The sequence below is a fragment of the Demequina muriae genome (genome assembly GCF_030418295.1).
Classification (GTDB): domain Bacteria; phylum Actinomycetota; class Actinomycetes; order Actinomycetales; family Demequinaceae; genus Demequina; species Demequina muriae.
In genome coordinates this window covers 2,668,641-2,725,739 of sequence record NZ_JAUHQA010000001.1, presented here as the reverse complement: position 1 = coordinate 2,725,739, position 57,099 = coordinate 2,668,641, and the positions used below count along the sequence as shown (strand labels likewise).

The 57,099-nt window shown below is 69.8% G+C and carries 51 protein-coding genes and 1 tRNA gene (2 of these 52 running past the window's edge); 20 read left to right on the top strand and 32 right to left on the bottom strand.

Annotated elements, in window-relative coordinates; all coding sequences use genetic code 11:
- Positions 1-389 carry the 3' portion of a beta/alpha barrel domain-containing protein gene (locus QQX02_RS12840; RefSeq protein ID WP_301143560.1) on the top strand. Its footprint begins 670 nt before the window's first position, so the window shows 389 of its 1,059 coding nt (coding positions 671-1,059); its start codon lies beyond the left edge, outside the window; it ends in the stop codon at positions 387-389.
- Between the two features lie 29 nt (positions 390-418).
- On the opposite strand, the gene QQX02_RS12835 is transcribed toward QQX02_RS12840, so the two are convergent.
- Genes QQX02_RS12835 through QQX02_RS12810 form a run of 6 tightly spaced genes read right to left on the bottom strand, consistent with a single transcriptional unit; the run spans position 419 to position 7,330 of the window.
- Positions 419-1,504 carry a hypothetical protein gene (locus QQX02_RS12835; protein ID WP_301143559.1) on the bottom strand — a complete coding sequence of 362 codons (1,086 nt, stop codon included), beginning with the start codon at positions 1,502-1,504 and terminating at the stop codon, positions 419-421.
- Positions 1,505-1,546: 42 nt separating this feature from the next.
- On the bottom strand, positions 1,547-3,265 hold the full coding sequence (locus QQX02_RS12830) for an AMP-binding protein (RefSeq protein ID WP_301143557.1): 1,719 nt from the start codon (positions 3,263-3,265) through the stop codon (positions 1,547-1,549).
- 54 nt (positions 3,266-3,319) lie between these two features.
- Positions 3,320-3,841 carry an acyl-CoA thioesterase gene (locus QQX02_RS12825; RefSeq protein WP_301143555.1) on the bottom strand — a complete coding sequence of 174 codons (522 nt, stop codon included), beginning with the start codon at positions 3,839-3,841 and terminating at the stop codon, positions 3,320-3,322.
- Entirely contained in the window at positions 3,838-4,713 is an 876-nt protein-coding gene (locus tag QQX02_RS12820; protein WP_301143553.1) for a MaoC/PaaZ C-terminal domain-containing protein, read from the bottom strand. The genes QQX02_RS12825 and QQX02_RS12820 overlap by 4 nt, the downstream gene beginning before the upstream one ends.
- Complete coding sequence (locus QQX02_RS12815) at positions 4,713-6,062, bottom strand: 3-oxoacyl-ACP reductase (protein WP_436968516.1); 1,350 nt, start codon at positions 6,060-6,062, stop codon at positions 4,713-4,715. The genes QQX02_RS12820 and QQX02_RS12815 overlap by 1 nt, the downstream gene beginning before the upstream one ends.
- Positions 6,062-7,330 carry an acetyl-CoA C-acetyltransferase gene (locus tag QQX02_RS12810; RefSeq protein ID WP_301143551.1) on the bottom strand — a complete coding sequence of 423 codons (1,269 nt, stop codon included), beginning with the start codon at positions 7,328-7,330 and terminating at the stop codon, positions 6,062-6,064. The genes QQX02_RS12815 and QQX02_RS12810 overlap by 1 nt, the downstream gene beginning before the upstream one ends.
- A gap of 75 nt (positions 7,331-7,405) precedes the next feature.
- Between QQX02_RS12810 and QQX02_RS12805 the strand changes: the two genes are divergently transcribed.
- The 5 genes from QQX02_RS12805 (at position 7,406) to QQX02_RS12785 (ending at position 12,514) form a co-directional block, all read left to right on the top strand.
- The gene (locus QQX02_RS12805) at positions 7,406-8,056 is read left to right on the top strand and encodes a TetR/AcrR family transcriptional regulator (RefSeq protein ID WP_301143549.1); all 651 of its coding nucleotides are present in this window, start codon (positions 7,406-7,408) and stop codon (positions 8,054-8,056) included.
- Positions 8,053-10,032 carry an acyl-CoA dehydrogenase family protein gene (locus QQX02_RS12800; RefSeq protein ID WP_301143548.1) on the top strand — a complete coding sequence of 660 codons (1,980 nt, stop codon included), beginning with the start codon at positions 8,053-8,055 and terminating at the stop codon, positions 10,030-10,032. Before QQX02_RS12805 ends, QQX02_RS12800 begins: the two co-directional genes overlap by 4 nt.
- A 79-nt stretch (positions 10,033-10,111) precedes the next feature.
- The gene (locus QQX02_RS12795) at positions 10,112-10,570 is read left to right on the top strand and encodes a hypothetical protein (RefSeq protein ID WP_301143546.1); all 459 of its coding nucleotides are present in this window, start codon (positions 10,112-10,114) and stop codon (positions 10,568-10,570) included.
- A 64-nt stretch (positions 10,571-10,634) separates the two neighbouring features.
- Positions 10,635-11,891, top strand: coding sequence for a DUF2254 domain-containing protein (locus tag QQX02_RS12790; RefSeq protein WP_301143544.1), 1,257 nt, complete (start codon positions 10,635-10,637; stop codon positions 11,889-11,891).
- 8 nt (positions 11,892-11,899) lie between these two features.
- Positions 11,900-12,514 (top strand): YitT family protein, encoded by a 615-nt coding sequence (locus QQX02_RS12785; protein WP_301143542.1) that lies wholly within the window; start codon positions 11,900-11,902, stop codon positions 12,512-12,514.
- Between the two features lie 14 nt (positions 12,515-12,528).
- Here QQX02_RS12785 and QQX02_RS12780 read toward each other — a convergent pair whose 3' ends face one another.
- Entirely contained in the window at positions 12,529-13,596 is a 1,068-nt protein-coding gene (locus QQX02_RS12780) for a methyltransferase domain-containing protein (protein WP_301143541.1), read from the bottom strand.
- Positions 13,597-13,798: 202 nt separating this feature from the next.
- On the opposite strand from QQX02_RS12780, the gene QQX02_RS12775 reads away from it, so the two are divergent.
- Positions 13,799-13,872: transfer RNA gene (locus QQX02_RS12775), tRNA-Pro, on the top strand.
- 81 nt (positions 13,873-13,953) lie between these two features.
- Here QQX02_RS12775 and QQX02_RS12770 read toward each other — a convergent pair.
- Complete coding sequence (locus QQX02_RS12770; protein WP_301143540.1) at positions 13,954-15,078, bottom strand: class I SAM-dependent methyltransferase; 1,125 nt, start codon at positions 15,076-15,078, stop codon at positions 13,954-13,956.
- 173 nt (positions 15,079-15,251) lie between these two features.
- On the opposite strand from QQX02_RS12770, the gene QQX02_RS12765 reads away from it, so the two are divergent.
- The gene (locus tag QQX02_RS12765; RefSeq protein WP_301143538.1) at positions 15,252-15,497 is read left to right on the top strand and encodes a putative acetyltransferase; all 246 of its coding nucleotides are present in this window, start codon (positions 15,252-15,254) and stop codon (positions 15,495-15,497) included.
- 47 nt (positions 15,498-15,544) lie between these two features.
- Here the strand turns inward: QQX02_RS12765 and QQX02_RS12760 are convergent, their stop codons facing one another.
- Positions 15,545-17,131 (bottom strand): SDR family oxidoreductase, encoded by a 1,587-nt coding sequence (locus tag QQX02_RS12760; RefSeq protein WP_301143537.1) that lies wholly within the window; start codon positions 17,129-17,131, stop codon positions 15,545-15,547.
- Between the two features lie 143 nt (positions 17,132-17,274).
- Between QQX02_RS12760 and QQX02_RS12755 the strand changes: the two genes are divergently transcribed.
- Positions 17,275-17,445, top strand: a complete 171-nt coding sequence (locus QQX02_RS12755; RefSeq protein WP_301143536.1) for a hypothetical protein — start codon at positions 17,275-17,277, stop codon at positions 17,443-17,445.
- A 102-nt stretch (positions 17,446-17,547) separates the two neighbouring features.
- Here the strand turns inward: QQX02_RS12755 and QQX02_RS12750 are convergent, their stop codons facing one another.
- Positions 17,548-19,077, bottom strand: coding sequence for an SDR family NAD(P)-dependent oxidoreductase (locus tag QQX02_RS12750; protein WP_436968532.1), 1,530 nt, complete (start codon positions 19,075-19,077; stop codon positions 17,548-17,550).
- Between the two features lie 86 nt (positions 19,078-19,163).
- Here QQX02_RS12750 and QQX02_RS12745 point away from each other — a divergent pair, with 86 nt between their 5' ends.
- Positions 19,164-20,201: an App1 family protein phosphatidate phosphatase gene (locus QQX02_RS12745; protein ID WP_301143534.1), complete on the top strand. Its 1,038-nt coding sequence runs from the start codon at positions 19,164-19,166 to the stop codon at positions 20,199-20,201.
- A 68-nt stretch (positions 20,202-20,269) separates the two neighbouring features.
- On the opposite strand, the gene QQX02_RS12740 is transcribed toward QQX02_RS12745, so the two are convergent.
- The 3 genes from QQX02_RS12740 to QQX02_RS12730 all read right to left on the bottom strand — a co-directional run bounded on the left by QQX02_RS12740 (position 20,270) and on the right by QQX02_RS12730 (position 22,545).
- Positions 20,270-21,238, bottom strand: a complete 969-nt coding sequence (locus tag QQX02_RS12740; protein WP_301143533.1) for an MsnO8 family LLM class oxidoreductase — start codon at positions 21,236-21,238, stop codon at positions 20,270-20,272.
- Between the two features lie 63 nt (positions 21,239-21,301).
- Positions 21,302-21,544, bottom strand: coding sequence for a CDGSH iron-sulfur domain-containing protein (locus QQX02_RS12735; RefSeq protein WP_301143532.1), 243 nt, complete (start codon positions 21,542-21,544; stop codon positions 21,302-21,304).
- A complete protein-coding gene (locus QQX02_RS12730; RefSeq protein ID WP_301143531.1) occupies positions 21,499-22,545 on the bottom strand; it encodes an iron-containing redox enzyme family protein in 1,047 nt (348 codons plus the stop codon). The genes QQX02_RS12735 and QQX02_RS12730 overlap by 46 nt, the downstream gene beginning before the upstream one ends.
- A gap of 207 nt (positions 22,546-22,752) precedes the next feature.
- Here QQX02_RS12730 and QQX02_RS12725 point away from each other — a divergent pair, with 207 nt between their 5' ends.
- The gene (locus tag QQX02_RS12725) at positions 22,753-23,244 is read left to right on the top strand and encodes a GAF domain-containing protein (RefSeq protein WP_301143530.1); all 492 of its coding nucleotides are present in this window, start codon (positions 22,753-22,755) and stop codon (positions 23,242-23,244) included.
- Between the two features lie 52 nt (positions 23,245-23,296).
- Here QQX02_RS12725 and QQX02_RS12720 read toward each other — a convergent pair whose 3' ends face one another.
- From QQX02_RS12720 to QQX02_RS12690, 7 genes are all read right to left on the bottom strand, one after another.
- Positions 23,297-24,433: a class I SAM-dependent methyltransferase gene (locus QQX02_RS12720; protein ID WP_301143529.1), complete on the bottom strand. Its 1,137-nt coding sequence runs from the start codon at positions 24,431-24,433 to the stop codon at positions 23,297-23,299.
- Between the two features lie 115 nt (positions 24,434-24,548).
- On the bottom strand, positions 24,549-26,177 hold the full coding sequence (locus QQX02_RS12715; protein ID WP_301143528.1) for a helix-turn-helix domain-containing protein: 1,629 nt from the start codon (positions 26,175-26,177) through the stop codon (positions 24,549-24,551).
- The gene (locus tag QQX02_RS12710; RefSeq protein WP_301143527.1) at positions 26,140-26,484 is read right to left on the bottom strand and encodes a hypothetical protein; all 345 of its coding nucleotides are present in this window, start codon (positions 26,482-26,484) and stop codon (positions 26,140-26,142) included. The genes QQX02_RS12715 and QQX02_RS12710 overlap by 38 nt, the downstream gene beginning before the upstream one ends.
- A gap of 167 nt (positions 26,485-26,651) precedes the next feature.
- A complete protein-coding gene (locus QQX02_RS12705; protein ID WP_301143526.1) occupies positions 26,652-28,208 on the bottom strand; it encodes a glycosyl hydrolase family 18 in 1,557 nt (518 codons plus the stop codon).
- Positions 28,209-28,222: 14 nt separating this feature from the next.
- Positions 28,223-30,601, bottom strand: coding sequence for a glycosyltransferase family 2 protein (locus QQX02_RS12700; RefSeq protein ID WP_301143525.1), 2,379 nt, complete (start codon positions 30,599-30,601; stop codon positions 28,223-28,225).
- Between the two features lie 186 nt (positions 30,602-30,787).
- A complete protein-coding gene (locus QQX02_RS12695; RefSeq protein ID WP_301143524.1) occupies positions 30,788-31,627 on the bottom strand; it encodes an SDR family oxidoreductase in 840 nt (279 codons plus the stop codon).
- Entirely contained in the window at positions 31,624-32,400 is a 777-nt protein-coding gene (locus QQX02_RS12690) for an enoyl-CoA hydratase/isomerase family protein (RefSeq protein WP_301143523.1), read from the bottom strand. The genes QQX02_RS12695 and QQX02_RS12690 overlap by 4 nt, the downstream gene beginning before the upstream one ends.
- Positions 32,401-32,549: 149 nt before the next feature.
- Here QQX02_RS12690 and QQX02_RS12685 point away from each other — a divergent pair, with 149 nt between their 5' ends.
- On the top strand, positions 32,550-33,101 hold the full coding sequence (locus tag QQX02_RS12685) for a PadR family transcriptional regulator (RefSeq protein ID WP_301143522.1): 552 nt from the start codon (positions 32,550-32,552) through the stop codon (positions 33,099-33,101).
- Positions 33,102-33,139: 38 nt separating this feature from the next.
- A complete protein-coding gene (locus QQX02_RS12680; protein WP_301143521.1) occupies positions 33,140-34,819 on the top strand; it encodes an ABC1 kinase family protein in 1,680 nt (559 codons plus the stop codon).
- A 28-nt stretch (positions 34,820-34,847) separates the two neighbouring features.
- Here the strand turns inward: QQX02_RS12680 and QQX02_RS12675 are convergent, their stop codons facing one another.
- On the bottom strand, positions 34,848-35,432 hold the full coding sequence (locus QQX02_RS12675; protein ID WP_301143520.1) for a hypothetical protein: 585 nt from the start codon (positions 35,430-35,432) through the stop codon (positions 34,848-34,850).
- Between the two features lie 86 nt (positions 35,433-35,518).
- On the opposite strand from QQX02_RS12675, the gene QQX02_RS12670 reads away from it, so the two are divergent.
- Both QQX02_RS12670 and QQX02_RS12665 read left to right on the top strand, forming a co-directional pair.
- Positions 35,519-35,875, top strand: coding sequence for a DUF2200 domain-containing protein (locus QQX02_RS12670; RefSeq protein WP_301143519.1), 357 nt, complete (start codon positions 35,519-35,521; stop codon positions 35,873-35,875).
- Between the two features lie 99 nt (positions 35,876-35,974).
- Entirely contained in the window at positions 35,975-36,574 is a 600-nt protein-coding gene (locus tag QQX02_RS12665; RefSeq protein WP_301143518.1) for a thymidine kinase, read from the top strand.
- Between the two features lie 108 nt (positions 36,575-36,682).
- Here QQX02_RS12665 and QQX02_RS12660 read toward each other — a convergent pair whose 3' ends face one another.
- Positions 36,683-38,509, bottom strand: coding sequence for a DEAD/DEAH box helicase (locus tag QQX02_RS12660; RefSeq protein ID WP_301143517.1), 1,827 nt, complete (start codon positions 38,507-38,509; stop codon positions 36,683-36,685).
- A gap of 87 nt (positions 38,510-38,596) precedes the next feature.
- Positions 38,597-40,270 carry a M15 family metallopeptidase gene (locus QQX02_RS12655; protein ID WP_301143516.1) on the bottom strand — a complete coding sequence of 558 codons (1,674 nt, stop codon included), beginning with the start codon at positions 40,268-40,270 and terminating at the stop codon, positions 38,597-38,599.
- A gap of 360 nt (positions 40,271-40,630) precedes the next feature.
- On the opposite strand from QQX02_RS12655, the gene QQX02_RS12650 reads away from it, so the two are divergent.
- Positions 40,631-41,770: a glycosyltransferase gene (locus QQX02_RS12650; protein ID WP_301143758.1), complete on the top strand. Its 1,140-nt coding sequence runs from the start codon at positions 40,631-40,633 to the stop codon at positions 41,768-41,770.
- On the opposite strand, the gene QQX02_RS12645 is transcribed toward QQX02_RS12650, so the two are convergent.
- Complete coding sequence (locus tag QQX02_RS12645) at positions 41,714-42,943, bottom strand: hypothetical protein (protein WP_301143515.1); 1,230 nt, start codon at positions 42,941-42,943, stop codon at positions 41,714-41,716. The genes QQX02_RS12650 and QQX02_RS12645 overlap by 57 nt on opposite strands.
- A gap of 58 nt (positions 42,944-43,001) precedes the next feature.
- Positions 43,002-43,661 carry a Pr6Pr family membrane protein gene (locus QQX02_RS12640; protein ID WP_301143514.1) on the bottom strand — a complete coding sequence of 220 codons (660 nt, stop codon included), beginning with the start codon at positions 43,659-43,661 and terminating at the stop codon, positions 43,002-43,004.
- Between the two features lie 162 nt (positions 43,662-43,823).
- Between QQX02_RS12640 and QQX02_RS12635 the strand changes: the two genes are divergently transcribed.
- From QQX02_RS12635 to QQX02_RS12620, 4 genes are all read left to right on the top strand, one after another.
- Positions 43,824-45,008 carry a GGDEF domain-containing protein gene (locus tag QQX02_RS12635; protein WP_301143513.1) on the top strand — a complete coding sequence of 395 codons (1,185 nt, stop codon included), beginning with the start codon at positions 43,824-43,826 and terminating at the stop codon, positions 45,006-45,008.
- A gap of 32 nt (positions 45,009-45,040) precedes the next feature.
- Positions 45,041-45,952 (top strand): NUDIX hydrolase, encoded by a 912-nt coding sequence (locus QQX02_RS12630; protein WP_301143510.1) that lies wholly within the window; start codon positions 45,041-45,043, stop codon positions 45,950-45,952.
- A gap of 115 nt (positions 45,953-46,067) precedes the next feature.
- On the top strand, positions 46,068-47,780 hold the full coding sequence (locus QQX02_RS12625) for a polysaccharide biosynthesis tyrosine autokinase (protein ID WP_301143509.1): 1,713 nt from the start codon (positions 46,068-46,070) through the stop codon (positions 47,778-47,780).
- Positions 47,777-48,340, top strand: coding sequence for an arsenate reductase/protein-tyrosine-phosphatase family protein (locus tag QQX02_RS12620; protein WP_301143508.1), 564 nt, complete (start codon positions 47,777-47,779; stop codon positions 48,338-48,340). Before QQX02_RS12625 ends, QQX02_RS12620 begins: the two co-directional genes overlap by 4 nt.
- Here the strand turns inward: QQX02_RS12620 and QQX02_RS12615 are convergent.
- From QQX02_RS12615 to QQX02_RS12585, 7 genes are all read right to left on the bottom strand, one after another.
- Positions 48,248-49,426 carry a glycosyltransferase gene (locus tag QQX02_RS12615; RefSeq protein WP_301143507.1) on the bottom strand — a complete coding sequence of 393 codons (1,179 nt, stop codon included), beginning with the start codon at positions 49,424-49,426 and terminating at the stop codon, positions 48,248-48,250. The two genes, QQX02_RS12620 and QQX02_RS12615, sit on opposite strands and share 93 nt — an antisense overlap.
- Positions 49,423-50,562 (bottom strand): glycosyltransferase, encoded by a 1,140-nt coding sequence (locus tag QQX02_RS12610; RefSeq protein ID WP_301143506.1) that lies wholly within the window; start codon positions 50,560-50,562, stop codon positions 49,423-49,425. Before QQX02_RS12610 ends, QQX02_RS12615 begins: the two co-directional genes overlap by 4 nt.
- On the bottom strand, positions 50,555-51,577 hold the full coding sequence (locus QQX02_RS12605) for a glycosyltransferase family 4 protein (protein WP_301143505.1): 1,023 nt from the start codon (positions 51,575-51,577) through the stop codon (positions 50,555-50,557). The genes QQX02_RS12610 and QQX02_RS12605 overlap by 8 nt, the downstream gene beginning before the upstream one ends.
- Positions 51,574-53,511 (bottom strand): glycosyltransferase, encoded by a 1,938-nt coding sequence (locus QQX02_RS12600; RefSeq protein WP_301143503.1) that lies wholly within the window; start codon positions 53,509-53,511, stop codon positions 51,574-51,576. Before QQX02_RS12600 ends, QQX02_RS12605 begins: the two co-directional genes overlap by 4 nt.
- Positions 53,512-53,573: 62 nt before the next feature.
- On the bottom strand, positions 53,574-54,716 hold the full coding sequence (locus QQX02_RS12595; RefSeq protein ID WP_301143502.1) for a glycosyltransferase family 4 protein: 1,143 nt from the start codon (positions 54,714-54,716) through the stop codon (positions 53,574-53,576).
- A complete protein-coding gene (locus tag QQX02_RS12590; RefSeq protein ID WP_301143501.1) occupies positions 54,713-56,107 on the bottom strand; it encodes an O-antigen ligase family protein in 1,395 nt (464 codons plus the stop codon). The genes QQX02_RS12595 and QQX02_RS12590 overlap by 4 nt, the downstream gene beginning before the upstream one ends.
- Before the next feature lie 32 nt (positions 56,108-56,139).
- Positions 56,140-57,099, bottom strand: the 3' portion of a protein-coding gene (locus QQX02_RS12585; RefSeq protein WP_301143500.1) for a glycosyltransferase family 2 protein. It continues 15 nt past the right edge of the window; only the last 960 of its 975 coding nucleotides appear in the window; its start codon lies off the right edge, out of view — the gene reads right to left on this strand; it ends in the stop codon at positions 56,140-56,142.

Genomic DNA, 57,099 nt, shown 5'->3' with positions numbered 1-57,099 from the left:
TGCTCAAGATCGCCTACTTCCGCGACGACGATGCGCTGGCGAGCCTGGTCCGTGCGGTGGCGCCGGTCGCGGACGGGATCGCCGCCGTCAACACGTTGCCGGCGCTGCTCGTGGACGCGGCCGGGCGGCAGGCACTGCCCGGACCCGGGCGCGAGACTGCGGGCGTCTGCGGCGCCTCGATACGGTGGGCGGGGCTCGACATGGTGCGTCGGCTCGCTCGCCACCGCGAAGCCAGCGACGAGGCCTACACGATCCTCGGGGTGGGCGGAGTGCTGACCGCTGACGACTACGAGACCTACCGCCACGCGGGCGCCGATGCGGTCATGACCGCCACGGGCGCGATGCGCGACGCTTCACTGGGCCGAGCGGTGAGTGCGCTGGCACGGTAGCGAGAAGGCTCGCCGGCCGGAGGTGCGGCTCAGGCCCGACACCACTCACCGCCGTCGGGCCACATCCATGCGACCTCCGGCGACGCCGGAATGGTGACATCGCGCAGCCACACGGTCGCGTCCGGGTTCCACCCGGCGATCACGCTCGCGCGGCCATCGTCCACCCGAATGGCGACACGGGAGGCTTCCAGATAGGCGGCGGCGGTGAGGTGAACGGCGTCGTGCTCCGTCGACACCCCTTCCCAGTCGGGGATCACCCAGTCTCCTGCACGCCCCGTGCAGCTGAACCAGTCGTGCCGCCTCGACGCCGTCACGTCAATCGAGTGGCGCCGGCATAGCGCCGCCCAGTCCTCCGCGCATGCAATCTCGAGCACGTCGGCGCCTTGTGGGACCGTGACGCGCAGGGTCACCGCCCGATCCTCGCCGAACGAGTCCTCCACCAGGTGCAGGCCCGCCGGCCCGGCATCGCGAAGGCTCCGCGTCGTGGTGACGAGTGCCAGCGGCGGTACCGACCACCACGTCCCGCTCCACGCAGCGCTCGGGTCCGCGGGGCGCTCCCACAGCGCCGTCGATTCCTCTTCACGCACCGCCGTGCTCCACTCGCCGAGCAGCTGTGCCGCGGGCATCGACGCCTCCCACGAGCCGGGCACGCCATGCTCACGCTCCGTCGTGGGCCACCGCACCCGGTGCTGGTCGCTGCCACTCAGGGGAGCATCGAGCCACGCGGCAGCGGGGGAGACCGCGACGACCCGCGCCATCCCCGCCAGCACGTCGTCGAGCTCCGGCTGGGAGGCGAGCACCTCCTCGCCGCCAGGGGGCTGCCAGTACCTCGCGTCATCGACCGTCTCGCGCAGCGCGCGAAGCAGTGCGGCGCCGTCCGGTGACGCAGGCTCGACCCCGGCGAGCGCGTCGGCCGCCTGTGAGGCTGTCACCTTCGGAGGTTCCCAGTCCGTGGTTCCCTCTGCAGCCCACCCGAAGGAGGCTGCGCTGTCGGAGAGGCCGCGCGAGGCGAAGAAGGCCGCCTCACGGGCGCGCTCGTCCCCGGACGTGAGCAGTTCGAGCAGAAGGCGACGCCCTCGCGGGCCGCGCGTCAGGCGGTCTGCGAGGGCGTCCATGCCTCGATGCTAGGGGGCGATCGTCGGCAGCGAGTGCGTGCGCTACTTCGCCTTCGCGGCCTCGATCTCGCGGAGCCCGCGGCGCAGGACCTTGCCCACGTTGGTCTTGGGGAGCTCGTCGAGGAACTCGATCTCGCGGGGGCGCTTGTAGCCGGTGAGCTCCTCCTTGAGGAAGGCCATCAGCTCGGCCTCGGTGAGCGAGTCATCGCGACGGACGACGAACAGCTTGGGCACCTCGCCCGCGTGCTCGTCCTCGATCGGGATCGCGCCGGCCTCGAGCACCTTCGGGTGCAGCATCGCCGCATCCTCGAGGTCTCCCGGGTACACGTTGAAGCCGGACACCAGGATGATCTCCTTCTTGCGGTCGACGATGCGCAGGTAGCCGTCCTCGTCCATGGTGGCGATGTCGCCCGTGAGGAGCCAGCCGTCGTCCGTGAGGACCTCGGCAGACGCCTCGGGCTGGCGCCAGTAGCCCTGCATGACCTGCGGCCCCTTGACGGCGAGCTCGCCGGGTTCCCCGAGCGGAGCGTCAGTGCCGTCCTCCGCCAGGATGCGGACATCCGTCGACGGCAGGGGCACGCCGATGGTGCCCACGCGGGGCGGCAAGTGGGTGGGGTTCACGCTGACGACAGGAGAAGCCTCGGTGAGCCCGTAGCCCTCGATGATCTCCGAGTCGGTGAGCTCGCGCCAGCGCTTGCCCACGGCGCTGCGCAGCGCCATGCCGCCCGCCACGGAGACCTTGACGTTGGACAGGTCGAGCTTCGAGAACTCGGGCCGTTCCATCAGCGCGCCGGCGAGCGTGCTCACGAGCACCAGGCAATCGGGCTTCTCCGCGTCGAGCGTCTTGATGAACGCGGCCGTGTCGCGAGGGTTCGTGATGAGCACGTTGTGCCCGCCGAACCGGAAGAACCCGATGCAGTTCACCGTGAGCGCGAACACGTGATAGAGCGGCAGCGCGGCGATGACGGAGGTGTTGCCCTCCTCGAGCACCACCCGGATCTGGCCGATGAACTGCTCCTGGTTGTTGAGCAGATTCCAGTGGGTGAGCACCGCGGCCTTGGTGCCTCCGGTCGTTCCACCGGTGTACTGCAGGAAGGCCACGTCGGAGTGCTCGACGCCCGGGTCGGTGAACTCGACGGGGTCCCCGGTCAACAGTGCGCGGAAGTCGATCGCCGTCGGAAGCGAGTACTCGGGCACCATCTTCTTGACGCGCTTGGCGACGAGGTTCACGATGGCGCGCTTGGGCTGGTGGAGCATGTCGCCGGCCTGCGTGACGATCACGTGCTCGATGGTGCTGCCAGGCAGCACCTTCTCCACCTTGTCCGCGAAGTTGGCGAGCACGATGATGGCACGCGGCTCCGCGTCCTTGACGACAGCGGCGAGCTCGTGGGCCGTGTACAGCGGGTTCGCGTTGACCACGACGAGCCCCGCGCGCAGGGCACCGTACAGCGCCACTGGATACTGCATGAGATTCGGCATCTGCAGCACGATGCGGTCGCCCTTGCGGAGCCCGAGCTCGTTCTGCAGGTACGAGGCGATGCGGGTCGCGATCTCGTCGACCTCGGTGAAGCTGAGCGTGCCCCCCAGGTTCGAGAAGGCAGTGCGATCGCCATAGCGCTGGGCGGTGTGAGCCGCCATCTCGCCGAGCGACCGCTCGACGGGCGGGTCGATGGTGCGCGACACGCTGTCGGGGTAGAACGCGAACCAGGGGCGGTCGGCGTCGCCGACCGGGTCGTGGCTGGGGAGGGTGGTGTCGTTCATCATTCATCTCCATTGATGGTGATGGGTCGGGGGACCGCGGGGATGGGGGACAGCTCAGGCGACCTTCGCCGCCGAATGCGTTGTCCAGGAGCGTACCCAATCGGGCACGCCCAGATGGTCAGGGAAGCCGCCGAGTTCCGCCTCGAGATCGGCGGCGGGCACGCGACCCCGACCGCGCTCGACGAAGCAGGCTCGGATGAGCGCGCGGGCGTGCTCGACGTCACCGCGCCTGAAAGTCTGCTCGAGGTACACCCAGCGCTCGTCGACACCCGCCACGCGCGTGTGGACGTCGAAGGACTGGCCGATCGTCAAGTCCTTCCAATACGTGATGGTCTGTCCTGCGACGACTGGGAACCAGCCGCGCACTCGGCATCGGCGCCAGAAGCCGGATTGGACCATCAGGTCCAGGCGACCGAGGTCGAGCAGCGTCAGGTAGCGGCCGTTGTTCATGTGGCCCACGGTGTCGAGGTCGGTGAGCGCCACCCGAAACCTGGTCACGACGGTGTCCCAGAGGCCGATGCGCTCTCCACGGTGCGCGGCGAGGCGCACGCGGAGCAGACGCAGCCACAGGTTCACGGCGCGCCGTCCGTCACCGACATCAGCAGGAACGGCTTGGCGCCGTCGCGCGACGTCACCGCGAGGTCCTGCCCGTGTGCGGTGGCGGTCGAGGTGAAACCGACGGTGCCGGGAAGCAGGATGGGCTTCACGAAGTCGACATGAGCCGTGTACGAGACCGGAAGCCGACCTTCGAGAGCGGCCAGGGCCCGAGCATGGGTCCACATGCCGTGGATGATGGGCCGGGGGAAGCCGAATGCCTTCGCCGCGAGACGGTTCGTGTGGATGGGGTTCGGATCCTTCGACACGCGTCGGTAGTGACGGCCCAAGTCGGCCGGGAGCCGCCAGAGTCCCTGAGGCGTGCGGGCCTCGAACGGCGTCCGATCGCGCTCCACGGGGTCGCCGGGGACGCTGACGCTGCTCGACAGGTACGTGCTCACGCCGTCCCAGACCAGCTCCCCGTCCACGTGGGCCTGTCCTACGAGGTCCACGAGCGCGCCGCGCCGGTGCGGACGGAGGTTCTCGAGATGCACGGTGAGGTCCAGCACCTCATCGGAGCCGACGGTCCGGTGCATCGTCATGTCGTTCGACACGTGCACCGCGCCCACCAGTCGCACCGACGATTCGGCGTCGCTCAACAGGTGCACGTGCAGCGGGAAGGTGAGCACGTGAATCCACGTCGCGGGCACCGAGTCACGCAGGGTGAAGCCGCAGACCCTGGAGTAGTCGGCCAACCGGGCGAGGTCCTGCCGATGCCCGTGAATCGTCACCGCGCGCGCCGGGATGCGCGCGGTGTCGCCGCGGCGGGGGATCAGCGCACGGGTGAACGCGCCCCCCATTCCGGGCGGCTCAGTGAGGTGCTCGGCCGTGCGTGCCAGATCCGTATCGGCCATCACGCCCCCACCAGGTTCTGGCCGCAGACGCGCACCACCTGTCCGGTCACGCCCTGCGAGCGGGGGTCGAGCAGGTAGCCGATCGCCTCGGCGACGTCCTCAGGCTGCCCCCCTTGGCTGAGGGAGTTGCTGCGCCGGAACACTTCGCGCTGCACGAACGGGATGCGCGCCGTCATGTCCGTCTCGATGAAGCCGGGTGCCACGGCGTTGGCCGTGATCGATCGCGAGGCGAGGTCTGGCGCCATCGCAGCGACCAGTCCGGCCACCCCTGCCTTGGAGGCGGCGTAGTTGGTCTGCCCCTTGTTGCCGGCGAGCCCTGACGTGGACGCGATGCCGACGATGCGGCCGCCGTCCGCGATGCCGCCCGGCGTGCCGGGGTCGAGCAGCACCTCGTTCATGCGGATCTGTGCCGCGAGGTTCACGTCCAGCACCGAACCCCACCGGCTCGCATCGGTGTTCACCAGCATCTTGTCGCGGGTGATGCCGGCGTTGTGAACGATCCCGTAGATGCTCTCGCCACGGGCGGCGACGTGCGCCGCGATGGTCGCGCCTGCATCGGCCGCCGTGATGTCCAGCTGCAGCGCGGTGCCACCCACCTCATTGGCGACGGCCGCGAGCGACTCGCCTGCGGGCGGGATGTCGACGGCGACGATGATCGCGCCGTCGCGGGCGAGCGTACGAGCGATGGCGGCCCCGATGCCGCGGGCGGCGCCGGTCACCACGATCACGCGGCCGTCGAGTGGGCGGTCCTCCATGGCCTGCGGACGCTGGGCCGCCGCGCTGACACGCCACGCCTGGCCGTCGACGAATGCCGACCGGCCCTGCAGCACGAAGCCGAGCGTCGAGACCAGGTCGCCCGCTGTCGCATCGGCGTCGACGTACACGAGCGTTGCTGTCGCGCCCTTGCGCAGCTCCTTGCCCACGGTGCGATTGATGCCATCGAGAGCGCGGGTGACGGCCTTGGCCTCCCATCCGTCCTGCTCCGCGCGGGCGAGGATGACGATGCGTCCGGAGGGCTCGATGGCACGGACGGCGGGCCGCAGCACGGCCCGGAGGTCCTCCAGCGCCGCGACAGTGGTCAGCTCGGTGGCGTCGACGACGAGCGCGCCGATCCGTGAGCCGTACCCCGCGGGGGTGTCGGGCTGGTCGTCGACGACGGGCGCCTCGGTGGCGCGGCCCAGGAGGCTGAGCGCATCGGCCGCGATGGTGCCGCCGCCCAGGGTGGCGAGCACGAGCGCGCCCTGCGGCCAGGTGCGGCCACGACGCAGGCGCGGGGGCTCCTTGAGGCCGGCCTTCGCGGACAGCGCCTTGCCGGCAGGGGAGTAGAAAGCTTTCTCGATCACGCCCATCACACGGCCTCCAGAATCGCGACGACGCCTTGACCACCGGCGGCACACATCGAGATCAGTCCCTTGGAGCCCGGTCCCCGCTGGTGCAGCAGCTTGGCGAGCGTGGGGACGATGCGCGCACCGGTGGCGGCGAATGGGTGGCCCGCCGCGAGGGACGAGCCGGTGACGTTCAGAATGGAGCGGTCGATGGTGCCGAGCGCTCCGTCGAGACCAAGGGAGCGGCAGTACTCCTCGGACTTCCAGGCCTCGAGAGTGGTGAGCACCGTCGACGCGAAGGCCTCGTGAATCTCGATGAGTGCGAAATCGTCGAGCGTGAGGCCGCGGCGTGACAGCATGCGTCCGGCCGCGGCGACGGGGCCGAGCAGGAGGTCGTCTCCGCCCGGGTGGTCCACGGCGGCGACCTCGGCGTCCACGACCTTCGCGAGCACAGGCAGGTGGTGCTCACGCGCCCAGTCCTCGTTCGCCAGCAGTGCCGTCGCGGCGCCGTCGGAGAGAGCGGTGGAGTTGCCTGCGGTCATGGTGCCGCCCGGCCCGCCGAACACCGGCCGGAGCTTCGCGAGCTTGTCCACCGACGTGTCGGCGCGGAGGATGGCGTCGCGCGCCAGCCCCAAGTACGGAGTGACGAGGTCGTCGAAGAACCCGTCCTCCCATGCGGCGGCGAGCTTGTGATGCGAGGCCGCGGCGATCTCGTCCTGGTCCTCGCGCGAGATGCCCCATCGCTCCGCGGTGAGGGCCTGATGCTCTCCCATCGACAGTCCCGTGCGCGGCTCCGTGACGCTGGGGGCCTGCGGCTTGAGGTGGGCCGGGCGGATCCGGGACAGCGCCTTGAGGCGCTGCGGAGCCGTCTTGGCCGCATTCGCGGCGAGGAGCGCGCGGCGCAAAGGATCGGAGACGGTGATGGGCGCGTCGGAGGTCGAGTCGGTGCCTCCGGAGATGCCGGAGTCGATCTGACCCAGCGCGATCTTGTTCGCGATGTAGATGGTCGCCTCGAGGCCGGTGCCGCACGCCTGCTGCAGGTCGCACGCGGGAGTGGACGGATCGAGAGCAGAGCTCAGCACCGCCTCGCGGGTGAGGTTGAAGTCCTTGGGGTGCTTGAGCACGGCACCTGCGGCGACTTCGCCGATGCGGGCTCCCGAGAGTCCGTAGCGCGCGACGAGTCCGTCGAGCGCTGCGGTGAGAAGATCATGGTTCGAGGCTTGGGCGAGTGGTCCGCCCGCCTTCGCGAAAGGCGTCCGATTGCCTCCGACGACCACGGCGTTGTGGGTCATGCGTCCTCCATCGTTGAGAGAAACTAGCCGATACCGACAGTAGCAGATACTCGCGGTATCGGGTACGGTGGCGCTATGGCCATCGACGGCAGGGACTCCCGCTGGGACGAACATCGCGCAACGCGGCGCAAGGAGCTCGTCTCCCACGCGCTGCGCGCCATTCGCATCCACGGCGCAACGGTGGGGATGGACGCGATCGCCCATCGCGCCGGCACCTCCAAGACCGTGATCTACCGGCACTTCGGTGACCGTGCGGGCCTGTACGACGCCGTGGTGGAGCAGGTCCACGACTACATCCACGCGGGGCTGTCGACCGCGTTCCGGCTCTCCGACCCCACCGACCTCGGCCGCCTGACGGCAGACCTGGCGGACGCGTACCTGGAGCTGGTCGAGCGGGACCCCGAGATCTATCGGTTCGTGATGACGCCGCCGGCCCCGGCGGCCGGCGCGGTGGTGGATCCGGTGCGCGGGCTTCCCGGCCTGATCGGCGAGCAGATCTCGGACTCCATCGCGCAGAACCTCGCGGCCCGAGGCCTCGACGTGTCCGGCGCGGCAACGTGGGGCCACGGGCTCGTGGGCTTCATCAGGGCGGTCGCCGACCACTGGATGGCGACCGACCCGCGACCGCCACGCGAGCACATCGTCCAGCACATCTCTGACTTCTTCGCCCCTGCACGGGTCGGCGCGTCTGCGCCGACCGCCACCCCTATGGAGGACCGACAATGACGTTGACCCACCCCGAGCGCTCCACCACCGCATCGGCGCCCACGACGACGGACGGACCAGGGACTGAGCGCCTCACGACCCTGGGTGCGCAGCTGCGCACGGCGCTGGACGGGGACTTCGCGGAGGACCGCGCCAGGATGCGCGCGACCTTCCCCGCCGAGGACCTGCTGCGCGATCCCGAGCTCGACGTCGAGGCGTCGCGAGAGTGGACGCTGAACCGACTCCTGTCGCTCAATGGCCAGGGCTTCGGAAGCGCGGGCGTCCCCACGACCGCGAACGCCGGCTCCGACCCCCGCGGGGCGGTGCTGACGTTCGAGATGCTGTCCCATGGTGACCTGTCGGTGACCATCAAGTCGGGGGTGCAGTTCGGCCTCTTCGGCGGCGCGGTCACCAATCTCGGCACCGAGTGGCACCACGAGACGTTCCTCCCTGACATCACGTCCATGAAGCTGCTGGGCGGCTTCGCGATGACGGAGCTGGGGCACGGCAGCGACGTGGCGAGCCTCGAGACCACGATCACCTACCTGCCGGACTCGGAGGAGTTCGAGGTGCACTCGCCCACCCCTGGCGCGACCAAGGCATACATCGGCAACGCCGCCAAGGACGGCACCATGGCGGCCGTCTTCGGCCAACTGGTGGTGGGTGGCAGATCCCACGGCGTGCACGTGGTGCTCGTTCCGCTGCGGGACGACGACGGGAACGACCTGCCCGGCATCAACACCGGGGATCACGGGCACAAGGGTGGCCTGCTGGGAGTCGACAACGGCACCATCAGGTTCGACCACGTGCGCGTCCCGCGGCGCATGCTCCTCAACCGCTACGGCGGCGTCGACGAGTCCGGCACCTACGTGTCGCCCATCGACAACCAGAACCGCCGCTTCTTCACCATGCTGGGCACGCTCGTGCGCGGCCGCGTCTGCGTGGGAGGCGGGGGTGGCATCGCTGCCCGGCGCGGCCTCTCGATCGCGACGCGTCACGCCCTGCGCCGTCGCCAGTTCCCGGCGGCCGGCCGTCCCGACGGCGTGCTGCTGCTGGACTACCTGGTGCACCAGAAGCGGCTGCTGCCGCGAATCGCCCGCTCGTACGCGCTGGGCTTCGCCCAGAACCTGCTCATCGAGGCGCTGGTGCACGTCCAAGGAGGAGACGAGTCCACCGAGGAGGACCAGCGCAGCCTGGAGACGCACGCCGCAGGCCTGAAGGCCGTCCAGACGTGGTTCGCGAACGAGAGCATTCAGGAGGCGCGTGAGGCGTGCGGCGGGGCTGGCTACATGAGTGAGAACCAGCTGGTCGAGATGCGCCGCGACGTCGACATCTTCGCGACCTTCGAGGGCGACAACACGGTGCTGATGCAGCTCGTCACCAAGTCGCTGCTCACCGACTACCGCAAGGAGTGGGGCGAGCTGGACCGCACCGGCGTGGTGCAGGCGACCGCGCGGGTAGCGGGGGAGTCGGTGCTCGAGGCCACGTCAGCCGGCATCATGCTGGGCCGCCTCGCGGACGCGGTGCGACGCAGGCCGGAGGAGACGACGCTGGTCGACCGTCGCTGGCACGCGCTGATGTTCGAGCAGCGCACCCGCCACTCGCTGGAGTCGCTCGCGATGCGCATGCGCGCGGCAGCGAAGAGCAAGGGCGATGAGTTCGAGTCATTCAACGCCCTGGGCGACCACGTGCAGTTCGTCGCCCGCGCCTACATGGAGGAGTGGATCCTCTCGGCCTTCGTCGACGCCCTCGAGACGGTCGAGCCAGGCGAGAGCCGGGACGTGCTCGAACGGGTGTGCAGTCTGTACGCGCTGCAGTCGATCCACGACACTCGCGCATGGTTCATGGAGCACAACCGCATCAGCTCGGGCCGGTCCAAGGCGATCGGCGCGCAGATCAACGAGCTGTGCCGTGAACTGCGACCGCACGCCCTGCCGCTGGTCGAGGGCATGGGCATTCCCGAAGGGTGGCTCGGGGCCGCGCTGCTCGACGACTGAACCGCAGGGACTCTGCTGGCGGGCGCATCGGCTAGCCTGACCAGGCCCTCGTCCCCAGGAGAAGCCAGGAGTCCACGCCGTGATCGACAACCTCCAGGAGTTCGCGGCCTCGTTTCCCGAGTGGGCGCAGTGGTTCGCCATCGCGCTCGTGTCCGCAATCCCGTTCGTCGAGTCCTACTTCGGCTCGGTGATCGGCGTGGCCATCGGCCTCCACCCTGCGGTGGCGATCGGTGCCGCCGTGGTCGGCAACGTCGTGTCGATGGTGGCGTTCGTCTACGGGGCGCACGTGGTGCGACGCCGCAGGGTGGGCGACGAGGATCCGAGCACGCGCCGCGTCAGGCTCAAGGCCATGTTCGACAAGTACGGAGTGCCAGGAGTGTCGCTGCTCAGCCAGACGATGCTTCCCAGCCAGATCACCGCGGGCGCCATGGTGGGCTTCGGTGCGTCCCGCACTGCAGTGACCAGGTGGCAAGTGCTCTCGATCATTCTCTGGGGAGCCGCCTTCGGACTCATCGCCGCGGGGCTCATCAGCGTGTAGTGCGCGCCGATGCGGGCGCGGGTCGTTCGCACACGGCACTATCGACGTGACGAGGGGAGTCGGAATGGCAGGCATCGAATGGCGCACGTTCGTGGCGCGTCTGGCTCAGCGCATCTGGTTCAGGCTCGCGCTGTTCACCGTGCTCGCGCTGGCGGTCTCGCTCCTGGGGCGGTTCGCCGGCCCGGCGCTGCCGGACGCGTGGGCGCTCGACTTCGGTCAGGACTCGGTCGCGACCATCCTGCAGATTCTCGCGTCGTCGATGCTCGCCGTCACGACCTTCTCGCTCACGGTCATGATCTCCGCCTACTCCGGGGCGGCCGCACAGACCACCCCCCGAGCGACGCAGCTGCTGCTCGCGGACAACACGTCACAGAATGCGCTCTCGAGCTTCCTGGGTTCGTTCGTGTACGCGATCGTGGGCATCGTCGCGCTGTCGACGAGCTACTACGGCGAGAGGGGGCGCACGCTGCTGTTCCTCGGCACGCTCGTCGTGATCGCGATCGTCGTGGCGACGCTGGTGCGATGGATCCACCACCTCACGACCTTCGGCCGCATGGCCGATGTGCTGGATCGCGTGGAGCAGGCCGCACACGACACGGTGTGTGCGTATGCCGAGGCGCCCACGCTGGGGGGTGCGCCCGCCACGGACGTGCCGGCGAGCGCGCGCGCCATCCGGGCGGGGTCGCCTGGCTGCGTCACCGGCATCGCCGTCACGGCGCTGGCCGAGGCAGCCGAGCAAGCACGCCTGACGGTGCATGTGGCCGCTCTGCCGGGGGTCACGGTGGGCCTCGGGACCCCCCTGGCCTACGTCGAGGGCTTCGCCGACGACGACACGGCCGATGCGTTGCGGGAGGCGTTCCGCGTCGAGAAGCATCGGACGTTCGAGCAGGATCCGCGCCTGGGCCTCGTCGCGCTGTCAGAGATCGGGAGTCGGGCCTTGTCGCCGTCGACGAACGACCCGGGCACCGCGATCGAGGCGCTGAATGCGATTCAGCGCGTGCTGACCGACCTGCTCACGACGTCGGCTGATCCCGAGATCTCGCATCCGAACCTTCGGGTGCCCACCGTCAGCCTGGAGGACCTCATCGAAGACGCGCTGCGGCCGCTCGCCCGCGACGGCGCGGGGATCGTCGAGGTGGGACTGCGCGTCCAGCGCGTGCTGGGCGACCTGATCACCATCGCGGAGCCTGGGGATGCCGCGACGTTCATGGCGGCGTCGGGGCGCGCTGAGCAGCGCGCCGTCGGCGGCCTGCCCGACGAGGGAGACCGCGAACTGATCACGGGTGCGGCGGCCACGGCCCGCGCCCGCAACGAACGCTAAGGACACTCATGTCAGTGGTCGACCCACCCATCGCCGAACGTCACGCCCTCTGGGAGGATGCCCTGGCGCTCCCCAGCGGGGCGTTCCTGATGTCCTTCGGCCTGTTTCTGCTCGAGCAGATCGGGGGAGTCTCCGGCGGGCTCGCGGGCGTGGCGATCCTGGGCGGCTACTGGACCGGAGTCTCGTTCGGCCTGTTGTTCTTCCTGGTGAACCTGCCCTTCTATTGGCTGGCCGTGCGGCGCATGGGTTGGACCTTCACGATCAAGACCCTCATCACGGTCACGCTCGTCGCGGTGCTCGCAGAGGTGCACGGGCTGTACATGGACGTGAGCGAGGTGGCGCCCCTGTATGCCGCGATCTTCGCGGGCCTGGCGATCGGCGTCGGCATGATCATGATCTTCCGCCATGGCGCCTCGGCGGGCGGATTCGGCATCCTCGCCGCGTACATGCAGGATCGGCATGGCATCCGCGCGGGGTATGTGCAGGGCGCGTTGGATATCGTGGTCGTGGCCGCGTCGCTCGCGCTCGTCGAGCCGTTCATCCTGCTGTGCTCGGTTCTTGGCGCGGTGCTGCTCAACCTCGTGCTCGCGATCAACCACCGCCCGGGCCGCTACTTCGGCTGACGGGGCGGCCGGCGTCAGTGGTGCAGCCGGTAGAACCGGAAGAACGAGAAGTCCTCGATGGGCAGCACGGACATGTCGCTGAAGCCGGCCTCCTGCGCGTAGCTGCGAAGCGTGGACGGTCGCATCACGGTGCCCGTGCCGACCGACGGCTGCGACGACAGCCCGTCCGGCAGGCACACGAAGAGGCTGAACCCGTACATGAGCCGCTCGACGTCGTCGCCGACCGCCACGGGTGCGTCGCCCACTCCCTCGTCCATGACGACCACCGCGCCGTGCGGCACCACCGACCGGCGGATCGCGCGCAGCACCGCGACGGGCTGCGACATGTCGTGCACGGCCTCGAACACGAACGCCGCGTCGAAGGACCCGGCGAGCGTGCTGGCGTCTCCTACGTGGAAGGTGACCCGGGGCGCGACGCCCGCCTGCTCCGCGTTGGTCCGCGCCCGCGCGATCGACGGTGCGTCGATATCCACCCCGACGACAGTGGCCTGGGGGTAGGCGTGCGCGAGAGCGATGGCTGACCATCCGGCGCCACATCCCACGTCGACGATGCGCGCGCCGGGCCGGTCCAGGATGTCGTGAAGGTCCGCGGCGCCTTCCAGGGCTCCCGCGAGCATGCTCTCGAACCACGGCCTGTTCATGTCCGCCTGAGACCAGCGGGCGTCGTCTCCCATCTGGTCCCAGCTCACACCGCCCCCGGTGCGGTAGGCCTCGAGCAGCGCGGGCATCTGGGCGGCCGATGCGGCGAGCATGCGCGCGAGCGGAGCGATGAAGGCGAGCGAGCGCTCATCCGTGAGCGCCTCCGCCGCGCCTGCGGGAAGAGAGAAGCGCATCGGCTCGTCATCGGTGGCGTCCACGAAGCCGGACGTGGCCTGCTGCTCGAGCCACTCGCGGGCGTACCGCGCGGACGTGTCCGTGCGCTCGGCGAGCTGGTCCGCGGTGAGAGGCCCTGCCTCCGCGAGGGCGCGGTACCAGCCCAGGCGGTCGCCGAGGTGGATCGCGAGGGTGTCGATGGCGCCGAGAGCTGAGGCGAAGACGTGCTCCGCCCATTCGTCCGCGGGCGCATGAGTGAGTGGGGACATGGCGGCACTGCCCTTCCGGGGTGGGTTCGACCTCAGCTACGCACTATTGAGCCCCCGGAACTGCGTTGCGCGCAACCGCTGGCTCTTATCCCCAGAGGAAGGCCGATGCGGTGGCGGGATTGCGCTATCCCTTGGCTTGGCGCGCCGGGTCCGGCCTGGTGCCGACCACCGTCGGGCATCCGGTACGATTATCAGGCTGTCACGGGCTGTGGCGCAGCTTGGTAGCGCACCTGACTGGGGGTCAGGGGGTCGCAGGTTCAAATCCTGTCAGCCCGACGAAGAGGAGCCGTCTACCTGGGGGAACCCGGGCGGGCGGCTCTTTTCTTGCCGAAACAGGGCTGTCGGGGCATCGTCCATTCATCCTCGTCGACGTGTCGAGACCGTGACGGTGAACTTGGCGTTGCGTGCGACTTGCTGGGTGGGCCCCACCGCGCGCTCCAGCAGCGGTCGATACTTCAGTGCCGAGTTCCACACGCACCACAGCTGTCCTCCGGGGCGCAAGACCCGGGCCGCATCAACGAACAGTCGGGGCGCGAGCACATCGGTGACGGCCGCGCCTGAGTGAAACGGCGGGTTCAGCGCGATCAGAGACGCGCTGGCGGAGTGCCTGGCGGAGAGCCCGTCGTCGCGGACCACGTCCACTCGATTGCCGATGCCGTTCGCGAGCATCGTCGCGTGTGCGGACGTGACCGCAATGGCCGACTGGTCGCATGCGTACACGTGAGCATCAGGGTGCCGCGTCGCGAGCCATGCCCCCACGATTCCCGTTCCACACGCGAGGTCAATGAACGGATCATCGGCGGTCCCGCCTGTCAGCTCCGAGGGCAGGCTCTCCAGCAGCAGCCGAGTGCCGATGTCCAGGCGCGCCCCTGCGAACGCGCCTCCGAAGGCCCGCACCTCGAGACCGTCAATGTGCGCTGCCGCCGGCTCTGGATCGCGACCATCGTGTGGTTCACGCGCCACGAGCACACGGGACTTCTGCCGCGCGCGGGTCACGTCCAGCCGTCCAAAGAACTCCCTCAGCACGTCGTTCATCGACAGCGACATGTGCTTGAGCCGGCCGCCTGCGACGACGACCACGCCTGGATCGGCATGCGCGGCCACGAGTCCGGCGATGTCGCGGAGCGCGTCGAGGGACCGGGGTAGTCGCAGGAGGACGACTCGCGCGCCGCGCACGAGGTCCGGGTCCAGCGCGAACGGGCGGTAGGTCTCCTCAAGACCGGCGCGCTCGGCGTTGGCGGCGAGGGCACGCTCGCCGTTCAGCGCATCGACATGCACCCTGATGCCGAATGCGCCCGCGTAAGCCGCGCCGAGGGTCAGTGCACCGTAGGCGTCGCCGATGACCACGATCGAGCCTGCATCGGCATCTGCGCGCAGCGCAGCGGACTCGTCCAGAATCAAGCGGTCCGCGGCATCCACCGCAACGAGGCCGGGCGCTTCGACGTCAGGCCAACGTCGCAGCCCATCGAGCACCACGCTCACCGCGTCCGATCATCGTCGAGGGGCCACGCCCGCACGGCGATGCTGGATCCGTGGGGGCTGACGCCGGCGGCGAGGGTCCCGCGCTGAGTTCCGATCACGATGAAAGCCTAGACGCGTGTTCCGGGGGTCCTTGCTCGTTCGTTGTCGCCGGCCGATGCTGTGAGAATGGGCTCGTGACCGAGCCAAGAAGCGCGAAGGGCCAGATCGTCCTGCCTGCACCGGGCGCTCGCGTGGTCGTTCGCTACCTGATCTCGACGGGACAAGCGACAGATGCGCTGGGAGAGCTGCTCAGCGTCGACGACCACACGGTGGTCGTCAAGGGAGTGCGTGGCGTCGAGCGCATCGCGGTGGCGGACATCGTTGCGGCGAAGCCGGTGCCGCCCCGCCCGGCACCGCCGCGAAAACCGCTTCAGCCCTGAGACGGTGAAACCCAGGTTCACATCCAGTCAGCCTGCTCCCTGACGATCTACACGGCCGCTGCGGCCGCCTCATCCTCAGCCTCGTCCTCTGCGATCGCGACGATTCGGTTGACCATTCCACTGAAGATCAGCCCGTGGAACGGCAGCATCGACAGCCAGTACAGGCGTCCCGTGAGCCCGCGGGGGAAGAAGACGGCGCGCTGCCAGTACTCGGAGCCCTCGTCCGTGGGGTTCACTCCGAGCTCGAGCCACGCAGCGCCCGGGACGCGCATCTCCGCCCGCAGCCGCAGCAACCGGCCCGGGTCGACGCGCTCCACGCGCCAGACGTCGATCGCGTCGCCCACCTTGACGCTCCCGAAGCCGCGGCGCCCGCGGCGCTGACCCACCCCGCCAGACAACCGGTCGATGAGCCCGCGTGTGGCCCACAGCACGGAGGCGGAGTACCAACCGGTAGCACCGCCCACCTGCGAGATGACCTTCCAGACCGCCGCCGGATACGCGCCGGATTCCTTGCGTCGCGAGTCCTCGAACACTGTGCGCCCGGTCCAGTCGGGGTCGCTGGGCATCGGGTCGCTGGGGGCGCCCGTCACGCGCGCATCCACCCAGCTGGTCTCGACCTGATCGAGCTCCATGCGGCCGAGCGCCCAGCGCACTGCCTCGCGGTAGCCGGTGAGCCCCTCCGGTGGCGGCGGGATCAGGTCATCGATGGCGTCGTCTTCGACCACGCACGAGTGCAGCAGCGACTCCACCAGCGGCCGCGCGATCTGGCGCGGCACAGGAGTGACGAGTCCGACCCAATGCGATGCGAGGCCCGGGGTGAGCACGGGCAGCGCTGTGATGTGCCGCTGCGGCAGCCCCGCCTCGGCCGCGTAGCCGTTCATCATCTCCGAGTACAGCATGACGTCCGGACCGCCGATGTCGAAGGTTCCATTGGTGCTTTCCTCGACGCGAGCAGCGGCGAGCAAGTAGTAGAGCACATCCCTGACAGCGATGGGTTGGATGGAGTTTCGCACCCATCGCGGCGCAGGCATGTACGGGAGCACCTCGGTGAGGTGACGGATCATCTCGAATGATGCGGAGCCTGCGCCGATCACCACCCCCGCCTCGAGCACCACGGTCGGAACGGCGGATGCGAGAAGAATGTCGCCCACCTCTTTTCGGGAGGCGAGGTGCGGCGAGAGCTCGACGTGGTCCGGGTGCAGCCCGCTCAGATAGATGAACCGAGCGACCTTGTGCGCGGCGCCGTGGAGCGCCACGTTGATAGCGATGGCGCGGTCCAGGCGTCCGTAGTCCTTGCCACTCGACATCGAATGGACCAGGACATACACGATCTCGACGTCGGCCATGGCGCGATCCATGGCCTCAGCGTCGGCTGCGTCGCCCTCGACCACTTCGACGTCATCCCCCCACGGCATCGCTTCGATCCGGGCGGCGGAGCGCGAGAGGGTGCGTACCCGGTACCCCCCTTGGAGGAGTCGAGGCACAAGCCGTCCGCCGATGTATCCGGACGCACCCAGCACGAGGACGAGCGGTGTCTGACCATCGGCGTCAGGGATGGCCCGGACCTCCGGTTCTGAACCGAAAGGAGTGCTCAGGGGCGGATGGTCGAGCGACGGGTCAGGCTCGTGGGTCATCGTCTTTTCTCCTGACTCGCGTGCCGTGAGACAGGCGTGTGTGGTGGGGGAAACCGTGGTTGCTCTCGACCCATTCCCGACAGGCGCGCGATGGCGCGTCGCCAGCGCTTACGCTGTGGCTATCGCCGAACAAAGGATCCACGATGACTCACGATCATGGGCATTCCTCCCACGAGCACGTTCCCCACGCGGACGACCACGAGGTTCCCGAGCTCGAGACGGACCAGAGCGTCGCGCCGCGTCCGGAGGAGGAGATCGCTGACGCCCTCCGGGCAGAGCCCGGAGCCGACGACGACGGCGAGCCGACTGAGTAGACCATTGCCCGGGCAGGGGCCCGGCCCCTCACGCCGATGCGTCATCTCCTGCACGCCTGGGATCTCCGTTCGACAACGGAGTGACGCGCAAGGCTGCGCGGGTCACCAGCGCGAGGGCTCGTAGTCCTTCAGGAACACCCCGAACAGGTCTTCGCCCGTCTCACCTCGCACCACTGGGTCATAGACGCGCGCGGCGCCGTCGACGAGATCCAAGGGCGCGTGGAAGCCCTCCTCGGCGAGCCGCACTTTGGTGGGGTGCGGACGTTCATCCGTGATCCAGCCGGTGTCGACGCTCGTCATGAGGATCTGGTCCGACTCGAACATCTCCCGGGCGCTGGTGCGCGTCAGCATGTTGAGCGCGGCCTTCGCCATGTTGGTGTGGGGGTGTCCTGGACCCTTGTAGCCGCGCCCGAACACCCCCTCCATGGCTGAGACGTTGACCACGTAGCTGCGGCCGTCCGCGTCTCGCTGGGCCGCTGCGGCCAGCTGCGGCCGCAGCTGATTGATGAGGATGAACGGAGCCGTGGAGTTGCACAGCTGCACCTCAATGAGCTCGCGGGGGTCGACGTCGCCCACGCCATGAATCCAGGAGTTGGTGTCGTGAAGGTCGGGAACCAGCCCGCCCGCGTCGATCGCGCTGCCGTCCGCGAGCCTTGCCAGCGACGACGAACCTGGCGCCAGCGCCGCATCGGTGAGGCGTTGCGCAGACGCCGTGGGGCCATCGGCGAGCTCGATGGAGGCGAGCAGCGGGTGCACCGCGACGGCGGACTCGATGCCAGGAGGGTGCTCGTCCTTGGTCCGGCCGAAGGTGAGCAGCCGGGGCCCGTGCCCCTCTGGCCAGAGCCCATCGGCCAGCGGCGCGGACTCAGCATCCACGAGCGGCGCGTAGGCACCGGGGGAGCGTCGCACCGTCTGCGCAGCATTGTTGATGAGGATGTCGAGAGGTCCAGCCGCCGCGGTCGACTCGGCGAGCGCCACCACCTGCGAAGGGTCACGCAGATCGATGCCCACCACCGTGAGGCGGTGCAGCCACTCTTCGGCGTCCTCCATGGCGGCGAAGCGGCGGACCGCATCCCGAGGGAACCGAGTGGTGATGGTGAGGTCGGCGCCATCGCGGAGCAGCCGCAGCGCGATGTGCATGCCGATCTTGGCGCGACCGCCGGTCAGCAGCGCCCGCCGCCCCCGCAGGTCGGTGCGGGCGTGCCGCTTGGCGTGGCTCGTCTCCGCACACGCGGGGCACAGCTGGTGATAGAACGCGTCCACTGTCGAGTACTTCTGCTTGCAGATGTAGCACGGACGGGGCTTGGCGAAGGTCCCCGCCACAGGTGCCTCGGCGCGCGCGGAGAGCGTGAGGCCCCGGGTCTCGTCATCGATCCGGTCGGGGGCACCCGTCGCCGTCGCGGCGACCACGGCTGAATCGGCGGAGTAGATCGCCGCGCGGCGCTCTCGCCGACGAGCCTGCTTCACCGCCTTGATCATCCCGGCCGCGGCGTTGCGCACCGTGGTGAAGTCCGGATCTGCTTCATCGAGCTCGTCGAGCATCCCCAGCACCCGTAGCGTCGTCGCGAGGTCGCTGGGGTCGAGACGTGACGGCACGGAGGCGCGAGAAGGGGGTGGAGGCACGTGCGGAATTCTACCGACCGGCGCCGTCACCAGACTGCCCCGCGATTCGTGGCCCGGATTCGGCAATGGTTGTCACTCGCGCATAGCGTGGACCAATGTCCTCCGACCGCACCTTCACGGCCCGCCTCAACGCGAGAGCCATCTCCGTGGCGTATCGGACCGAGACCGGCGTCCGGGACTGGTTCTCGCGCCGCGCGCGGCGCAATGGGTGGACGCCCGCGGTGCTCCCGTACTCGGGCTACTCGAGCCGCGGTACGGCGCGAGTGCTCGCGCGCGTGGTGCTTGCGCCTCCGTCCTTCGACCTGAACGCTCGTCAGGGAATGCGGGGATGGAGGCACCTGCTCTCGCTGGAATGCCCCCATACCGAGGTCGAGATCACCCTGGGGGACACCACGGTCGTGGCGACGAGCGACGAGTCCGGAATCGTGGATCAGCTGATCGCCATGGAGAGCCCGCTCGGGCCGGGGACCACCCGTGCGCAGCTCGTGCTTCCCGGCCGGGACACGGTGCCCGCGAGCGTTCACGCCATCAGCTCCGATCCGGTGCGCGGCGTCGTCTGTGACATCGATGACACTGCATGGGTGACGGGCCTGGCCCACCCGTTCCGTGCCGCGTGGCGCACCCTTCGCGGCACGAGCGGGACACGGCAGTCTGTTCCTGGCATGCCTGAACTGTTGCGGACAGCCCTGGGCGCCGACCCCGATCCCGGTCTGATCTACCTGAGCAACGGGCCGTGGAACTTCGTGGGCGCAGTGACGCACTTCCTCGAGCTCCAGGAGTTCCCCGCTGGTGCACTGCTCATGACCGACTGGGGCGTGACGCCCACCAGGTGGTTCCGCGACGGGAAGCATCACAAGGCGTCATCGATCGAGCGGCTCATGGAGGACCTTCCTCACGTCACCTGGGTGCTCGTGGGTGATGACGGAGAGCACGATCCGGAGATCTACCTGGCAGCCGCAAGGGAGCATCCCGGCCGAGTCGCGGCGATCGTGCTCCGGCGAGCCGGACTGAAGCGCGTGGGAGAGGACGAGGAGTCCGTCGAAGGCGTCCCCGTGATCCGAGGCGACGACGGCGACGAGCTCCTGCCACGGCTGCGGACAGTGCTGCCGGACGGAGGGGCGACGACGGGCTGAGGGCGCGGCCGTCCGTGCGAAGGCGCCGAGGGGCGACTCGCGCGGCGCTGTGTGGCGGGGGGCGGCTGCTAGGTGTGCAGTGACGCGAGAAACTCGTCGGTCCGCGTGGTGTCCTCCCGGTCGTAAGTGCTGACGTTCGCGAGGATCTCGGAGGCGCCAGTGCGTGCGAGCAGGTCCGCCAGTGCGGCAGCCACCTGGTCTGGTGCGCCAGCGACGGCCGCGGACATCCACGAGCGCACGGCGGCCAGCTTCTTGTCGCGGCGTTCCATGTCGAGGAGGCGCCTCACCTCCTCGACGGGGCGCAGCGGGCGGAACTCCCCGACGTCACGTGTGTCGGCATAGGCCCAGGCTTCTGGCAGCAGGAGGTCGCGCGCGTGGCCCGGGTCATCGGCCATCGAGACATCGACATTCACCATCAGGTACGGCGTGGACAGCTGAGCACTCGGGCGGAAGGTCCGGAAGTAGGCCTCGATCGCGCCCGTGTCGTGCACCATCGGGCCACCCACGACCGCCGGCAGTCCCATCTGCGCAGCCCAGGCGAGTCCGCCCTTCACGGCGAGCAGGTACATGGGCGGCGGATCGACGCGGGGCCTCGCCGTGATCCCCGCGCTCCCCTCAAGGTAGGCGCGCACCTGCTCGAGCTCAGCGCCGTACTCGGCTTCGGCGATCCCTGCTCGCCCCAGAGCGCGCCGGATCGGGGGCGTGAAGCCGAGGGAACCTCCGAGCCCGAGGTCGATCCGGCCGGGGTGGAGGGCCTCGAGGAGCAGCGCCTGCTCGGCGATCACCAGCGGACGATGGTTGGGCACCATGACGCCGCCCGTGCCGACGCGGATTCGCTGGGTACGGGCAGCGATCGTGGACACGAGCACGGTGGGTGCCGCGCTGGCGATGCCGGGCACCGCGTGGTGTTCGGCAGTCCAGAAGCGATGGAGGCCGAGAGCGTCGGCCCGGACTGCACGCTCCACCGTCGTCGTCACCGCATCGGCATCGCTCTCGCCCATGCGCGTGCGCGACCGGTCAAGAAGAGAGACTCGCATGGAGGGAGACCACCCCCTCACGACACCACGGCGCTCGAGGAGGGAGGGGTCGACCGGGGTTCGTCACTCTTCAGTGCGGAAGTTCGACAGCTTGTGGGTGCCGTCGCAGAACGGCTTGATCGCCGACAGCCCGCAGCGGCACAGTGCGACCGTGGGGCGGTGGCGTTCGATCGGCTCGCCGTCGGCGGTCACCAGCTCGACGTCGCCTCGGAGCAGCAGGGGGCCGTCGGGATACGCCGTGATCGTGGGGCGCTCGTCCTTCACAGGCGCACCCCCGTCCGCAACGATGAGTCGCCTCGTGACCATGCCTCCATGATGTGCTCGTCCACCCAGCCGTCGACGGCCATGCACGCGGCGGCGCCGAACATGATGTCGCTCAGCACCTCTGGGCGATCCTCGGCGAGTGCGCCGGCGAGATCACGGCCGGCGATCTGCTCGTGCACCGCGTCCGCCTCGACATGGACATCGAAGTAGTCCGTGACGTCCGTGCCGAATCCGAGCCGGCGCAGCCCGTCCGCGTACATGCGGCTCGGAATCGACGACGTCATCTCGAACGCGGCGAGATGCCCCACGATCGCCCCGACCAGGCGCCGGTTGATCCCGAACATCGACATCATGTTGTGAGAGGTCAGCGTGAGAGCGGGGACGGCGTCGACGTAGGCGCCGTACGAGTCGTCCAGGCCCATCCCGCGCATCGCCGCTGCGAACATCGCCGAGTGCATGTGGTCCGCCCTGCCGCCTCCGTACTCGTCGGCCTGGATCTCCACCAGCGCCGCCTTGGCGCGCCCGTGGAGGCGGGGGATGGCCCACGAGTGAGGGTCCGCCTCGCGCAAGGTGTACACCGAGCGCTGCACGAAGAACTCCTTCGCCTGCTCCACTGTCGCCCTCTTGGCGAGGTGACGCGACAGGCTCGGTCCGGGTGACGGCTTGGTCAGTGTGAAGAGCGCTCGGGACACTGCATCCTTGTCAGCTGCGGGCGCCTCGGGCACGGGCACCGTCGCCCGGAGCGCATTCTCGAGGCTCTCCTCCAGCACCTGTCGCGTCGCGATCAGCCGGGCATCCCATTCCAGGTCAGCGGCGACCTGGCCGATCGACCCGTACGACGAGGCGTAGAGCGCGAACAGCGCAAGCGCGGTGTCCTCGTCGCGACACGCGTCTGGCGTGCGGGCGACCGCATGTCTCGCCAGCTCCGTGTGATCCGCGAAGTCCGTCAACCCGCTGAGGTGACGCATCACGGCGTCGCTGACAGGACCACGATCGGCGAAGGGGAGGCGGACTGCACTGGGGGCGACAGCGGTGAGTGCCATGGTGGTCTCCGATTCTGAGGGACTCGCGCGGACCGCGCTCATCGACGATGGGGGTGAAACGCCCCACGTTGTCCCGATATTTCGCGTGCGTCACCGTGGCATTGCCCGCCTCGAACCATGGGTTTCCTCGGGAAGACTCCACGAGGACGGGTGGTTGCACCTCACATGTGCCCACCCCTCACCGTGCCGCCCGTGTATCGGGCCCCGATGCGTTCGCGCCGAGCCGACGTCCCGGACGGCGCCGGAGTCGAGCGGGCGCTGAACGCACGCGTGTGCGGCCTCGGCGGCGTGCTGGACCCACCGCCCGTGTCCCGCGACGACGCGATCGCAAAAGCGCGAGAGCAGCACGATGACCGCCTGGCGCGACGCATCGGCCGCTTTGACGACGCACCCTCCGGCGCATATGTGTGGACGCGAGACGTCGACGGCTGGTACTGGTTGGGTCGGCTCGAGGGCGCATGGGCCTATGACGAGAGCGCGGCCGCGATCCGCGCCGACCTGGTCCATGTGCGGCCGTGTCGGTGGCTGACGTCACCGACGGCCGATGCAGAGGTTCCCTCGGGGGTGCTTGCCACCTTCGCGCGCGGCGGGCTGAACTGGCAGCAGACGCACGCGGCGGGGACCTCCGAGGCGAGCCAGCGGCTCTGGCGCGCCGCGCAGGAGAGCGCCCCTCCAGCGGGAGGGGCGCTCTCCGTGTGAGCGTGCGGCCGGTGACTCTCTCGGCAGGGACGACGGGCACACCTGGCGGTGACTACTGGTGAAGGTCGTAGAACCGCCAGAACCCGAAGTCATCCTCGAGCACCGAGACGTCCGAGAATCCCGCTGCGGTGGCGTAGCGGCGCAGGGTCGACGGCCGCATCACCGTTCCTGTCGCAGCGCTGGTCTCGTGCGACAGACCATCCGGGAGGCAGATGAATAGGCTGAACCCGTACATCAAGCGCTCGACGGGCCCGGCGTCGGCCTCGAACTCCTCCGCGACTGCCTCGTCCATGACCACCACGAAGCCGTCCGCGGTGACCGCTCGGCGCATGGCCTCCAGCACGCTCTCGGGGTCGGGCATGTCGTGGATGCACTCGAACGCGACCACGCCGTCGAACGACCCATGGTCAGCCAGACTCGCCGCATCCGCGAGGTGGAAGGTCACCCGGTCGGCGACGCCAGAACGGTCGGCCTGCGCGCGAGCGGCCTCGATCGACGGAGCGTCGACATCGAACCCCTCCACCATCAGTCCTGGGTACGCCTTCGCCAGTGCGATCGCGGACCAGCCCGCTCCGGTCCCGACGTCAGCGATCCGCGCGCCTGGCCTTGAGAGCGTCTTGTGCAGCCGCTGGTGACGCGCGAAGACGGTGGGGACCTCGCCGAGCCAAGGACGGTTGAGATCGGCCTGGGACTGCCACGCGTGATCACCGAACTGGGCCCAGCTGACTCCCGTGCCGGCGCGGTACGCATCCACCAGCGCAGGCATCTGCGCGGCCGCCGCGGCAAGAATCCGTGCCATCGGCGCCATGTACGCCTGACTTCTGCGGTCGGTGAGCACCTCGGCCGCGCCTGACGGAAGGGCATAGCGCCGCTTCGCTGGAGCATCGGCCGTCTCGACCACCGCGAGGATGCCGTAGGCCGCCTGCTGCTCGAGCCACTCGTGGGCATAGCGCGTGGAGGAGGACGTGCGGAACGCGAGCTCGCTCGCCGTGATGGAGTCGTGCAGGGAGAGCACCTCGTACCAGCCCAGTTGATCGCCCAGGTGGATCGACATCATCTCGACCCAGCCGAGCGTCGCTGTCAGGACGCGGTCGGCGAACTCCTCGGCCGTCGGGGCGGCAGTGGCATCGATCGCCTCGTCCGGATCGGCGGCGTGGAGGGTACTGGTGGTGGTCTGGGTGGATGGCATGGGGGACTCCTGTCGACGTGAATGTGAACGTGATCGCACGCTATGTCGACGTGGCGGCCCGGCACATCGTCCGAACCGTGCATTTCCTCAGGCGGTCTGCATGGTTCACTGCAGGTCACTCGCGCGCACGAGCCCCCGCGCCGTCGCGCCACCACGCCGCGGCCGCAGTCCTCGTGCCGACGTCGAGCTTGACGTAGATGTTGGCGAGGTGACGGCCCACGGTCTTGTCGCTGATGAAGAGACGCTCAGCGACCTCGCGATTCGATGCGCCCTGTGCGACCGCGGCCAGGACCTCGGCTTCCCGCGCGGTGAGCGGGCCGGTGTCCGGCGTGCCGCCGACGTCGACCGTCACTCGGGCGAGCGCCCCCAAGGTCCTGAACTGCTCCGCGGCCATGTCACGCGCATGGTCGGCCGCATCCGCGTTTCCTGAGGCGTCGTACGAGGCGGCGAGCCAGGCCAGCGCGCGTGCGTGCTCGCACCGCTGCCGATGCCTGTGGTGATAGTCGACAGCAGCTGAGAAGAAGGCTGCGGCGACGTCGCCGCGACCGTCACGGAGCGCGATCATGCCGTCCGCCGCATCGGCCCACGCCGCGAAGCCGGGGCTCGTCCACCGTCGCGCGGCGCCTCGCAGCTCCTCTGCCCAGACGTGCGCGATCGCAAGGTCGGCGGCGGCGAGGGCGATCTCGGTTCCTGGTCGCAGGAGCCTCACGCGTGCGAGAGGGCTGCGCCCCTCGAGTGCGTACTTGACCATCGACAGCGCACGCCCCGGAGCACCTTCCTCCAGCACCAGGAGAGCTTCGCCAGGGACCGGATCGATGCCGCACGAGCGGGCACGCCCATAGGCCTCACGCGCCGCAGCGATGTCACCCTGGTGCCTCTTGAGCTCGCCCAGCTGATACCAGCCCTCGCCGGCGATCCACGCGTTGCCGTCCTCCAGTGCAGCGCACTCGCGCACCAGGTCGTCTTCGACGGCTGGCCACTGACCTTCGATCGAGCGGAGCTCAAGTCGATGCACGCGACAGACGCCCGCGTAGACCGCGTCGGACCCGAACCGCGCGGCCCATGCCTCCGTCGACCGCGTCCAGTCGCTCATCCTGCGCAGGTCGGCGAGCTCGTGGCACGCGTGGATGGTGGTGCACAGGACGTCCCCGCCCCACTCCGGCTCGAGTTCGTCGGTGACCACTCCCAGCATCGCTTCGTCGAGCAGCTCGAAGCCGCGCGCCATGTCGCCCGTGGCGATAGCGGCCATTCCCGAGACCACCTGGCTGAGGATCTCGACCTCGGGGCTCCGCACGCTGCGGCTCAGTTCGGCGAGACGCGCGACGCTGGACGGCGACCATGTGCTGCCGTCGGTCGTCAGCCCGAGCGAGGTGTCGAGATACGTGGAGTACGCGTGCAGCGGACCGTCGGGTCGATCGCGGAGCAGCCCCTGGGCGCGCCGCCACCACGCCGCGCCGACGGTCACGTCCCCGCGCGTCGCCCTCACGAGCGCGATGCGCAGCGCGGTGGCGATGGCGTCCTCCTCGCGTCCTGCGTCGCGCAGCTGTCCGTATGCGCGCTCAGCGAGGGTCAGGGCCTCGTCAGGGCGCCCGAGCCACCACGCGGCGCGGCTCCATGCGGTGACGTCATCGGCTGTGAGCGTCCCGGTGGTCGCCGACGACTCGAAGTGCTGCGCCGCCGCCAGCCACTCTCGACGCGCATATGCCTCATGGGCGGGTGCGGTCGGAGCCGGCGTCGCGGGCATGGCTCATGCTAACGCCGTGGAGATGGGGCTCGCCGGGCAGAGCAGAGGGGTGCTTCGCGCCCGCGAGGTAGAGGGTCGCCATCGCCGCCATCGTGATCAGGTAGAAGCCATGGAGCACCCAGATGGGTCCCCACGGAAGCGACACGACGTAGACCGTGTGGATGACGTTCGCCACGTTCGACACCATGAGTGACGGGAGGCTGTAGGACGACAGGTCGCGGGTGCGCACGGCCTTGGCGAGCATGGGAACGTTGGCGGCCGCGAAGAGCGCGGTCGACACCGAACCTGCCAGGAGCCAGACATCCATGGCATCGACGGTAGGAGGACGAACGGCTGTGCCGCATCGGTCGATCCGTGCAACGTGACTCGAGCCATGCATGGTGCCGTGCATGATGCGCTGCACGGGCCGCGCACCCCCGGTTCGCCGGACTGGCCGCCCGGGGGCTGCGCGTCAGGGATCGATGGGTCCGCCGGCTATCGTGCCGGCATCACCAGCACCCACGGCGTCCCGCCCTCGACCGACACGCCTGGCTCGATGCCCTGGGTCCACCACTTGGCCTCGTACGGCACGAGCCCCAGCTGCACGCGAGAACCGGCCGTGTAGACCTCCTCCTCGTCCCACTGCGGGTAGCTGCCCTCGGGCAGCGTCGGGAGAGGCGCCGGGGTGTCTCCCGGAAGCACCGGCCCGAGCAGCGACCAGGGCGAGTCGGCGGCGTTGGCGACCGCCGAGTCCGGCGCGAAGCCGCTGGTCCAGAACTTCGCCTCGTACACCTGCTGGCGCCAGACGATCTTGGTGCCGGCCGGGTAGGTGCCCAGCGGATCCCAGATGGGGTAGGGGCTCGTCTCCGGGTCGTCCACCACCTGCGGCGTGGCCGGTGCCGCGGGCGGCGAGGCGACCGGCGCGGGGGATTCGCCGGACGTGACGCCGGCGCTGCTGCTCGGCAGGTCGACTGCCAAGGCCTCCGCGAAGAGCTGGCCGCCCTGGTCGACACCGCTGCACGAGGTCTGCACGACCGTGAGCACGGACGGCAACGGGGCAGTGCACGTGCCATCGCGATTCAGAGACCACATCGACACGAGGCCGACGCCGGTGTCGCGCGCGAACTGATTGACGATCGCGGCATCTGCCAGGGTGAACCGCTCGTTGGGGATGTCGTTCTGGCCGATCATCGGGGTGATGCCGACCTTGCCCCACGCCTGCGTCTCGGTCAAGGAGATCCCGACCTGCTCGTGGAGAGCGGAGACCTGGTCGTGGAGCGCCGTCGCCGAGTCGATGATGACGTCGGACTGCGGCTGGCTCGCGGTCGTCGGCACCCCGAGGTTCATCGTCATGCCATTCACGCCGGCAAGATCGACGCCGGCGGCGAGCATCTGGGAGACGACCTGCTCCCCGGCTGCGGTGAGCCCGGTGGGCCCCACCGGCAGAGTGAGCCAGACGGCGAGCCCGTCGTCCGCCAGGCGCTCATCCTGGAGCGTGGCGATGGCCACCGCACGCCGCGCGATGCTCGCGGTGTCGTCAAGCGCACCGCCTTCGATGTCGAGGTCGATCGTGGTGAGGCTGTAGCGCTCGACGACGGAGCGATAGGCGTCGAGAAGACCGTCGGGGTCGGTGCAGCCCACGGCCAACTCGCTGTTGGCCTGGCCGCCGAACGAGACGCGCACGTCGCCACCCACCTCGCGGAGCTGCCGCACACGGCGGTCGAGCTCGAGATCTGCGGCGGCGGAATCGAGCGAGTAGTACGCGCCCCAGCTCGGGACGCACGGATCCTGGGTGTCGGAGACCACGAACGCCAAGGTGACGTCCGACTGCGCAGGGCCGTCGGGGGTCTCGAACGCGTAGCTGGGGGTGGCCGTCACGTCGACGTAGCCACTGAAGGTCGATGGCCCGGGCTTGGCGGGGCCCAAGGCGACGGCGGAGATGGCCTGGAATCCGAACCACCCGGTGAGGCCGACGGTGAGCAGCAGGACTCCAAGCCTCAGCAAGGACACGCGCGTCCGGCGTGGAGTCGGGGCGGAGGGAAGGCTGGTCATGGTGGGTTCCTGATTCACGAGGTGCGCTGACGGGAGCGGGTGTCGCCGTGGCGAGGCGGAGCAGTCGTGGTCATGGCGACCGGCGGGGGAGCGTCCGAGGTGGGGTCGTGGTCAGGTCCGAAGTACAGGATCGACTCCCACTCGTTCTCGGTCGCCTGAGGTGTGGCGTCGGCCAGCTTCGGTCGCCGTGGAACCTGCACCCAGTGCACCGCGCCCAGCACCAGATCCGCGATCGAGTTGCGGAAGCCGATGAAGGCCCCGATGGCGTACGTGGTGAGCACGCCGTTGAACGCGGCGAAGGCGGCGTGGCTCCAGTTCTCCGTCCGGATGTCGTTCGCCACCGTGTAGAACGAGAAGATCGCGATGGCGTACGCGGCCAGGATGTAGAGCGCAGGGGCGGCGGTGCGATTGGCGACCTTGGGCGTCCTCGCGAACGCGATCTTGGACTTGGCCGCCGCCTGCTGCAATGACTTGAACGTCCCTGCGAGGTTGACGGGGAGCAGGATCAAGTTGAACGCATACACCCTGAAGATGTCGGAGCGCTTGTACCCGAGCCTGCGGAAGTCGTACGACATCGCAAGGAAGTAGGGCAGCGCCGCCGCGACGATGATCGGGCTGAGCAGTCGGTCATCGAAGGGGAAGGTCAGCAGGACCACGAGGCCGATGCTGGCCCATGAGATCGACGCCATGTAGTTGGTGCGCAGGATGATCGACGCGCGGCGGATGCGGTCGCCCTCCTTGCGGCGGCTCTTGATGAGACGTCGGAACTTGGGCGCGATGAGAAGGCCCCCGTTGGCCCACCGCGCGCGCTGAACGGCGAGCGATCCGAAGTCGGGCGGCGTCGCGCTGTAGCTGAGCCGCTCGGGGTAGTTGTACAGGCTCCACCCGTGCGCCACGAGGTCGATGCTCGACTCGGTGTCCTCGATGACCGTGCGGTCCTGGACGTAGCGCCGGACTTCCTGACCCCCGACGAACGAGATCTCGACGATGTCGTTCAGGGCTGCCTTCCGGATGACGGCGTTCGCCCCGACCCAGAAGGTGGCGTCGAAGTACGTGAGTCCCTGGTGCAGGATGTGCTGGATGTCGGTGGTCGCGGCGGCGATGCGCTCGAGTCGCGTGGGCGCGCCGCGGAACGCGGAGTAGGGCGTCTGGATCACGCCCACGCGTTCGTTGCCGGGCATCTCGAGATGGTGCACCAGGCGCAGGCAGTACTCGCGCAGCAGCACGCTGTCGGCGTCGAGAGTCAGCAGATAGTCGCTGTCGGGGATGAGGACGCCCTCCTCTCCTTCGGTGTAGCGAAGCATCGTTCCGAGGCGTGTCTCGACGCGCTTGACCCGGCGGCCCATCAGAGCCATGTACGCGTTGAGGTTCATCGCCTTGTTCGCATCATGCGGCAGGTTCGCGTACGCCTTGCGTTCGAACGAGGAGAGCTTGACGTCGAACGTCCAGACCAGCCGGCGGCACAGCTGGCTGAGCCGCTCGGCCGGAATCGCGGCACCCTGGTCGAGCGCGTCGAAGAGCGCCTGTGAGGTGCGCTCGAAGTCGCCGGCAAGTCCGCCCAGCACCTCGTCCGCGAGGAAGTCGTCGGCGTTGGAGGCGCGCGCATAGCCGACCTGCTGCTCACGGAGCCATGTCGCCGCCCACCGATAGTCGATCGCCAGTGTGCGGATGCCGTCCGGCGTTCCCGCTCCGTTCTCACGAGCCGCCTCCTCGTGGGCAGTGAGCGCATGCGTGAAGCGCTCGTACGGACCATCCAGGAGCGTCTGCAGCTCGCCTGGCAGCGCCCTGCACTCGTCCAGGCTCGCCGCCGCGGCCGGGTCCGACGGGTTCGGCGGGTCATCGAGGAGCAGGACGACGCGCAATCGCGGGTACTCCTGCAACGCGGCGGAGAGCAGCGTGGCACGGACCACCCCAGGGTCCTCGGCGTAGGACGGCACGAGGGCGGTGAGCGAGGGCCGGGTGCTCGACATGAACGCGTCGATCTCCGCGCGTGGCGTCCGGACGTGCCCACGAGAGCGGTAGAGAGCGCCCTGGCGAGCCAACAGGTAGGAGAAGGTCGAGAAGATGAGGAAGCCCATGACGATGACGTACGCGAGGGACTGTCCCAGGTACGTGCTGTCCGTGATGCCGTTGTCGATCACCTGCGAGACGATGGTCAGCGCGAAGTAGGCGACGAACGCGACGACGGTCGCGACGATGGCGAAGCCGCCCATCCAGGTCGCTGCCGTGCTGGCGGGCTTCTCCATGGCGGGAAGCGGCGGGCGCGGGCGTTCGGCGCCCCACTGACGGCGGCGACGGCGGAAGGGAGCGGCGGGCTTCGACGAGTCTCGCTCCGACCCCGGGTCCATCGACAGCACGTCGAGCGGATTGTCGTGGTCGTCAGCGTGCTCCATCGTGTCGACGGTGCTCGCGCGCCTCACGTCGAGTCGATCGAAGCCTGTCGGATCCGACCAACGGTCGTCACTCTGCATATGTGTGCCCCATCAGCATTAACGCGACCCTCCCCTCGAGAGCCTCACCGAGTGTAGGCGGTTTCGAGTGATGCAGATCACACTGACGGACCAATGTGTCCGTTTTGTTCAGTCCAAGAAGACGTCGGGGAACAGCTTCTCGTCAGGAGTGCCTGGCACAGCGGCGTAGCGGGAGAAATCGGTGACTCCTGCAGACTCCAACACGTCTTCGACGATCAGGCTGCGCCCGGTCAGTTCCCGCGCTGGCGTGGTGATCACCTCGTAGGCCGCGTCGGCGTAGATCTCCGGCGTACGGCTGATGCGCATCAGCTTCTCGCCGCCGAGGATGTTCCGGACGGCCGCGGTCGCGATGGTGGTGCGCGGCCACAGCGTGTTCGCGGCGATCCCCTTCGTGGCGAACTCCGCCGCGATCCCGAGCGTCGCCAACGTCATCCCGTACTTGGCGAGCGTGTAGCCCGTATGGGCGCCGAGCCACCGCGGGCTCGGGTTGAGCGGGGGAGAGAGCGACAGGATGTGCGGGTTGCCTGACTGGAGGAGGGCCGGCAGCGCCGCCCGGGACAGCATGAAGGTGCCGCGCACGTTCACGTCCTGCATGAGGTCGTAGCTCTTCGCCGCCAGGGTTGCGGTACGCGACAGGTCGATCACGCTCGCGTTGTTGACGACCACATCGATGCCCCCGAACGCCGCAACTGTCTCCTCCACAGCGCGCGCGATGTCGTCGTCGCTGCGGACGTCGCCGACGACGGCCAGGGCCTGGCCGCCTGCGGCGCGGACCGCATCGGCCGCCGTATGGACCGTGCCTTCGAGCGTGGGGTGCGGGGCGTCCGTCTTGGCGAGCATCGCGACATTCGCGCCGTCCCGGGCCGCCCGCAGTGCGATGGCGAGGCCGATTCCCCGACTGCCCCCCGACATCAGGATCGTGGTGCCGGCAAGAGTCCGATCGGTCACCTCGCACCGCCTCGCGACGCGCTGGCCGCAGCGAAGGCGGAGATGCGTCGGCGCGCCTCCTCGCCCTCGAATGCTTCGCCGATCGTCCGAGCCTCGTCAGCGAGGCTCTCGGACCACCCTCGTGGGGGCGATGCCCGCACGAGCCGCTTGGCCTGGCCCAGTGCTCGTGCCGCACCCGTGGCCCACGTGCGCGCGATGTCCTTCGCGCGCGCATCGGGATCTGTGGCCACCTCGGCGACAGCGCCCCACTCGAGCGCCGTTGCGGCATCGAGTTCACGACTCGTCAGCAGGAGGGTCAGCGCGCGACGCTCGCCCACGGCCCGCGTCAGCAGAGTGCTCACGCCCAAGTCGGGAGTGAGCCCGACATCGGCGTACTTGCCGGCCACCCTCAGGTCCTCACCTGCGATCACGTAGTCGGCGGCGAGCATCAGCCCGATGCCCCCGCCAGCTACGGCGCCCCGTGCGGCGAGGACGACGGGAACGCCGGACTCGACGAGAGCCGCCATCCCCTCGTGAATCACGTGGGCCCCCGCGGTCACTTCGGCTCCCGACACACCTGCACCCGCCATCGCCAGCACGTCGCCCCCGGCGCAGAACGCCGGGCCCTGGGCAGTGATGAGGATGGCGCGGACGTCGGGGGAGGAGGTCGCAGTCACGCACGCGTCGCGGTACTGCTGGCCCATCTCGAAGTCGAACGCGTTGAGGCGATCGGGGCGGGCGAAGGTGAGATGTGCGAGGCCATCGCTGATGTCGAGGCTGATCAGGGCTGTCACATTCGCTCCTAGGAACTCGTCGTCGAGTCGTCCCGTTCATCGTGCCACAGCTGCGGAGCCGTCATGTGGTTGCCAACGGCCGCCTCGCGTGTCACGATAGCGACATATCGTTCAGTATCGCTCGTGCGTCAACGACAGAGGAGTTCAGCATGACCAGCACCAACCGACACAGTCGCTCAAACTTCAACCCCGGTCAGGCCGCCGACGCCATGTGGGAGGCCATGGAGCAGATGCGCTCCTCCGTCGAACGCAAGGTGGGGACGCGCATGGGTCGCGGAGACGTGCGTGCCGCGGTGCTCGCTCTCCTCACCGAGCAGCCCATGCATGGCTACCAGATCATCCGTGAGATCTCCGAGCGCACGGGCGGCCGCTGGAAGCCCAGCGCCGGCTCCGTGTACCCGACGCTGCAGCTCCTCGCCGACGAGGGAGTGGTGCACGCCGAGACCACCCACGACCGCAAGACCTACTCGCTCACCGAGGCAGGCAAGGAAGAAGCCGCCGCTGCCGCCGCATCGGCTCCGTGGGAAGAGCACGCGGAGCGCGAGGACAGCCGGTTCGGCAAGGTGTCGAAGGCAGGACTCGACCTTGCGCAGGCCGTGTCGCAGGTGGCGCGGACGGGTTCGCACGCTCAGCAGGACCAGGCCATCGAGGTCCTTCACGACGCGCGACGTAAGATCTACTCGATCCTCGCGCAGGACTGACGGGGGTGCCGTCGGACCGTCGGGGTCAAGGAGAGCTGATGCCCGACGACGTACTCGACCGCGCGCGTTACCGCCGCATTCTGCGCTTCGCGGCGTGGAATCTGCTGATCACGTGGTGGTACGAGATCCTGCTGCCCACCATCGGCCTGTCCCGCATCGCCGAGCGCACGCGCACACGACGCATGCAGCGCTTCGCGCGCAGGTTCAGGGTGCTCGCGGTCGAGCTCGGCGGCCTGATGATCAAGCTCGGACAGTTCATGTCGTCGCGTCTGGACGTGCTGCCGCCTGAGATCACCAAGGAGCTCGAGGACCTGCAGGATGAGGTGCCGCCGGTGCCTTTCTCCGCGATTCGCACGCTGGCCGAGGATGAGCTCGGCGTCTCCCTGGAGCGCGTGTTCGAGCATGTCGAGGACTCACCGCTCGCATCGGCGTCGTTGGGCCAGGCGCACCGGGCGCGGCTCATGGAGCGGGATGCCGCCGACGCCGGGTTCACGGACGTGGTGATCAAGGTGCAGCGTCCTGGCATCGGCGCCATCGTCGCCGTGGACCTCGCGGCGCTGCGCAAGGTCGGCGGATGGCTGAGCCGCGTGCGACTCGTGAACACGCGCGTCGACATGCCCGCTCTGGTCGAGGAGTTCGGCGAGGTCAGCCTCGAGGAGATCGACTACCTCCACGAAGGTCAGAGCGCCGAGCAGTTCGCCGAGAACTTCGCTGACGACCCGCGCATCCGGGTTCCCGACGTGGTGTGGGAGCGGACGTCCCGGCGCGTGCTGACGCTCGAGGACGTGACCGCGATCAAGATCACCGATCACGCTGCGCTCCGCGCCGCGGGGATCGATCCGGCCGACGTGGCCCCAGTGTTCGCCGAGGTCATGTTCGACCAGCTGTTCATGCACAGCTTCTTCCACGCCGATCCGCACCCCGGCAACCTCTTCATCGCTCCCAGCGCCGATGCGGGGGAGGGCCCACCGTGGCGCCTCACCTTCGTCGACTTCGGGATGATGGGCCACGTCCCGCCCACCCTCCGGGGCTCGCTGCGCGCGCTCATCATCGCGGCCGCGGCCCGGGACGGGAAGGGCATGGTGGCGGCGATGAGCGAGGCGGGCGTGCTGCTGCCCAACGCGGACACGGTCGAGCTCGAGCGCGTGATGAGTCACGTGTTCGAGCGGTTCGGCGGCATGGGCTTCGCGGAGCTGCGCGAGCTGGACCCCAAGCAGTTCAGGGACTTCGCCCTGGAGTTCAGTGACGTCATCCTGACCCTGCCGTTCCAGCTGCCTGAGGACTTCCTGCTGGTCATGCGTGCGGTGTCCCTGACGTCCGGCGTCTGCAGCGCGCTGCATCCCGCTTACAACTTGTGGGACTCCGTCGAGCCCTATGCCCAGACGCTGCTGCGCGCAGAGGGCGGCAACGTCGCTGGAGACGTGGCGCGCGAGGGTCTCGAGTCGCTCGCGATCGCATGGCGACTGCCCAAGCGCATCGATGCCGTGCTCACCCGTGCCGAGGACGGCACCATGCCCGTCACCGCGCCGGCCCTCGAGAGCGCCGTCACGCGGCTCGAACGCACGGCGCGCCGCGGTGTCTCAGCGCTCGTGTTCGCGGGCCTGCTGGCGGGCGGTGCGCTGGTCCGGCCAGAGGAGCCCGGCCTGAGCACCGCGCTGATGATCGCATCGGCGGTGCCGCTCCTCCACGCGGTGGTGGGCGGGCGCTCCAAGCGCTGATCGCAGCCGTCGATGAGCGCGACGGTCGTCAGGCCCGGCGCGCGACGTGTTCGCCTGCCGCCCATCCCGGTGCACGGCCGCCGTTGGGTGGCTCATGTCGGGTGGGGAGGCCGGCGGTCGCGAGCACCCAGGACACGAGCGAGTTGGAGTTCCACATGTCTCCCGTGTCCGGCACGGTCTGGCCCCATGTCAGCGTGGGTGCGGAGCCCACCGACGCGAGCATTCCAGCGATGGTCTCCGCGTCGCCAGTCAGGTCGATCGGGTCGCCGACGGCCCACTCCCGATCGGGGATGACCCCGTGAGCCCAGCATCGGATCTCGTAGCGGAAGAAGCGCGATCGCCCCAGCCACGCGAGACCCACCGGCCCCGTTGCCAGGACGCCTTGATCGCCCGAGCCCACTCCCCACGCGGGCGCCATCTCCATCACGGAGGGCACGCCGTCCAGGCGGAACTCCAAGGCGGCGTGGAACAGGGGCGCTGGTGGCCGGCGCTCGACGGCCGCACGCCAGCGCTCCCACCAGGCGCTGGTGTGAACCACCACGTGCCCGCCGGCGCCCACCGGCAGCCACAGGAGGGTGGCGCGGTCGCCGTGGTCAGCGCTGTCGGTGCTCACCCGTCCACAGTAGGGCGACGTCGCTCATCGGTCGCGCGGCTCGCAGTCGCCGGCGATACGCTCGAGGAGAGACGGAGGCGCACACCATGGGAGAGCACCGCATCTACGGCATGAGCTTCGGGAGCATCCATCAGTTGTACGTGAACAAGGTGGAGCGCAAGGGGCACACGCGGGACGAGCTGGACCAGGTGATCACCTGGCTCACCGGCTATGACGACCAAGGACTCGAGCGTGCCATCGACTCGGGCGTGAGCCTCCGGGACTTCTTCGCCGAGGCGCCAGCGATGAACGAGTCGGCTGGCCTCATCACCGGCGTGATCTGCGGTGTGCGGGTCGAGGACATCGAGGATCCACTCATGCAGCAGATCCGCTGGATGGACAAGCTGGTGGACGAGGTCGCTCGGGGCAAGAAGATGGCATCGATTCTGCGCACGCCTGCGTGAGCCGGGCCCGACCGCGCGGGAGCGCCCGGTACGGTGTCGCCTAGACGAACGACCCGGCCGCGGTGCCCGGTCCGCCAGCGAACGACGACGAGGACTCACGTGGCCAAGCTGTACTTCCGATACGGGGCGATGAACTCGTCCAAGTCCGCGCTGCTGCTCACGGCCGCGTACAACTACGAGGAGCGGGACCAACGCCCGGTGATCGTCAAGCCCGGCGTCGACACGAAGGCGGGCCGCGCGGTCTCATCGCGCATCGGCGTCGAAAGGCCGGTGGACGTCCTGCTCGAGGACGGCGTCTCCCTCGAGGCGGCGATCACGGCACATGCGCCACTGGCGCAGATCGACGCCATCTTCATCGACGAGGCGCAGTTCCTGACGCCCTCGCAGGTCGACGAGGCGTTCACGATCGCTGTCACCGGGGGAGTGCCCGTGCTCTGCTACGGGCTGCGGGGAGACTTCACGACGCGCTCGTTCCCCGGTTCGCTCCGGCTTCTGGAGATCGCGCACTCGATCGAGGAACTCAAGACCATCTGCCGATGCGGGTCGAAGGCCATCTTCAACGCCAGGATCGTGGGGGGCGAGTTCGTGAGCCACGGCGCGCAGGTGGCGATCGACGGCCAGCAGGCCGACTACGAGTCACTGTGCGGACGGTGCTATCTCGCGAAGGTGGGGCCGCTGCGCGTGGGCGCCGAGGCTTAAGTCCCTGCAGCCTCGATCTCAGCCGACCGCCCGGGTGACGAGAGCACGGATGCGTGCGACCGCATCGGCCGTCAGCTCACCCGCGCCTTTCGAATCCCGACGGGTCCGTCAGTAGCGGGGCTTGCGCGGCGGCCGGTCATCCCGGTCGCGCCGGGGCGCGCCCTGGCCCCGGGGACCAGAGGCCCGTCCCCCGGGAGCGCCGCCGTCGGCCTTCAGCTCGATGAGGTGCCCGCTGATCCGGGTCCGCTCCAGCTTGCGCAGGGTGTCCGGGGACAGCTCCGCCGGCAGGTCCACGAGCGAGAAGTTGGGGAAGATGCGGATCTGGCCGAAGTCGTCTCGGTTGAGGCCACCCTCGTTGGCGATGGCGCCCACGATCTGACGGGGCTCGACCTTGTGTCGCTTGCCGACGGCGATCCGGTACGTCGTGAGCGGGCCGGAGGTGCCGCGACGGTTGCGCTCTCCCCGGTCGGGGCGCCCCGGGCTGTCCTTGCCGCCGCGGAACTCCTCTCGCTTGGGCTCGGCCGCGGGGTCCAGCAGCAGCGGAGTCTCGCCCTGCGCCACCACGGCGAGAGCCGCGGCGACATCCGCCTCGGGCACGTCATGGTGCTCGACGTAGTGGCCGATGATGTCGCGGAAGCGATCGATGCGCTCCGTCATGCCGAGGGCCTCGGTGATCGCGTCGTCGAAACGCGTGAGGCGGGTCGCGTTGACGTCGTCCACGCTCGGCAGGTGCATTTGCGTGAGCGGCTGACGGGTCGCGCGCTCGATCGCCCCCAGCGTGCGGCGTTCGCGCGGCGTCACGAAGCTGATCGCGTCGCCGGTGCGGCCCGCGCGGCCCGTGCGGCCCACGCGGTGGACGTAGGACTCGGTGTCGATCGGAAGGTCATAGTTGATGACGTGGGAGATGCGGTCCACGTCGAGGCCGCGCGCCGCGACGTCGGTGGCGACCAGGATGTCGAGCTTGCCGTCCTTCAGCTGCTTGACCGTGCGCTCGCGCTGCGCCTGCACCACGTCGCCGCTGATCGCCGCCGCCGTGTAGCCGCGCGCTCGGAGCTTCTCGGCAAGCGTCTCGGTCTCGTTCTTGGTCCGCGTGAAGACGATCATCGCCTCGAAGTTCTCGACCTCGAGGATGCGCGTCAACGCGTCCACCTTCTGGGGGTAGGACACGATTAGGTAGCGCTGCGTGAGGTTGGTCGAGGTCGACGTCTTCTTCTTGACCGCGATCTCTTCCGGGTCGCGCAGGTACTTGGCGCTGAGGCGGCGGATCTGCGGCGGCATGGTCGCGGAGAACATCGCGACCTGCTTCTCCGCCGGGGTCTTGGCGAGGATCGTCTCGACGTCCTCCGCGAAGCCCATCTTGAGCATCTCGTCGGCCTCGTCGAGCACCAGGAAGGCGAGTTCGGAGAGGTCGAGGGTGCCCTTGTCGAGGTGGTCCATGATGCGTCCGGGCGTGCCGACCACGATGTGGACGCCGCGTCGCAGCGCGGACAGCTGGACGCCGTAGCCCTGGCCGCCATAGACGGGAAGGATGTGCATGGACTTGCTGTGGCCGGCGTACTGCTCGAAGGCCTCGCACACCTGGAGGGCGAGCTCACGGGTGGGCGCGAGCACCAGCGCCTGAGGCTTCTTCTTGGAGGTGTCGAGCCGCTCGAGGATCGGAAGGGCGAATGCGGCGGTCTTGCCCGTGCCGGTCTGGGCGAGGCCCACGACGTCGCGTCCCGCGAGGAGCGTCGGGATGGTGGCGGCCTGGATCGCGCTTGGCTCCTCGTAGCCGACGGCGCTCAGCGCTTTCAGGACCGAGGCGCCGAGCCCCAGGTCTGCGAAGGTGAGGCGGTCAGGGTCGGGGGCCGCGTCGGCGGGCGCCGCGGTGGCGTCAGGTGTGGTGGCGTCAGCGGGCGTCGCGGTGTCGGAAGGCTCGGTCGTGTCAGAAGGCATGGCTCTACGGTAGTGCCGTCAGGCTGTCACGACTGGACGAGCGCGCCCAGCGGACGGCCGATGCGTGGGCCGGGGAACGGCGCGCGCTCACTTCTGGCTCGCCTCGGTGGGGTCGAAGGCGCTGGTGACAGCCTCTTCGAGAGCGGGCGCGTCCGGCGCCACGAATGCTCCCACGTCAGTCGCGAGATACTCCAGGTGCCACCACTCGGGCCTCACTCCGCCCGGTTTGGCCCAGGTGGGGTGCGCCCAGCCGAAGTCAGGCCCGTTCGCCGCGAGCCAGGTCGCCGACGGCCGGTCGAAGTCCACGGCCATCCCCCAGCCGTGGTTCGACGTGCCGGGACGGGCGGCCGTCGTGGGCTTCAGCGCGCGCGTGCGCACCTGCAGCGAGTACGAACGGTACGAGTCCGTCATCGTCAGCTGTCGTCCCGTCTCCGCCATGTACGCGGCATTCGCCTCCTCGAGCGAGCGAGCGGCGTCGCACTGGAGACGGTGCCCGGGCGCAAAGTCCAGCTCGCACAGGCTGTCGAAGGCCAACGAGCCGTTGGTTCCGGACACGCCGACCGGGCGCCCCGTCCACCCGTTGGAGCGAGCGGCGACGGCATCCCGGTTGGCCTGGGCGTGATCGGCGCGTGCAGCGGTGACCTCGCGCTCGTGCTCCTCACGAAGGGAGTCGTTGCGTGACTGGATGGACGCGTTCTCACGGGCGACCCACTCCTCGTGCGTGTCGCGCAGGCTGGCCATGGCCGCGTCGAACACGACCTGTGCGGACACCAGCTGGTCGAGCTCCTCCACGACCCGCGCCGGCTCGCCGCGATCCACCAGTGCCGCCGTCGCCGACCCGCTCATGAGCAGAGTGAGGGCGCTCTGGGCTGCGGCGATGGGGGCGTCATCGAGGACGCGACCCTCCGTGGCGGCGATCGTGAGCGACGCCTCGGCTGCCGCCTCGTCTGCGCTCTCGACCGCTCCGTCGAGCAGCACCAGGGTGTCGTCGTGGGCGGCTTCGATCGTCGCAGTGGACAGCGCGGACGCCCCGCCGTCGACCGCGGCGAGCGCGACGTCGAGCGCCTGGGACGCGGTCTCGAGTCGGTCGGCGGCGTCACGCGCCTCGTCGGCGCTGTCGGTCTCCCCAGCGAGCACCCGCGCCACCGCGACCTCCTCCATGAGATCGACGAGGGCGCTGGTCGCAGGACCCGGCGTGGAGGCGTCGGCGCCCTCGGCGGCGTCTGCAGCGTCTTCGGCGTCTGCGGCGTCGGGGGTCGCTGTGGTGACGGGCGCAGGGGTCGGCTCGGTGGGTGGCGTCGAGGTCTCGTCGTGCACGGTGTCCTGCACTGGAGCGTCGACGTCGTGCGTGACCTCCTGAGGCTCGCTGATCCGCGCCTGCGCCAGCTCCGCCTCGATGGCGGCTTCTGACAATGCCTCCAGGTCATCGGCGTCGATCGGTGCGATGTCCACGACGACGCCGCTGCGCGCGGCCTGTTCCGTCGCGGTCTGCGTGGCAGAGCTGAGCGCCTGCGCTGCGGCGGCGACACGGCTCTCGTCCACCACGTCGCCGGCGTCCCGCATGGCGCCGTGGGCGTCGTTCAACGACTGCTCGAGCGCGTCGCGCTTCACCTCGAGCTCTTGCGCGGCGGCACGGGCGTCGCCCACGGCGTTGCGAGTGTCGATCGCGTGCGCTCCATGAGCGCCGGCGAGGCCGATGCCGAAACAGGTGAGGGTGACGGCGCCAGCGAGGGCGCGGGTGGAACGGGAGAATCGAGGCATGGGGTGGGGGAGGGGGCTCGGAGCAGGGACAGGCGCGATTCGGCGGGGTGAGGCCGGACGGCGCAAGACCCCGAGGCTTCGTGCCACGGGGTCTCGATGTCGATCCGCTCACCGATGGCGCCGGACGGAGCCGGGCGGCATTCCACGCCGCGAGGAGCGACTCGCGAACGAGCGACTCCCCTCAGCACCGGGAGATGATGCGACGGGGTGTCAACGCACGGACGCATCCAGGAGTTCCAGGGGTGCGGCTCGGCACACGTGCGGCAGCCGCGCGACCGACGCCCTGCCCGCCATGTACACGCGGATGCGGCGCGACTACGCTTCGTCCAGGCGAGGGGAGTGCATGTGACTGACGAGTCGGTGGAACTGTCCGTCATCGTGCCCACCTTCAATGAGGCGGGCAACGTGGCGGAGCTGGTGCGTCGAGCCCGGACGGCCCTCGTCGGCCTCGATGTCGAGATCATCTTCGTCGACGACAGCACCGACGACACGCCTCAGGTCGTCACCAGCGTCGCGGCCACCGCGCCCCTGCCGGTGAGGCTCATCCATCGCGAGGCGCCCACGGGCGGGCTCGGCGGGGCTGTGGTGGAAGGCATCATGGCCGCTGCGTCCGACGTCTGCGTCGTGATGGACGGTGATCTCCAGCATCCGCCTGAGCAGATCCGTGCCCTCCTTGCGAAGCACCACGAGAGCGACGTGGATGTGGTCGTCGCGTCACGCTATCTCGACGGCGGCTCCTCCGGCGGACTGGCGGACCGGGCCCGCGTGCTCGTATCGCGCGCGTCGACCGCACTCACGAAGGCGATGTTCCCGCGTCGCCTCTCGCAGGTGACCGACCCGATGACCGGCTTCTTCCTGATCGACCGACGGTCCGTGGAGTGGGCGAGCCTTCATCCGCGAGGGTTCAAGATCCTGCTGGAGATCCTGGCGCGGCGCACGCTCCGCGTAGCCGAGGTGCCATTCGTCTTCGAAGAACGGTTCGCGGGGGAGTCGAAGGCCTCGCTCCGGCAGGGAGTGCACTTCCTCACCCAGCTAGCCGCGCTCCGGTTCGGCAAGATGTCCGGCTTCGCGCTCATCGGCGCGGGCGGCGCGGTGGCGAACCTCGCGATCATGGCGGCTCTCATCCAGATGGGCGCGCCGTATCTGGTGGCCGCGATCATCGCCGCCGAGGTGACGATCGTGACGAACTTCCTCCTGCAGGACCGCTTCGTGTTCCGCGACATGCGCGATCATGCCGCTCCGTGGTGGGCGCGCTTCGCCACATCGTTCACGTTCAACAATGCCGAGGCCGTCATCCGCATCCCGGTGCTCGCATGGATGGTGGAGGCCCTTCACATCCAGAGCATCGCTGCTGCGGCCATCACGCTCGCGGTGGCGTTCGTCGTGCGGTTCGTCTTCCACTCGCTCGTGGTCTACGCGCCCCGGCGCCCTTCAAAGGACGGGTCAACCGATCAGCATCGACTCGACGTCGAGACCGACCATGTGCGCAAGGAACCATAGGTCGATCGCCACGAGCGGGACGAGGGCGACGACCAGGGCACGACGGGTGCCGAGGAAGGCAAGGGCCCCCCAGGCAGCGTGCACCAGCAGCATCGCGGGGTAGGCGGTCCTGAACGCGACTGCCTGGGCCGCGACGGCGACCGCGATCCAGGCGGCGACCGCGGCGATGGCGATCCCGGCCACCAGGATCGGCATCGGCGAGCCGACGGCACGCTGCCTCAGCATCACGACCACGCCCGTGGCCACCGTGAGCGTCAGCCCCGCGACGAGCACCTCGATGGCGGCCGGTGCGGCGATGATGTTGCGCACGTACTCGGTCGGCAGCCAGAGGTAGGTCACTGCTGACTTCGCGAGTGCCAACGGCCCAGCATCGGGCAGTGCCGGGAAGTCGTATCCGGCCCGCTCGACGCCCGCACGTGCGGTCACATCGCCGTACAGCGCGATGTTGCGCACGAACCACCAGCCGGACACCGCCGCGGCCACGAGCGCCATCACGAGGAGCTCCCGGATGCGACGCTGCCACAGCAGGAGCAGCCCCAGCGCCACCACGAACGGCCACGCGGTCACCTTGGTGAGCAGCGCGAGGCCGAGGAGAAGCCCGGCGACTCCCGCCGCACGCATCGGACGCGGCCCGCGCACGATCACCGTGAGCAGAGCACCCGTGCCGCAGACGAGAGCCAGGGTGTCGTTCTGGACCGAGGTGGACACCGCCAGCAGCATCGGGTTCAGGACCGCGGCCGCCGCGGCCACGAGCGCCACACCCGGGTGCGGCTTGACGGTGCGGAGTGCGACCGCTGCCAGCATCACCGCGAGCACGAGCAGCTGCGCCGCTCCGAGTACACGGGCGGCGTAGAAGGCCGCCGTCTCGGCTCCGAGGAAGTGGAACGGCGCAGCGACCACGGCATAGAGCACATAGGCGAACGGACCCATCTGCGCCTCGTATGACGTTCCCGGCTCGCCGAGCGTCGGCAGTCGACCGTGGTCGAGGTAGAACTGCACATTCAGCCAATGCGCGGGCTCGTCATACGGCAGGCCTGCCGGCACCAGCGCGACGAACGCGACGCTGACGAGGGCCCCGGCCGCCAGGATCGGCCACGATTGCCTCGCGAGGCGAATGAGTTCGGCGAGGACGGACTCGGTGCGGGGAGCCACCGTGCGGGCCGCGGCTGTCATGCGCTCAACGTAGCGGATCGCTCAGAGGCGTCAGCAGGGCGCTCACGCCGAGGCCGCGTCAGCGTCGAGAGGCGCGCGGCGTGCGGACAGCGACAGTGCCCGAATGCTTCGGGGACTCGTCACGCAGGGGGCGAAGCACGATCGCCAGGTGCAGGATCGCTGCGACCGCCAGCCCGATGCCCGCGATGACGGCGATGGTCGCGGCTACCGTGGACGCGCCGCGGGCCGGGTCGAGGAACGGATATGGCACCCAGCCATCGAGAGTCGCACGCACGAGCAGGTACCCGATCCACCCTGCGGGCACCACGAGCACCGTCCACAGCGTGCGCATCGGCAGCCGCACCGGCTTGCCGATGAGCAGCCAGTCTGCGACGAGCAGGGCCCCCGCGCCCCCGTGCAGCACCATGTTCGCCCAGGGATACACCGGCGTCGCCACGCCCGCCAGCAGGTACCAGTAGACCGCTCCGGTGATGACGCCATACGTGGCGGCGTTGACCCGGAGCAGCGCCACCCAGCGCGGCTCATCCGGCCCGACGATGGCCGCCGCGACCAGCGCGACGACGGCGACGAGGGCGGCCAGCGGGGTGAAGTAGCCGGGAAGCTGGGCCCACGTGAAGGTGCCGTAGGTCAGGTCTGCCCACGCCTGAACGCCGAGCGCGGCCGCGATCACGCCTGCTGCGACGATGCGCATGGCGGACACTGCAGCGGCGTTGCTCACGCCTCAAGACTTTACCCCCGCTTGACCGATCGATGCACAAGACTCGCCCAATCGGGGTGCCTGCCAAGAGACCACGGCGGGTGCGCGCAGACCTCGCGCCGTTCAGGCAAAGTTCGTGCAGGGTGTGGATCACCCCTGCTCCCGCCCCATAGAGTTCGCCTCATGCTCGACATCGAGACTCTGCGGGTGATTCAAGCGGCGGTCGCGATCGTCGTGTTCATTCTGGTGCGATTCGGCAGCTACCGGCACACGCGATCGCCGTACGCGGGGGGCTGGAGCTGGGTCGTGGTGCTGTCGGCCGCAAGCTCAGGAAGTTACTTCCTCATCGGCACGTCCCTCGATGTGCTGGCCGCGCCGCTGGGCAACGGGCTCGGTGTCGCCAGCGCGGGTGTCACCTGGGCCACCGGACGGACCTTGCGCAACGCTGCCCCGCGCCCGTGGCTCGTGGCAGCGGCGTGTGCTGCGGTCGGAATCGTCTCCGTGATCGATGGCCGCACCGACGGCACGATCCCCGGCACTCCCGCGCTCCTCGCGGGGATGGCGCTGATGTTCGGGTTGGCGTCCAAGGAGATCTGGGCGCTGGTGCTCGACCCTGAACTGCAGCACAGCGAGGCCGCGATCCAGCGAGCGCGGCCGGCGCTGCGGGCCATGCTCGCGGCGTCGACGTTCCTCGCGACCTTCTACACGGTGAGGCTCGTGGCCTTCCTCGCGCTCGGTCCTGAGTCGCCGGTGTACGCCACCTGGGCCGGGCCACAAGCCACCACGTTCGTCATTCTGGTGCTGCTCGTGGTCGTGACCTTCACGATCACCGAGCTCAGTCGGTTCGAGGCGACGACGGCGTGGCAGGTGCGCGCGTCTCGCGACGACCTGACTCACCTGCTCGCGCGCCACGCGTTCGAAGAGCACTACCTGCGGCAGATCACGCGGCCAGCGCTGCGCTCCGGTCCGAGCGCGCTGGTGATCGCTGACGTCGACGACTTCAAGTCCGTCAACGACGGCCACGGCCACGACGAAGGAGACCGCGTCCTGCGATGCCTCGGCGACGCGCTGCGCGACTCTCTCACCGACGCCGATGTCGCGTGCCGATGGGGCGGCGATGAGTTCGTGGTCCTCCTCGCGGGCACGGATGCGAATCGCGCCCAGCGCGCGCTCCTCGACGTCAACGACGCGTTCGCCCGCCGTGCGGCCGACGGTCCGAGCTCGCCGTCGATCAGCTACGGAGTCGCCCACGTGGAAGGCGACCAGTCATTGGCCGATGCCCTGGAGCAGGCGGACGGGGCCCTTCTGACCGCCAAGCGACGGGGGCGTGCGCACATCGTGATCGCTCAGACTGTCGAGTCCGGATGAGGCCACCCCCAGGTCTGTGAGAGGCTCATGTCATGACCGGTGACCGCGCCTCCGAGGCGACGCCGCGGCCGGTGCAACGCGACCTGAACCCTGGGGACGCATGGGTCGAGACGCCGACCGGCGAGCGCTACTGGGGCCGTTTCGGAGCCGCCGGCGTCCTCGCGTTCGACGAGCGGCGGGGAGTCCTGCTCCAGCACCGCGCCGAGTGGAGCCACCACGGCGGCACGTGGGGGATCCCCGGCGGCGCTCTGCACGCCGGCGAGAGCCCCCTCGATGGGGCTCTGCGCGAAGCCGCGGAAGAGGCGGGGGTGCCCCGCGCCTCCGTGCGACCCCGGTGCTTCTGGCTCGTCGACCGAGACGTGTGGTCGTACACCACTGTGGTCGTCGACGTCGAGGATCCCTTCGAACCCGTCCCCGGCGACGCGGAGAGCCTGGAGCTCCGGTGGGTCGCCATCGAGGACGTGGATGACCTCGTGCTCCATCCGGCGTTCGCCCAGGCGTGGCCGTCCCTGCGTCGCAGCCTCAGTCGGCGACCACACCTGCTGGTCGACGCGGCAAATGTCGTGGGTTCAGTACCTGATGGCTGGTGGCGCGACCGTCAGGGTGCGGTCGAGCGGCTGGTGCGCCGCCTCGCGGCGCTCGACCGTGCTGGCGTCGCCGCCCCGGCACTCGGTCTCGAGGGCGCGTCCTGGCACCCCCGCATCGAGGTCGTCGTCGAAGGAGTGGCGCGCGGAGCAGCCGGGAGCGGCGAGGTCGCGCTCATCACCGCCCTCGGGTCGGGAGATGACGCCATCGAGGCGCGAGCCCGAGCACTCACCGCTGCCGGCGCCACTCCCGTCGTCGTGACCAGCGACCGCGCGCTTCGCGAGCGCGCGACGGCAGCGGGTGCCGCGGTGCATGGCGCGACGTGGCTGCTCGACCTCTTGGCCGACGTCGACCGATGACTGTGGCCACGGCGATGCCCGGTGGCCGGCGTTCTCAGGTCGCTATTCCGATTGGGGCCGACGCCGGGTAATGTGAGCCGGGTCACATCGGACACAGCTGAGGGGGTGGGGTCGAGTGACGCTCAACGAGATGCTCACCGTGCTGTGGCGACGCAAGTGGCTCATGATCGCGATCGTCATCGTCACCATGGTCGTCGCGGTCATGCTCGTCCAGCGCCAGGTTCCCACGTACCAATCGGGTGCGGTGGTGCGCACGAGCGCCACCGTCGCCGAAGCGGCGGGAGTCAGCCAGCTCGCCGGGGTGCCCGTCGATGTGTCGCCCTTCGTGCTCCTCAGTGATGGAAAGCTCGGCGAGATCGTCGCCGAGACGGAGCCGCAGGTCGCGGAGATCTCTCCTCAAGAAGTCGAGATCGTGCCGGACGAGCTCTACGGCATGGAGCGACTCTATGTGGACGCGACCGCGACCAGCGCGGAGGACGCGCAGTCGCTCGCCCAGGCGTACGCCGCGGCATACGTGACCCACATCGACTCCGAGGTCGCGAGGGCGATCGTGGAATTGACGGAGCAGCGCGACAGCGCGCTCAAGGAGGCGCAGGACCTCCAGGCGGAAGCGCTCGAGGATCCCGAGGACTCGATCATCGCGAGCCGGCTCGCCGATGCGCTCGGCCGGTACGGAGGCGCGCGCGAATCCGTCCGCGTCCTCGAAAGCGGCGGTTCGTCCGCATCGGTGCAGGTCGTCGCCACTCCCGGCCAGCTGACTGGCGCCGACACCACGACCATCTTCGCCATCGCGCTGTTCTCGGGGCTGGTGGCGGCCATCGGCGCCGCCCTGCTGAGGGACCAGTTCGATCCGCGCCTGCGGGGCGAGGCGGAGGCCGAGCGCCTCACCACCCTTCCCGTGCTGGGCGAACTGGCCTTCGACCGTGGCGTGCGTCGGACCCACGACACGCTGCCCGTGACGCGCACGCAGGCCACCGCGCTCGCCGAGAGTCTGCGATCCGCACGCTCGGCGCTGCAGGTGCTGCTCCCATCGGAGCACGCCGCGTTCGTGATGACCAGCGTGGAACCCGGAGACGGCAAGTCCTTCGCCTCGGCGAACATCGCCCTGGCGTGGGCTCGTGCCGGCAAGAATGTGATTCTGGTGGGCGGAGACCTCCGACGCCCGTCGCTGCAGACCTACTTCGGTGCGGCGGCCATGGGCCCCGGACTGGCGGAGATCATGCAGGAGGGCCTCGAGATGGGCAAGCCTCCCACTCGCAGCGCCGTCGAGGCACGTCTCAAGTCCACGGACTTCCGCGGACTCCGCGTGCTTCCGTCCGGCACGCCGCCGGCGGATCCGGCTGACCTCTTGGCCAACTCCGCCGTTGCCGACGTGGTCGGCGTGCTCCGTGGTCTCGCAGACGTGGTGATCTTCGACTCGCCGCCGTCGCTGCGGCTCGTCGACGCAAGCCTCATCGCGAAGCACACGGACGGCATCGCGGTCATCGCCTGGGACGGGCGCACGCACCGCGACCATCTGGTCGAGACGGTCGAGAGCCTGTCGCTCAACGGCCTCCACATCCTTGGGGTGATCGTGAACGGCGCGAAGCGCCGACACCCTCGCTCGTACACCCCGTACTACGTGAAGTCGAGCACGCCGCCGTCACGCCTGCGCGGCGTGGCCCGCAAGCTCGGCCGCAGTGACGACGACGCCGACCGTGCCTTCGATGCGCTGGTGAAGGATGACCCGCGTGACACGGGTTCGCGTGGACCGCGGACGCGGGGCGGCGGGTCGCAGGGCTCGTCCGAGCCGACCTCCGGGGACCACGAGCACACGCCCCGCCGGTGACGCGCCACGAGGAGCGCATTCTGGTCGTGTGCACCGCGAACAGGTGTCGCTCCCCGCTCGCCGCGGCCCTGCTGCGTCGACACCTCGGCACATCACCCGTGGTCGTGACGTCCGCGGGACTCCTGCCCGGCGGGGAGACGGTTCCCGAGGACGGCCGGAGGGTCGCATCGGCGGCCGGCCTCGATCTCGGGGAGCACCGGAGCACGCAGGTGACGCTCGAGATGCTCGACGCGGCTGACCTGGTGCTCACCGCCAGCCGAGAGCACTCTCAGGAGATCGTCGCCCGTGCTCCCCACCTCTGGCCTCGCGTGTTCACGCTCCGCCAGGCGGAACGATGGTGGTCCGAGCATCCGCGCGATCCGCAGGAGTCGTTGCGCGGGTGGGTCGAGCGCGAGGCAGCGGATCGGCCCCGCCACGAGGCCATCGGCGCCTCGAAGGTGGACGACATCGTGGATCCCTTCGGGCGATCACGACGCGTCTGGCGGCAGGTGCTCGCCATCACCGATGCTGCGACCGCGAGCGTCGCTCGAGGGATCGTCGGAGTCGACGACCGCGCCTAGTCCGGCCATCCACGCGGCGACCCTCGTCCCGAACGTGCGACCGTCGAACTCCGCCGCTCGGGCACGACAGTCGTGCGGCGACGCGTCGGCGGCGCGCCACACGGCCTCGCCCAGCCGTGCCGAGTCGAGCCCCGACACCAAGGCGCCCGTGACGCCGTCGACCACGGTCTCGGATGCGCCCCCGATGTCGCGTGCGACGACGGGCGTTCCCGCCGCCATCGCCTCCACAGGCATGATGCCGAAGTCCTCGATGGGGGCGAAGACGTACACGGTTGCGCGGCGGTAGAGCTCGCGGAGCAGGGCGTCGGAGGTCCGCCCCAACAGCGTCACGGGCACACGCGCGCGCTCCGCGAGTGCCGTGAGCCGCGCGCGGTCCGGGCCGTCGCCAGCGATCACCACCGGCAGCTGGGCCGCCTCGCCCGCGATGATGGCGGCATCGACGCGCTTGTACGGCACCAGGCGCGACGCCCCGAGCACGAAGGCGCTCGGGAGGGCCGATGCGACCTCGGCGTCCGCCTCGGACAGCACCGGGGCGTCGTCGAAGGCCGCGACGTTCACTGGGGGATGGATCACGGTGGACTCGCGGCCCCACGTGGCCTCGATGCGCCGAGCAATGTACTCGCTCACCGCAGCGATGCCGGTGGGCTCCTGCGCCCGTCGACGGTCGATCCGCGTCAGGGGACGGGCTGCGAGGCGGGCGGCCACCGAGTCACCCCTGCCGTCAAGTTCGGGCACCCACAGGTAGCGCGCAGGGGTATGGACGAAGGCGAACTTCGGCACGTCGGGCGAGGACGCGACACGCGCGTGATGAGCGAACAGGTGGCTCGAGCACAGCAGCCAGTCCGGGTCGTGACCAGGGAGCCGCCGCCACGTGGGCAGCATGAACGGCAGCGCCGCGACCTTGCTGCGACGCAACGGGGTGCGAGCGAGCCAAGTCTCCACGGTCCGTCCCGGGGCGAAGCGGCCACCCGTGTCGTCCCATGCGCACACGATCGGGGCATCGGGAAAGCGCGCAGCGAACTCTGCGACGACGTTCTCGGCGCCGCCGTGCGGTTCGATCCACTCGTGCACGATCACGCCGGTCATGGTGCGGCTCCCGGTCCCACGCCTGCGGAGCGGGGCAGGCCGTCGAGGACCTCGAGCATCTGCTTCGCACGGTCGGACCAGTCGGCGACGTCGGCGGGATCTGATGGTCCGTGCGTGGACCCGACGCTGGCCGTGACGGCATCGGCGAAGCCGTCGCGCGGCGCCACGGTCACCCACGCCTCTTCGCCGGCGTCCACGAAGCCCGCGCACGGGGTGGACACGATGGGCCGGCCCACGGCGAGGTACTCATACAGCTTGATGGGGTCGAGCGTGGCGGTGAAGTCGTCGACCAGGTGTGGCACCACCAGGGCGTCAGCGTGCTGGAGGTACGCAGGGACGTCCTCGAATCCGCGAGCCCCCAGCACCACGACCCCGGGCGCGCGCAGCAGTCGCCTGCCGTTCGTCTCTGTCAGCGCCACCGGGCCCAGCAGCGCGAGAACCGCGCCGCTCTCCGCGAGGCGCGCACCCGTCGCGATCACGAGATCGACGTCGAGTCGATCCTCGTGCAGGGTGCCGCAGTACAGCGCAGCGCGCCGGGGCAGGTCGTGAGGTCGGGGCCGCGGTTCGCGGTACGCGACGACGTCGACGGCATTGCGGATGAGGGTGCCCCCCTTGCTCGCCTGCAGTGCGGGGGAACAGACCACCACGGCGCCGGCGTGGCGAGTGAGCCACGCGTCCCCACGGACGAGACGTGCTCGCTCCCGTGGCGAGCGCCTGGCCTCGGTCCAGTCGTCAGTGACGTCGTAGAGCGTCGGCACCTCCAGGAGTCTCGCCACGCCGGCGCGACGAGGGTCGTTGATCCAGAGCGCGTCCACGCCCCGTCCCCGTCGCAGGTGGCGGGCGATGGCGCGGTCAAGCCCACGATCGCTCGCCGCGCCGAGCGCGCCGGGCAGCCACTTCGTGGGTTGGAAGGTGCTGAGGCGCCCCCCGTACCCTTCGACGGCCTGGGCGCCAGCACCCGCCCGCGGAGCCCTCCCGGACATGGCGGCGTGCAGCGGATCGGCCGGGGGAGTGACGAAAGCGACGGTCAGCCCCGGGGACAGCGCGAGCAGCCGGTCCACCAGGTGCTGGTTGCGTCGCCAGATGCGGTCCCATGGTTCGAGCGACACCACGCCTAGGCTCCACGTGTCATCCATGCGCGCCTCCCGCCGCAAGGATCGCGCGGGTCAGTGCTGATGTCTGGACATCACGGTCGAAGGCGTCGCGCTGACGGCGCGCGAGCGCGTCACCGTAGGATTCGCGTCGCTCGGCCTCCGCGGCGAGCTCGGCGATCAGCAGCGCTGCGCTGCTCGAGTCTCCCGGCGGGAAGAGAGCAGCGCCCGCGACCGACCCGACGGTCTCCCGGTGGCCGCCGGCATCGGTGGCGACGACTGCCACTCCATGGGCCATCGCCTCGAGCACCGCGATCCCGAGACCCTCGCGCGGAGTGGGCGCGAGCAGGAGCGAGGCGCGGTCCATGAGTGCAGGAACGTTGTCGATGGCGCCGAGGAAGGTCACCGAGGGCTCCGGCGCAGCGAGGCGCTCGAGCGCCGCACGCTCGGAGCCATCACCCGCCACGAGCAGGGTCCATCCGGCCGGAGGGCCGGACTGCGCCCACGCCCGGAGAGCGGTCGCGGTGTCCTTCTCCGGTTCGAGCCGCTGCACGATCAGGGCCACGTTCTCGCGAGGGGAGGACGGTGTCATCGATGGCGCGACGCCCGTGTGCACCACGGTCGAGGGGGCGCCGATCGCGTCGGCGACGTAGTGCGACACAGCGATCTGAGAACGGATCCGTCGCGCCAGCGGGCGGAGCAGGGCGCGGGTGACGGGGCGGCCGCCGCGGGGCGCGGCGAAGTGGCGGATGCTCACCACGGGAGCGCCGGTGCGCAGTGACCACCAGCCGCCCAGCGCATCGGCCGCCGTCATGTGGGTGACCAGCAGCTGCGGGCCCGTGAGGCTGCGCAACGACCGCCATGCCTCGACCAGGGTGCTCCCAGGGAGCCAGCCAGCGCCCGCCTGCTCGAGCGCGGGCTCGAGGTGCGACCGCGAGCCCCCGACCACCACCACCTGGTGGCCGTGACGCGCCTGGTGCACGGCCGTGGACAGCACGTGGCGCTCCACGCCTGCGAAGGCGTCGGTGCACACCACGTGGACGAGCGTGCGAGCGGTCATCTCCACTCGCGCTCCCACACCACAGGTCCGCTGACGAAGATCTGCCGTCGCCGCGACGCCTCCTGAGCACGAGCACCCCTGAGGAGAACGGCTCTGACGGCAGCGCCTGCCACCGTGGCCGCACGGTAGACCTGCCAGCCCAGGGCTCGGTAATGCTTGCGCACGTAGCGCTCGGCCGATCCGTAGAAGTAGGCCTCGCGCGCACCGGGGTCGCCGCCGGTGCCCGCGCCCACATGCGTCGCCTCGACATCGGCCACCGCGATCTTCCAGCCTGCGCGGCGTGCACGTCGCTGCCAATCCACCTCCTCGGCGTACAGGAAGAATCGCTCATCCAGCACACCGAGCGCGTCGAGCGCCTCCCGGCGCAGCAGCAGCACCGAGCCGATGGCGAAGCCGTGCGAGGTGCGCAGCCTGCCCAGGCCAAGGGCCTCGACCCACGCGCCCCAGGGGGTGGGGAACGGCCACCACACCCTCGCCCTGGCCCGCGTCACGGGATCGACCTGGTGAGCGCCCACGGCGGCCAGGTTGCGGTCTGCGCTCACGAGCCTATGCATCTCGGCCACCGCCTCCGCGCTGATGGTCGCGTCGGGGTTCAGCAGCAGCACATCGCCGTCGCGTCCGCGGTCCGCCAGGGCGCTGAGGCCCTTGTTCACCCCCGCCGCGAAGCCGAGGTTGGAGCCCGCGTCGACATACTCGACGCCGTGGCGTTCGCATACCTCGCGGGTGCCGGGGTGCGAGGAGTTGTCGACGACGAGTGCGGGCACCTGACCGTCGAGCGCCGTCAAGGTGTCGGAGAGTCCGTCGGGCTCGCCGTAGGCGACGATGACGGCGTCGAGCGTACGCAGGGCCGAGCCGAGCGCCTCGGAGTAGAGGTCGGTCATCTGCGCCGCGACGCTTGACCAGTCGCACCGCGCCGCATGGTGGAGTCCCTCGGCGCGCAGCTCATCCCAGTACCCGGGGCGCGTCGCGCGCACGAGCGCCTCGCCCAGCGCGTCGGGGTCTCCCTCCGGAACCAGGATGCCTGCGGCACCGACGACATCGGGCAGCGCCCCGGTGTGTGTGGCGACCACGGGGACGCCGCATGCCATCGCCTCGATCGCGACGCGACCGAACTGCTCCAGCCAGTGCGGGGTGGACCGTGAGGGAACCGCGACGACGTCGAACGACCGGTAGTGCTCGACCAGCTCAGTGTCCGCAGCGAAGCCCGCGAACTCCACGCGCTCGCCGATGCTCAACGAGCGGGCGAGCTCAGCGAGCGCGGCGCGCTCAGGCCCGTCACCGACGATGACGAGCCTCAGCAGCGGCTGGGCCGCGACGGCGTGGAGCAGGACGTCGACGCCCTTGTGGGTGGCCAGGCGTCCCACATAGCCGACCGTGGCACGGCCCCCCGGTGCGGGACGGTCCACCGGTGCGAACACCGTGGTGTCGACTCCGAGCGGGATCGTGTGCACCGGTCCGCGCAGTCCCTTGCGCCTCAGGATGCGCCCTGCCTCCGTATTGCACACGTATGCGCCAGCGGCGCCCCTGAGAGCCCGACCCTCGGCCCACCGGAACGGGGCCGGGAATCGCTTGTCGATGTTCTGTGCCGAGTACAGAACGTACGGTGCACGTCGGCGCCTGAGAGCACGAAGCGCGAGCACCTCCGCCGTCGCGAGCGCGTAGGGCTCTTCGTGCAGGTCGAGCACGTCGACCGGCGTGGCGAGCGCGCGCCACAGCGCGCTGGGGGAGTAGAGGAAACCGTTGGGATGAGTGCCCCAGGTGCGCGCGGACTGGACGAACTCGTCGCCGTCGGCGCTCAGGGTGACGGGCTGGCCGCCTTCGTCCCACACCGTGGCGGAGAGCAGGGACACGCGGTGGCCGTGGGCGATGAGGGCGCGTTCACGTTCGCGCCAGGCAGAGACGACCGCGTGATGCGCGATGCGTTGCACCCTCACGGAACCTCCCTCAGCGTGCGGATCGCTCCACTGTAATGGGGGTCAGACGACACGGATAGGCCTCATATTCCGTCGAGTACGTCGCGCATCTGGCGCCAGGACCAGGACCAGTCGTGCGCCTCGGCCCGTTCACGAGCCTGCCTGCCCTTCGCGGCCCGAAACTCGACATCGTCCGCCACGCGCGTCATGGCGGCAGCCAGCGCCGTCGCGCTGTCAGGGGCGACCAGCACGCCTGCGTCGCCGAGCAGCTCAGGGATGCCGCCTGTGGCGCTGGCGATCACGACGGCGCCGCTCGCCATCCCCTCGCCGACGGTGAGGCCTGCGGGCTCCCGCCAGCGTGAGGGCACGACGAGCGCGTGCGCGCCGCCAAGCAGGCCCGGGAGGTCGGACCGGTCCGTGAAGGGCCGGAAGGTGATGGGGGTGACGGAGGTCGCAGCGGCGTCCCGCAGTGCGCGTTCATAGCCAGTGAGGGGAGCATGAGGGTCGAATCCGTGGCTGCCCACCACCACCACCTCGATGTCGCGGCGAGCAAGCCGCTGAGCCGCCTCGACGAGCACATCGGCACCCTTGTGCGGAATGGTGCGACCGACGAACACGAACCGGATGGGTGACTGCTGGCGCTCCCTGGGCGCGAACACGGCCGGGTCCACGCCGTGTCGCACCACATGCACGGCATCGCGCAGGCCGGCGGGGACGCGCGCCCGGGTGGCTGCGGCGTGATCGGAGCTCACGCAGATCAGCGCATCGGCGCTGCCCACCCATCGGCGTGCCTCGTGCGGCCGCATCGATGCCGGGAGGGCGTTGTGCGCGTGCAGCACGATACGGTGCGGGGTGCGGGCGAGCGCCGGAGCAAGGAACGGAGCGTTGTGTGCCACGACGATGCCCGCCGGAGCGTCCGCAAGGGCCGCCATCACGGGCGCGTAGGGGCGCAGCAGGGCCGCGCGGTCACGGCCCATGACCGCGCGCCCATAGTCGAGGATGCTGTCAGCCCGAGAGGGCGCTGGGGCAGGGGAGTACTCGAGGGCCTCTGCGCTGTCGTACCGGGGCGTGTACGTGGTGCGGTCGAGCACCACCACGTGCCGATAGGGGGACGAGCCGTCGTGAGCGCTGGCTCTCGCGAGGCCGTCGACGACGGTGGGAATCGCGGAGCCCGTCCGGGGCGAGAAGTGATCACCTGGGGTGATCACGTGATAGACGACTCTCACCTGGGGCCACTGGTCGGGCCGCCGGTGTTGTCGACACGAGCGACCCTCTCCCGCCCCGACCCGCCATGCGCCACGCCGATCTGCGCGGCGTGCTCCCGCATTGCAGTGGCGGTGCGATCGAGGCCGAGGAACCGGTCCCGCTCGCGCACCCCGTACACGATGCCCGCGACGATCCACAGCAAAGAGGCCTGGCCAGCGACCCAGTAGAGGTCGAACTGGGCCTGCGCGAAGCGCCCGGCGACCACCGCGACGGCCACCGTCCCGTAGACGGGCTCCATGCGCATGAGAGCGACCGCGGCGACCAGGAACATGAGCAGGAAGCCCACCAGTCCCACGACCCCGACGGACGTCAGGACCTCGAGTTCCGCATTCGGCGGCTGGAACGATTCCCCGAAGCGGTCGGTGTACCACCATCGCAGGCCGTTTCCGAAGACCGGCGACTCCCTCCAGATCTCGAACGAGCTGTCGAACCACGCCAAGCGTGCGTTCGCGCTGTTGTACGGGTTGTCCTCCGAGAGCTGCTGGTTGACGCTGACCACGATCCCGATGGTGACCGCGGCGGCGAGGATCCAGATGAGCTTGGGGCGGCGCATTCCGCGCACGATGGGCCGCACTCCGACGATGAGCATGCCCACGCCGGCCGCGATCATGCCTTGGCGCGACTGCGTCGCGAGCACGCCGGAGAGGCAGAGCACCACGCCGAGCTGCGCGCTCCCGCGCGCCCACCCGATCCATGGCGGCCGCGCATACGCGATGATGGCGGCCGTTGCGAGCATTCCTCCGAGCGTGTTCTTGTGGAGGTCGCCGATGTACACCGGCAGGAACTGACCGTTCGACAGCAGCGTCTGAAGTGCAAGGAAGACAGCGATGACGCCGAGCCCCGCGCACACCATCACATAGATGGACAGCGCCATGCGAGCGCGCCCGCCACGACCGATCGCGAAGCCCACGACCATGCTGCCGAGCACGAGGAATATTTCGTGGACCCACTCGACCAGGTTCGCCGTATAGGGGTTGATGATGAGCGTCGGAACCGCGAGCACCAGGTACAGCGATCCCGCGACGAGGAGCGGCTGCATCGCCAGCGCACCCGAGCCACGCAGCAGGAACAGGGCGACGATCGTGCCCGCCGCCAGCGCGACGTCCGCCACCGCGATCTCCCCACCCACGCGCATCAGCGCCAGCGTCGCAGGCACCGCGACGATGGGGACCAGCGTCATGTCGACGGACGCCACGCCGAGCACCAGCAGCGCCACCGCCACGGGGATGGCGAACCCGTCGTACCCGACGCTGAGCACCGCCATCGCGGTGCCGACGGCCAGGGCCACGAGGGAGAGCACCACTGCTGGCGCCCACGCACGCGACCTCGGAGACGCCTGGAAGCGGGTCATGCGCTCATCCTAGGGACGCGGTGCGAGACGCACTAGAGGGGCTGTGCACCTGCGCTTGCCCACCGTGCAGTGGTGCGGGCCAAGCGGGCCGGCGCGGGGCCCATGCGCCCCCGAGAGAAGTCGGCCCAGCCATGGGCGACCATGCGCAGTTCCCGCGCCGCGGCCCGCCACGCGCGCTCACGGCGCCTCCGTGCGGCTGCGTCTCGGGCCACCCTGGTCACGAACCGCCGGCGGGACCGGCGGTCGCCGCCTGCGACGCGGTTGAAGTCGAGTCCGTTGCGCACGTAGTAATAGGTGCCGAGGCTCGCGGCCGCGCCCGTGAAGGACGCCGAGACCGCATGGAGGATGACCGCGTCGGTGCGCACCTGGAGGCGGACGCCGGCGCGGGCCGCGCGCACGCTCCATTCGGAGTCCTCGAAGTTGAGGAAGTAGCGCTCGTTGAATCCCCCTACCCGGTCCCACACCTCGGCGGAGGCGGTCACGCAGCACCCGGAGAGCACGTCAACTGTGCGGGTGCCCTCATGCGAGGGCGCCAGCATCGCATCGGGCGTGTGATGGGGGAACCAGTCGGGCGGGGCCAGGGTGCCGCCGCCGAACCACACTCGGTCCGGATGGTCTCGGTAGCGCACCTCCGGGCTGATCGCGCACAGGCCGGAGGCGGCCGCTGCACTCAGCACGCCCATGGTGCCCACCGGCACGACGGTGTCGTTGTTGAGCACCGTGATCACCGTGGCGCCGTGGCTCCGCGCCCACGTGATCCCACGGTTCATGCCCCCGGCGAAGCCCAGGTTCTCTCCGGTCTGCACCGTGAAGACGCCGGGCCAGCGACGCTCGACCTCTTCCACGGTGCCGTCTTCCGAACCGTTGTCGACGACCAGCACGTGGGGGGCATCGGGGTCCGCAAGCAGCGACTCGACGCACAGCAGGGTGTCGGCGCGGCCGTGCCAGTTGAGGACCACCACCACGTGACTCGTACGGTGGCCGAGCGGCGC

Excerpts from the sequence above, each read along its gene's own strand:
- QQX02_RS12835 (WP_301143559.1), bottom strand. The coding sequence starts at position 1,504 with ATGGACGCCCTCGCAGACCGCCTGACGCGCGGCCCGCGAGGGCGTCGC.
- QQX02_RS12830 (WP_301143557.1), bottom strand. The coding sequence starts at position 3,265 with ATGAACGACACCACCCTCCCCAGCCACGACCCGGTCGGCGACGCCGAC.
- QQX02_RS12820 (WP_301143553.1), bottom strand. The coding sequence starts at position 4,713 with ATGGCCGATACGGATCTGGCACGCACGGCCGAGCACCTCACTGAGCCG.
- QQX02_RS12815 (WP_436968516.1), bottom strand. The coding sequence starts at position 6,062 with ATGGGCGTGATCGAGAAAGCTTTCTACTCCCCTGCCGGCAAGGCGCTG.
- QQX02_RS12810 (WP_301143551.1), bottom strand. The coding sequence starts at position 7,330 with ATGACCCACAACGCCGTGGTCGTCGGAGGCAATCGGACGCCTTTCGCG.
- QQX02_RS12805 (WP_301143549.1), top strand. The coding sequence starts at position 7,406 with ATGGCCATCGACGGCAGGGACTCCCGCTGGGACGAACATCGCGCAACG.
- QQX02_RS12800 (WP_301143548.1), top strand. The coding sequence starts at position 8,053 with ATGACGTTGACCCACCCCGAGCGCTCCACCACCGCATCGGCGCCCACG.
- QQX02_RS12790 (WP_301143544.1), top strand. The coding sequence starts at position 10,635 with ATGGCAGGCATCGAATGGCGCACGTTCGTGGCGCGTCTGGCTCAGCGC.
- QQX02_RS12785 (WP_301143542.1), top strand. The coding sequence starts at position 11,900 with ATGTCAGTGGTCGACCCACCCATCGCCGAACGTCACGCCCTCTGGGAG.
- QQX02_RS12780 (WP_301143541.1), bottom strand. The coding sequence starts at position 13,596 with ATGTCCCCACTCACTCATGCGCCCGCGGACGAATGGGCGGAGCACGTC.
- QQX02_RS12760 (WP_301143537.1), bottom strand. The coding sequence starts at position 17,131 with ATGACCCACGAGCCTGACCCGTCGCTCGACCATCCGCCCCTGAGCACT.
- QQX02_RS12755 (WP_301143536.1), top strand. The coding sequence starts at position 17,275 with ATGACTCACGATCATGGGCATTCCTCCCACGAGCACGTTCCCCACGCG.
- QQX02_RS12745 (WP_301143534.1), top strand. The coding sequence starts at position 19,164 with ATGTCCTCCGACCGCACCTTCACGGCCCGCCTCAACGCGAGAGCCATC.
- QQX02_RS12740 (WP_301143533.1), bottom strand. The coding sequence starts at position 21,238 with ATGCGAGTCTCTCTTCTTGACCGGTCGCGCACGCGCATGGGCGAGAGC.
- QQX02_RS12735 (WP_301143532.1), bottom strand. The coding sequence starts at position 21,544 with ATGGTCACGAGGCGACTCATCGTTGCGGACGGGGGTGCGCCTGTGAAG.
- QQX02_RS12730 (WP_301143531.1), bottom strand. The coding sequence starts at position 22,545 with ATGGCACTCACCGCTGTCGCCCCCAGTGCAGTCCGCCTCCCCTTCGCC.
- QQX02_RS12725 (WP_301143530.1), top strand. The coding sequence starts at position 22,753 with ATGCGTTCGCGCCGAGCCGACGTCCCGGACGGCGCCGGAGTCGAGCGG.
- QQX02_RS12720 (WP_301143529.1), bottom strand. The coding sequence starts at position 24,433 with ATGCCATCCACCCAGACCACCACCAGTACCCTCCACGCCGCCGATCCG.
- QQX02_RS12715 (WP_301143528.1), bottom strand. The coding sequence starts at position 26,177 with ATGCCCGCGACGCCGGCTCCGACCGCACCCGCCCATGAGGCATATGCG.
- QQX02_RS12710 (WP_301143527.1), bottom strand. The coding sequence starts at position 26,484 with ATGGATGTCTGGCTCCTGGCAGGTTCGGTGTCGACCGCGCTCTTCGCG.
- QQX02_RS12705 (WP_301143526.1), bottom strand. The coding sequence starts at position 28,208 with ATGACCAGCCTTCCCTCCGCCCCGACTCCACGCCGGACGCGCGTGTCC.
- QQX02_RS12700 (WP_301143525.1), bottom strand. The coding sequence starts at position 30,601 with ATGGAGCACGCTGACGACCACGACAATCCGCTCGACGTGCTGTCGATG.
- QQX02_RS12685 (WP_301143522.1), top strand. The coding sequence starts at position 32,550 with ATGACCAGCACCAACCGACACAGTCGCTCAAACTTCAACCCCGGTCAG.
- QQX02_RS12680 (WP_301143521.1), top strand. The coding sequence starts at position 33,140 with ATGCCCGACGACGTACTCGACCGCGCGCGTTACCGCCGCATTCTGCGC.
- QQX02_RS12670 (WP_301143519.1), top strand. The coding sequence starts at position 35,519 with ATGGGAGAGCACCGCATCTACGGCATGAGCTTCGGGAGCATCCATCAG.
- QQX02_RS12660 (WP_301143517.1), bottom strand. The coding sequence starts at position 38,509 with ATGCCTTCTGACACGACCGAGCCTTCCGACACCGCGACGCCCGCTGAC.
- QQX02_RS12655 (WP_301143516.1), bottom strand. The coding sequence starts at position 40,270 with ATGCCTCGATTCTCCCGTTCCACCCGCGCCCTCGCTGGCGCCGTCACC.
- QQX02_RS12645 (WP_301143515.1), bottom strand. The coding sequence starts at position 42,943 with ATGACAGCCGCGGCCCGCACGGTGGCTCCCCGCACCGAGTCCGTCCTC.
- QQX02_RS12635 (WP_301143513.1), top strand. The coding sequence starts at position 43,824 with ATGCTCGACATCGAGACTCTGCGGGTGATTCAAGCGGCGGTCGCGATC.
- QQX02_RS12630 (WP_301143510.1), top strand. The coding sequence starts at position 45,041 with ATGACCGGTGACCGCGCCTCCGAGGCGACGCCGCGGCCGGTGCAACGC.
- QQX02_RS12615 (WP_301143507.1), bottom strand. The coding sequence starts at position 49,426 with ATGACCGGCGTGATCGTGCACGAGTGGATCGAACCGCACGGCGGCGCC.
- QQX02_RS12610 (WP_301143506.1), bottom strand. The coding sequence starts at position 50,562 with ATGGATGACACGTGGAGCCTAGGCGTGGTGTCGCTCGAACCATGGGAC.
- QQX02_RS12605 (WP_301143505.1), bottom strand. The coding sequence starts at position 51,577 with ATGACCGCTCGCACGCTCGTCCACGTGGTGTGCACCGACGCCTTCGCA.
- QQX02_RS12590 (WP_301143501.1), bottom strand. The coding sequence starts at position 56,107 with ATGACCCGCTTCCAGGCGTCTCCGAGGTCGCGTGCGTGGGCGCCAGCA.